This is a genomic window from Streptomyces sp. NPDC005803, assembly GCF_040630435.1.
Lineage (GTDB): Bacteria > Actinomycetota > Actinomycetes > Streptomycetales > Streptomycetaceae > Streptomyces.
The window spans coordinates 57,672-112,919 of sequence record NZ_JBEXXO010000013.1; the positions used below are offsets into that span (position 1 = coordinate 57,672).

53 protein-coding genes, 4 pseudogenes and 1 riboswitch (2 of these 58 running past the window's edge) are annotated in these 55,248 nt (G+C 71.2%); of the genes and pseudogenes, 33 read left to right on the plus strand and 24 right to left on the minus strand.

Annotated elements, in window-relative coordinates; genetic code table 11:
• The 4 genes and pseudogenes from ABZ454_RS19605 to ABZ454_RS19620 all read left to right on the plus strand — a co-directional run.
• Window positions 1-755 (plus strand): annotated as a pseudogene (locus ABZ454_RS19605) (cellulose binding domain-containing protein) (its annotated part extends 1 nt beyond the left edge of the window); the annotation flags it as partial.
• A gap of 282 nt (window positions 756-1,037) precedes the next feature.
• The gene (locus ABZ454_RS19610; RefSeq protein ID WP_359539698.1) at window positions 1,038-3,371 is read left to right on the plus strand and encodes a glycoside hydrolase family 6 protein; all 2,334 of its coding nucleotides are present in this window, start codon (window positions 1,038-1,040) and stop codon (window positions 3,369-3,371) included.
• A 562-nt stretch (window positions 3,372-3,933) separates the two neighbouring features.
• Window positions 3,934-4,647, plus strand: coding sequence for a lysophospholipid acyltransferase family protein (locus ABZ454_RS19615; RefSeq protein WP_356317730.1), 714 nt, complete (start codon window positions 3,934-3,936; stop codon window positions 4,645-4,647).
• A gap of 64 nt (window positions 4,648-4,711) precedes the next feature.
• Window positions 4,712-5,764: an NAD-dependent epimerase/dehydratase family protein gene (locus tag ABZ454_RS19620; RefSeq protein WP_359539485.1), complete on the plus strand. Its 1,053-nt coding sequence runs from the start codon at window positions 4,712-4,714 to the stop codon at window positions 5,762-5,764.
• Window positions 5,765-5,826: 62 nt separating this feature from the next.
• Here the strand turns inward: ABZ454_RS19620 and ABZ454_RS19625 are convergent, their stop codons facing one another.
• From ABZ454_RS19625 to ABZ454_RS19660, 8 genes are all read right to left on the minus strand, one after another.
• Entirely contained in the window at window positions 5,827-7,404 is a 1,578-nt protein-coding gene (locus tag ABZ454_RS19625; RefSeq protein ID WP_359539488.1) for an alpha/beta hydrolase, read from the minus strand.
• 155 nt (window positions 7,405-7,559) lie between these two features.
• The gene (locus tag ABZ454_RS19630; RefSeq protein WP_359539489.1) at window positions 7,560-8,333 is read right to left on the minus strand and encodes an urease accessory protein UreD; all 774 of its coding nucleotides are present in this window, start codon (window positions 8,331-8,333) and stop codon (window positions 7,560-7,562) included.
• A complete protein-coding gene (gene ureG, locus ABZ454_RS19635) occupies window positions 8,330-9,007 on the minus strand; it encodes an urease accessory protein UreG (RefSeq protein ID WP_356317722.1) in 678 nt (225 codons plus the stop codon). Before ureG ends, ABZ454_RS19630 begins: the two co-directional genes overlap by 4 nt.
• Window positions 9,008-9,217: 210 nt before the next feature.
• Window positions 9,218-9,880 carry an urease accessory UreF family protein gene (locus ABZ454_RS19640; protein WP_359539490.1) on the minus strand — a complete coding sequence of 221 codons (663 nt, stop codon included), beginning with the start codon at window positions 9,878-9,880 and terminating at the stop codon, window positions 9,218-9,220.
• Window positions 9,881-9,901: 21 nt separating this feature from the next.
• Entirely contained in the window at window positions 9,902-11,623 is a 1,722-nt protein-coding gene (locus ABZ454_RS19645) for an urease subunit alpha (RefSeq protein ID WP_359539491.1), read from the minus strand.
• Window positions 11,616-11,927 (minus strand): urease subunit beta, encoded by a 312-nt coding sequence (locus tag ABZ454_RS19650; protein ID WP_356317716.1) that lies wholly within the window; start codon window positions 11,925-11,927, stop codon window positions 11,616-11,618. Before ABZ454_RS19650 ends, ABZ454_RS19645 begins: the two co-directional genes overlap by 8 nt.
• Before the next feature lie 12 nt (window positions 11,928-11,939).
• Complete coding sequence (locus ABZ454_RS19655) at window positions 11,940-12,242, minus strand: urease subunit gamma (RefSeq protein ID WP_356317714.1); 303 nt, start codon at window positions 12,240-12,242, stop codon at window positions 11,940-11,942.
• Between the two features lie 138 nt (window positions 12,243-12,380).
• Window positions 12,381-13,010, minus strand: coding sequence for a TetR/AcrR family transcriptional regulator (locus ABZ454_RS19660; RefSeq protein ID WP_359539496.1), 630 nt, complete (start codon window positions 13,008-13,010; stop codon window positions 12,381-12,383).
• 109 nt (window positions 13,011-13,119) lie between these two features.
• On the opposite strand from ABZ454_RS19660, the gene ABZ454_RS19665 reads away from it, so the two are divergent.
• Window positions 13,120-14,112 (plus strand): ABC transporter permease, encoded by a 993-nt coding sequence (locus ABZ454_RS19665; protein ID WP_359539497.1) that lies wholly within the window; start codon window positions 13,120-13,122, stop codon window positions 14,110-14,112.
• Between the two features lie 61 nt (window positions 14,113-14,173).
• Here ABZ454_RS19665 and ABZ454_RS19670 read toward each other — a convergent pair whose 3' ends face one another.
• Window positions 14,174-14,458 (minus strand): type II toxin-antitoxin system Phd/YefM family antitoxin, encoded by a 285-nt coding sequence (locus ABZ454_RS19670; RefSeq protein ID WP_359539499.1) that lies wholly within the window; start codon window positions 14,456-14,458, stop codon window positions 14,174-14,176.
• Window positions 14,459-14,555: 97 nt separating this feature from the next.
• On the opposite strand from ABZ454_RS19670, the gene ABZ454_RS19675 reads away from it, so the two are divergent.
• The 3 genes from ABZ454_RS19675 (at window position 14,556) to ABZ454_RS19685 (ending at window position 16,483) form a co-directional block, all read left to right on the plus strand.
• Window positions 14,556-15,191 carry an ATP-dependent Clp protease proteolytic subunit gene (locus tag ABZ454_RS19675; protein WP_359539501.1) on the plus strand — a complete coding sequence of 212 codons (636 nt, stop codon included), beginning with the start codon at window positions 14,556-14,558 and terminating at the stop codon, window positions 15,189-15,191.
• Between the two features lie 7 nt (window positions 15,192-15,198).
• A complete protein-coding gene (locus ABZ454_RS19680; protein WP_356317704.1) occupies window positions 15,199-15,507 on the plus strand; it encodes a hypothetical protein in 309 nt (102 codons plus the stop codon).
• A 303-nt stretch (window positions 15,508-15,810) separates the two neighbouring features.
• A riboswitch (cyclic di-AMP (ydaO/yuaA leader) is annotated at window positions 15,811-16,006 on the plus strand.
• A gap of 3 nt (window positions 16,007-16,009) precedes the next feature.
• On the plus strand, window positions 16,010-16,483 hold the full coding sequence (locus tag ABZ454_RS19685; protein WP_356317702.1) for a C40 family peptidase: 474 nt from the start codon (window positions 16,010-16,012) through the stop codon (window positions 16,481-16,483).
• Between the two features lie 33 nt (window positions 16,484-16,516).
• Here the strand turns inward: ABZ454_RS19685 and ABZ454_RS19690 are convergent, their stop codons facing one another.
• On the minus strand, window positions 16,517-17,164 hold the full coding sequence (locus ABZ454_RS19690; protein ID WP_359539502.1) for a LysE family translocator: 648 nt from the start codon (window positions 17,162-17,164) through the stop codon (window positions 16,517-16,519).
• Between the two features lie 72 nt (window positions 17,165-17,236).
• Between ABZ454_RS19690 and ABZ454_RS19695 the strand changes: the two genes are divergently transcribed.
• On the plus strand, window positions 17,237-18,154 hold the full coding sequence (locus tag ABZ454_RS19695) for a LysR family transcriptional regulator (protein ID WP_359539503.1): 918 nt from the start codon (window positions 17,237-17,239) through the stop codon (window positions 18,152-18,154).
• A gap of 21 nt (window positions 18,155-18,175) precedes the next feature.
• Here the strand turns inward: ABZ454_RS19695 and ABZ454_RS19700 are convergent, their stop codons facing one another.
• Window positions 18,176-18,607, minus strand: a complete 432-nt coding sequence (locus tag ABZ454_RS19700) for an ATP-binding protein (protein ID WP_356317696.1) — start codon at window positions 18,605-18,607, stop codon at window positions 18,176-18,178.
• A 209-nt stretch (window positions 18,608-18,816) separates the two neighbouring features.
• Between ABZ454_RS19700 and ABZ454_RS19705 the strand changes: the two genes are divergently transcribed.
• Both ABZ454_RS19705 and ABZ454_RS19710 read left to right on the plus strand, forming a co-directional pair.
• Entirely contained in the window at window positions 18,817-19,677 is an 861-nt protein-coding gene (locus ABZ454_RS19705) for a helix-turn-helix transcriptional regulator (protein WP_359539504.1), read from the plus strand.
• 25 nt (window positions 19,678-19,702) lie between these two features.
• On the plus strand, window positions 19,703-19,909 hold the full coding sequence (locus ABZ454_RS19710) for a DUF397 domain-containing protein (protein WP_359539505.1): 207 nt from the start codon (window positions 19,703-19,705) through the stop codon (window positions 19,907-19,909).
• Between the two features lie 26 nt (window positions 19,910-19,935).
• Here the strand turns inward: ABZ454_RS19710 and ABZ454_RS19715 are convergent, their stop codons facing one another.
• The gene (locus tag ABZ454_RS19715) at window positions 19,936-21,078 is read right to left on the minus strand and encodes an 8-amino-7-oxononanoate synthase (protein WP_359539507.1); all 1,143 of its coding nucleotides are present in this window, start codon (window positions 21,076-21,078) and stop codon (window positions 19,936-19,938) included.
• Between the two features lie 144 nt (window positions 21,079-21,222).
• Here ABZ454_RS19715 and bioB point away from each other — a divergent pair, with 144 nt between their 5' ends.
• The 4 genes from bioB (at window position 21,223) to ABZ454_RS19735 (ending at window position 25,212) form a co-directional block, all read left to right on the plus strand.
• A complete protein-coding gene (gene bioB, locus ABZ454_RS19720) occupies window positions 21,223-22,398 on the plus strand; it encodes a biotin synthase BioB (RefSeq protein WP_356317688.1) in 1,176 nt (391 codons plus the stop codon).
• The gene (locus ABZ454_RS19725) at window positions 22,391-23,695 is read left to right on the plus strand and encodes an adenosylmethionine--8-amino-7-oxononanoate transaminase (protein ID WP_359539509.1); all 1,305 of its coding nucleotides are present in this window, start codon (window positions 22,391-22,393) and stop codon (window positions 23,693-23,695) included. The genes bioB and ABZ454_RS19725 overlap by 8 nt, the downstream gene beginning before the upstream one ends.
• A gap of 1 nt (window position 23,696) precedes the next feature.
• Window positions 23,697-24,386: a dethiobiotin synthase gene (bioD, locus tag ABZ454_RS19730; protein ID WP_359539510.1), complete on the plus strand. Its 690-nt coding sequence runs from the start codon at window positions 23,697-23,699 to the stop codon at window positions 24,384-24,386.
• A gap of 127 nt (window positions 24,387-24,513) precedes the next feature.
• Window positions 24,514-25,212, plus strand: a complete 699-nt coding sequence (locus ABZ454_RS19735) for a methyltransferase domain-containing protein (protein WP_359539512.1) — start codon at window positions 24,514-24,516, stop codon at window positions 25,210-25,212.
• A gap of 162 nt (window positions 25,213-25,374) precedes the next feature.
• Here ABZ454_RS19735 and ABZ454_RS19740 read toward each other — a convergent pair whose 3' ends face one another.
• Window positions 25,375-25,746, minus strand: a complete 372-nt coding sequence (locus ABZ454_RS19740; RefSeq protein WP_145767569.1) for a fic family toxin-antitoxin system, toxin component — start codon at window positions 25,744-25,746, stop codon at window positions 25,375-25,377.
• Window positions 25,743-25,970, minus strand: coding sequence for a hypothetical protein (locus ABZ454_RS19745; RefSeq protein ID WP_030921856.1), 228 nt, complete (start codon window positions 25,968-25,970; stop codon window positions 25,743-25,745). The genes ABZ454_RS19740 and ABZ454_RS19745 overlap by 4 nt, the downstream gene beginning before the upstream one ends.
• A 360-nt stretch (window positions 25,971-26,330) precedes the next feature.
• Between ABZ454_RS19745 and ABZ454_RS19750 the strand changes: the two genes are divergently transcribed.
• From ABZ454_RS19750 to mug, 7 genes are all read left to right on the plus strand, one after another.
• Entirely contained in the window at window positions 26,331-27,611 is a 1,281-nt protein-coding gene (locus ABZ454_RS19750; protein WP_359539514.1) for a cytochrome P450, read from the plus strand.
• A 69-nt stretch (window positions 27,612-27,680) separates the two neighbouring features.
• Window positions 27,681-28,100 (plus strand): GNAT family N-acetyltransferase, encoded by a 420-nt coding sequence (locus ABZ454_RS19755; RefSeq protein ID WP_356317677.1) that lies wholly within the window; start codon window positions 27,681-27,683, stop codon window positions 28,098-28,100.
• Window positions 28,101-28,317: 217 nt separating this feature from the next.
• Entirely contained in the window at window positions 28,318-29,655 is a 1,338-nt protein-coding gene (locus ABZ454_RS19760) for a hemolysin family protein (protein ID WP_356317675.1), read from the plus strand.
• Window positions 29,652-30,671 carry a hemolysin family protein gene (locus ABZ454_RS19765; RefSeq protein WP_359539517.1) on the plus strand — a complete coding sequence of 340 codons (1,020 nt, stop codon included), beginning with the start codon at window positions 29,652-29,654 and terminating at the stop codon, window positions 30,669-30,671. Before ABZ454_RS19760 ends, ABZ454_RS19765 begins: the two co-directional genes overlap by 4 nt.
• Before the next feature lie 102 nt (window positions 30,672-30,773).
• Window positions 30,774-31,616 (plus strand): SGNH/GDSL hydrolase family protein, encoded by an 843-nt coding sequence (locus ABZ454_RS19770; RefSeq protein ID WP_359539519.1) that lies wholly within the window; start codon window positions 30,774-30,776, stop codon window positions 31,614-31,616.
• A 165-nt stretch (window positions 31,617-31,781) separates the two neighbouring features.
• Entirely contained in the window at window positions 31,782-33,224 is a 1,443-nt protein-coding gene (gene purB / locus ABZ454_RS19775) for an adenylosuccinate lyase (RefSeq protein WP_359539522.1), read from the plus strand.
• 19 nt (window positions 33,225-33,243) lie between these two features.
• A complete protein-coding gene (gene mug, locus ABZ454_RS19780) occupies window positions 33,244-33,807 on the plus strand; it encodes a G/U mismatch-specific DNA glycosylase (RefSeq protein ID WP_359539523.1) in 564 nt (187 codons plus the stop codon).
• Window positions 33,808-34,049: 242 nt separating this feature from the next.
• Here mug and ABZ454_RS19785 read toward each other — a convergent pair whose 3' ends face one another.
• Window positions 34,050-34,487 (minus strand): hypothetical protein, encoded by a 438-nt coding sequence (locus ABZ454_RS19785; protein WP_359539524.1) that lies wholly within the window; start codon window positions 34,485-34,487, stop codon window positions 34,050-34,052.
• A 569-nt stretch (window positions 34,488-35,056) separates the two neighbouring features.
• Here ABZ454_RS19785 and ABZ454_RS19790 point away from each other — a divergent pair.
• Window positions 35,057-35,506 (plus strand): hypothetical protein, encoded by a 450-nt coding sequence (locus ABZ454_RS19790; protein WP_359539527.1) that lies wholly within the window; start codon window positions 35,057-35,059, stop codon window positions 35,504-35,506.
• A 106-nt stretch (window positions 35,507-35,612) separates the two neighbouring features.
• Here ABZ454_RS19790 and ABZ454_RS19795 read toward each other — a convergent pair.
• Window positions 35,613-35,999: pseudogene (locus ABZ454_RS19795) on the minus strand (transposase); the annotation flags it as partial.
• A 243-nt stretch (window positions 36,000-36,242) separates the two neighbouring features.
• Between ABZ454_RS19795 and ABZ454_RS19800 the strand changes: the two are divergent.
• A complete protein-coding gene (locus ABZ454_RS19800) occupies window positions 36,243-37,445 on the plus strand; it encodes an IS110 family transposase (protein ID WP_359539530.1) in 1,203 nt (400 codons plus the stop codon).
• 25 nt (window positions 37,446-37,470) lie between these two features.
• Here ABZ454_RS19800 and ABZ454_RS19805 read toward each other — a convergent pair whose 3' ends face one another.
• From ABZ454_RS19805 to ABZ454_RS19820, 4 genes and pseudogenes are all read right to left on the minus strand, one after another.
• Complete coding sequence (locus tag ABZ454_RS19805) at window positions 37,471-37,995, minus strand: GNAT family N-acetyltransferase (RefSeq protein WP_359539533.1); 525 nt, start codon at window positions 37,993-37,995, stop codon at window positions 37,471-37,473.
• 122 nt (window positions 37,996-38,117) lie between these two features.
• Window positions 38,118-38,618 (minus strand): annotated as a pseudogene (locus ABZ454_RS19810) (IS5 family transposase); the annotation flags it as partial.
• Between the two features lie 53 nt (window positions 38,619-38,671).
• Window positions 38,672-39,418, minus strand: a complete 747-nt coding sequence (locus tag ABZ454_RS19815; RefSeq protein WP_359539699.1) for an ABC transporter permease — start codon at window positions 39,416-39,418, stop codon at window positions 38,672-38,674.
• An 8-nt stretch (window positions 39,419-39,426) separates the two neighbouring features.
• Window positions 39,427-40,359, minus strand: coding sequence for an ATP-binding cassette domain-containing protein (locus ABZ454_RS19820; protein ID WP_359539536.1), 933 nt, complete (start codon window positions 40,357-40,359; stop codon window positions 39,427-39,429).
• Between the two features lie 107 nt (window positions 40,360-40,466).
• On the opposite strand from ABZ454_RS19820, the gene ABZ454_RS19825 reads away from it, so the two are divergent.
• The 3 genes from ABZ454_RS19825 to ABZ454_RS19835 all read left to right on the plus strand — a co-directional run bounded on the left by ABZ454_RS19825 (window position 40,467) and on the right by ABZ454_RS19835 (window position 43,820).
• Window positions 40,467-41,639 (plus strand): histidine kinase, encoded by a 1,173-nt coding sequence (locus ABZ454_RS19825; protein ID WP_359539538.1) that lies wholly within the window; start codon window positions 40,467-40,469, stop codon window positions 41,637-41,639.
• A 274-nt stretch (window positions 41,640-41,913) separates the two neighbouring features.
• A complete protein-coding gene (locus tag ABZ454_RS19830) occupies window positions 41,914-42,564 on the plus strand; it encodes a response regulator transcription factor (protein WP_136326275.1) in 651 nt (216 codons plus the stop codon).
• 98 nt (window positions 42,565-42,662) lie between these two features.
• A complete protein-coding gene (locus ABZ454_RS19835) occupies window positions 42,663-43,820 on the plus strand; it encodes an ROK family transcriptional regulator (RefSeq protein WP_356317658.1) in 1,158 nt (385 codons plus the stop codon).
• A 137-nt stretch (window positions 43,821-43,957) separates the two neighbouring features.
• Here ABZ454_RS19835 and ABZ454_RS19840 read toward each other — a convergent pair whose 3' ends face one another.
• Both ABZ454_RS19840 and ABZ454_RS19845 read right to left on the minus strand, forming a co-directional pair.
• Window positions 43,958-44,725, minus strand: coding sequence for a GntR family transcriptional regulator (locus tag ABZ454_RS19840; RefSeq protein ID WP_356317656.1), 768 nt, complete (start codon window positions 44,723-44,725; stop codon window positions 43,958-43,960).
• Window positions 44,726-45,200: 475 nt separating this feature from the next.
• A complete protein-coding gene (locus ABZ454_RS19845; protein WP_356317654.1) occupies window positions 45,201-46,085 on the minus strand; it encodes an RNA polymerase sigma-70 factor in 885 nt (294 codons plus the stop codon).
• A gap of 151 nt (window positions 46,086-46,236) precedes the next feature.
• Here ABZ454_RS19845 and ABZ454_RS19850 point away from each other — a divergent pair, with 151 nt between their 5' ends.
• On the plus strand, window positions 46,237-47,070 hold the full coding sequence (locus tag ABZ454_RS19850) for an alpha/beta fold hydrolase (RefSeq protein ID WP_356317652.1): 834 nt from the start codon (window positions 46,237-46,239) through the stop codon (window positions 47,068-47,070).
• A gap of 57 nt (window positions 47,071-47,127) precedes the next feature.
• Here ABZ454_RS19850 and ABZ454_RS19855 read toward each other — a convergent pair.
• A pseudogene (locus tag ABZ454_RS19855) lies at window positions 47,128-48,021 on the minus strand (DMT family transporter); the annotation flags it as partial.
• 2 nt (window positions 48,022-48,023) lie between these two features.
• On the opposite strand from ABZ454_RS19855, the gene ABZ454_RS19860 reads away from it, so the two are divergent.
• The 3 genes from ABZ454_RS19860 (at window position 48,024) to ABZ454_RS19870 (ending at window position 52,809) form a co-directional block, all read left to right on the plus strand.
• Window positions 48,024-49,481: a PLP-dependent aminotransferase family protein gene (locus ABZ454_RS19860; RefSeq protein ID WP_359539543.1), complete on the plus strand. Its 1,458-nt coding sequence runs from the start codon at window positions 48,024-48,026 to the stop codon at window positions 49,479-49,481.
• Between the two features lie 128 nt (window positions 49,482-49,609).
• Entirely contained in the window at window positions 49,610-51,190 is a 1,581-nt protein-coding gene (locus ABZ454_RS19865) for an alkaline phosphatase D family protein (RefSeq protein WP_359539546.1), read from the plus strand.
• A 221-nt stretch (window positions 51,191-51,411) separates the two neighbouring features.
• The gene (locus tag ABZ454_RS19870; protein WP_356317646.1) at window positions 51,412-52,809 is read left to right on the plus strand and encodes a GNAT family N-acetyltransferase; all 1,398 of its coding nucleotides are present in this window, start codon (window positions 51,412-51,414) and stop codon (window positions 52,807-52,809) included.
• Here ABZ454_RS19870 and ABZ454_RS19875 read toward each other — a convergent pair.
• Window positions 52,745-53,986, minus strand: a complete 1,242-nt coding sequence (locus ABZ454_RS19875; protein ID WP_359539548.1) for a PLP-dependent transferase — start codon at window positions 53,984-53,986, stop codon at window positions 52,745-52,747. The two genes, ABZ454_RS19870 and ABZ454_RS19875, sit on opposite strands and share 65 nt — an antisense overlap.
• A gap of 59 nt (window positions 53,987-54,045) precedes the next feature.
• On the opposite strand from ABZ454_RS19875, the gene ABZ454_RS19880 reads away from it, so the two are divergent.
• Together ABZ454_RS19880 and ABZ454_RS19885 are read left to right on the plus strand one after the other, a co-directional pair.
• Window positions 54,046-54,564 carry an Lrp/AsnC family transcriptional regulator gene (locus tag ABZ454_RS19880; protein WP_359539550.1) on the plus strand — a complete coding sequence of 173 codons (519 nt, stop codon included), beginning with the start codon at window positions 54,046-54,048 and terminating at the stop codon, window positions 54,562-54,564.
• Window positions 54,565-54,602: 38 nt separating this feature from the next.
• Window positions 54,603-55,248, plus strand: the 5' portion of a protein-coding gene (locus tag ABZ454_RS19885) for a DUF885 domain-containing protein (RefSeq protein WP_356317639.1). It continues 1,040 nt past the right edge of the window; the window shows 646 of its 1,686 coding nt (coding positions 1-646); it begins with the start codon at window positions 54,603-54,605; the stop codon falls past the right edge of the window.

Below are 55,248 nucleotides of genomic sequence, written 5' to 3' on the forward strand. Positions count from 1 at the left end.
GTGGCGGCGGGGAGGACACCCAGGCGCCGACGGTCCCGGCCGGCGTGGCCGTGACGGGCACCACGGCGAACTCGGTCTCCCTGTCCTGGACCCCGGCGACGGACGACACCGGCGTCAGCGGGTACGACGTCTACCGCGACGGGGTGAAGGCGGGCTCCACCGCGTCCGCCTCCTTCACCGACACCGGTCTCGCCGCCTCGTCCTCGCACAGCTACACCGTGCGGGCCAGGGACGCTGCGGGGAACACCTCCGCGGCCTCCGCCGCGGTCAGCGCGACCACCGCGGCAGGAGGCGGCGGGAGCACCGGTGCGCTCAAGGCGCAGTACAAGAACAACGACTCGTCGCCCCGGGACAACCAGATCAGGCCCGGCCTCCAGCTGGTCAACACCGGTGCCACGGCGGTGGACCTGAGCAAGGTCACCCTGCGCTACTGGTTCAGCGGTGAGTCCGGCTCCGCCTCGTACGGCACCTCGTGCGACTACGCGGTGATCGGCTGCGGATCGGTCACCCACCGCGTGGCGGCGGCCGGCTCCGCGGGGCCCGGCGCGGACCACTACCTGGAGGTCGGCTTCACCGGCGGCAGCCTGGCCCCCGGCGCCTCGACCGGGGAGATGCAGCTCCGGTTCAACAAGGCCGACTGGTCCTCCTTCGACGAGACCGACGACTACAGCAGGGCCGCCAACACGGCCTTCGCCGACGCCTCGAAGGTCGGGGTGTACGTCAACGGCGCCCTGACCGGGGGCACCGCCCCGTGACCGGCTGAACCGCCGGCCACCCACCCACTCCCGATGGCGGGCTGTCCACTCACCCCGCTGTGCCCGCCATCGGGGAACCACCACCGTCCTCACCGACGCACCACGGGCCGCCGTCCCCGCTGACGGTGGCCTGAGGGGGCCCCGTCCCCCGGCAACACCCCCACGACCCGTCTGCGGGGAGCTTCCGCAGGCGTACGAGAGGAGCACGGAGCCGCAATGAGTAGCAGAGGCACGATCATGCACGGGCTGCACCGGAGGCTGGCAGCAGTCTCCGCGCTGGCCATGGGCGCAGCACTGGCGGTAGCCATACCCAGTCCCGCATCGGCAGCCGCGCGGGTCGACAACCCCTATGTGGGCGCCACGGCATATGTGAACCCCGACTGGTCCGCCAAGGCGGCGGCCGAGCCGGGGGGCGCCGCCATCGCCGACACGCCTGCCTTCGTCTGGATGGACCGCATCGCGGCCATCGGCGGCTCAGCTTCCGCGATGAGCCTGCGCGAGCACCTCGACACCGCTCTCGACCAGGGAGCGAACCTGTTCCAGGTCGTCATCTACGACCTGCCGGGACGCGACTGTGCCGCCCTGGCGTCCAACGGTGAGCTCGGTCCCACCGAGCTCGACCGCTACAAGAACGAGTACATCGACCCGATCTCCGACATCCTGGCCGACCCGGCGTACGCGAGCCTGCGGATCGTCACCATCATCGAGCCGGACTCGCTGCCCAACATCGTCACCAACGCGGGCGGCACCGCGGGTTCCACGGACGCCTGCGCGACGATGAAGGCGAACGGGAACTACGAGAAGGGTGTCGGCTACGCCCTGCACACCCTCGGCGCCATTCCCAACGTCTACAACTACATCGACGCCGCCCACCACGGCTGGCTGGGCTGGGACAGCAACATGGGTCCGGCCGCCACGGAGTTCAAGAAGGCCGCCACGTCGGAAGGCGCCACGGTCAACGACGTGGCCGGCTTCATCGTGAACACGGCCAACTACTCGGCTCTCAAGGAGCCGAACTTCAAGATCACCGACTCGGTGAACGGCACCACGGTGCGCCAGTCCAAGTGGATCGACTGGAACTACTACACCGACGAGCTGACGTTCGCCCAGGCGCTGCGCACGCTGCTGGTGGGCCAGGGCTTCAACTCCAACATCGGCATGCTGATCGACACCGCCCGCAACGGCTGGGGCGGCACGGCCCGGCCCACCTCCGCGGGCCCGCTGACCAGCGTCGACGACTACGTCAACGGTGGCCGGGTCGACCGGCGCATCCACGCCGGGAACTGGTGCAACCAGAGCGGCGCGGGCATCGGTGAGCGTCCGACCGCGGCCCCGGAGGCCGGCATCGACGCGTACGTGTGGGCCAAGCCCCCGGGCGAGTCGGACGGCAACAGCGCCCCCGTCGAGAACGACGAGGGCAAGGGCTTCGACCGGATGTGCGACCCCACGTACACCGGTAACGGCCGCAACGGCAACAGCATGACCGGCGCCCTGCCGAACTCCCCGCTCGCGGGTCACTGGTTCTCCGCGCAGTTCCAGGAGCTCGTGCGCAACGCCTACCCGCCGATCGACGGCGGCGGCAACCCCGGCGGCGACACCCAGGCGCCGACCGCGCCGACCGGTGTGACCGCGACGGCGAAGACCAGCACCAGCGTCTCGCTGTCCTGGACGGCGTCGAGTGACAACACCGGCGTGACCGGCTACAACGTGTACCGCGGCGGGGTCCAGGTGGGCACCTCCACCACCACCTCGTACACGGACTCGGGTCTCACGGCCTCGACCGCCTACAGCTACACCGTCAAGGCCAAGGACGCGGCCGGCAACGTCTCGGCGGCCTCCTCCGCGCTGTCCGTCACCACCTCCGCGGGCGGCGGCGGCGACACCCAGGCGCCGACCGCGCCGACCGGTGTGACCGCGACGGCGAAGACCAGCACCAGCGTCTCGCTGTCCTGGACGGCGTCGAGTGACAACACCGGCGTGACCGGCTACAACGTGTACCGCGGCGGGGTCCAGGTGGGCACCTCCACCACCACCTCGTACACGGACTCGGGTCTCACGGCCTCGACCGCCTACAGCTACACCGTCAAGGCCAAGGACGCGGCCGGCAACGTCTCGGCGGCCTCCTCCGCGCTGTCCGTCACCACCTCCGCGGGCGGCGGCACCGGAACGGGCGCGCTCAAGGTCCAATACAAGAACACCGACTCCTCCGCGACCGACAACCAGATCCGGATGGGTCTCCAGCTGGTCAACACCGGCAGCACCGCGGTGGACCTGTCCACGGTGAAGGTGCGCTACTGGTTCACCCCCGAGGCCGGTGCCTCCACCTTCGGCACCGCGTGCGACTGGGCGGTCATCGGCTGCGGCACCGTGACGCACGGTGTGAAGTCCGCCGGTTCCGCGGCCGGCGCCAGCCACTACCTGGAGGTCGGCTTCGGCAGCGGCACCCTGGCGGCGGGCGCGTCCACGGGTGAGATCCAGCTGCGAGTGAACAAGAGCGACTGGTCCAACTTCAACGAGGCGGACGACTACAGCCGTTCGACGTCGACGAGCTACGCCGACGCGTCGAAGATCGGCGTGTACGTCGCCGGCACGCTCGCCTGGGGCACCGCGCCCTGACCCCGCCGTCCGGCCCCCGTCCCCGTCCTGGCACGGTGACGGGGCCGGACCCCGGGTCTCCTCACGGACCCGCCCCCTGCCGGAGAACCGGCAGGGGGCGGTGTCATGTCCGCGGGCTTTCGCGGCGCGGCGGGGACGGTGACGCGGAATCGTCACGGTGAACGGCACCGACGAGGGGCCGGCCGCGATCAGGAGCGGGCCAACGCCCCCACCGTCACCAACTCCCCTTCGATGAACAGGACATGGTCTCCGAGACACCCTGGCCTGCTCGCCGGTAAGAAGGCCGCCCGGATCGACTCCGCCCCCTGGTCCGCGTGACGAAGAACGACCTGGACCAGCCACCGCAGTACGGGTCCCTGAGCCCCAAGGGGCCCGGAACAGGGCGCATCCGGCCCCACGCCGTCGAAGATCCGGGCGCGCACCGCCGCGTACGTCATCGGGTCGGACCGGTCGCGGACGGCTGCAAGACGCACGGCCCGGCCTTAGGCTGTCCTCACGGAGAAATCCGCTGACCTGGGAGAACGCAGCCCCGGAGCCGATCCGGCAGAGCTTGGAGCCGCCCGTGTTCTATTACGTGCTCAAGTACGTCGTCCTGGGGCCGCTGCTGCGGTTGTTCTTCCGCCCCGTCATCAAGGGGATGGAGCACATTCCGGAGGACGGAGCGGCGATCATCGCCGGCAACCATCTGTCCTTCTCCGACCACTTCCTGATGCCCGCGATCATCAAGCGGCGGATCACCTTCCTCGCGAAGGCGGAGTACTTCACCGGGCCCGGTGTGAAGGGCCGTCTGACCGCCGCGTTCTTCCACAGCATCGGTCAGATCCCGGTGGACCGGTCGGGGAAGGAGGCGGGGCAGGCGGCGATCCGTGAGGGGCTCGGGGTGCTGAGCCGGGGTGAGTTGCTGGGCATCTACCCGGAGGGCACTCGTTCCCACGACGGCCGGCTCTACAAGGGCAAGGTCGGTGTGGCGGTGATGGCCATCCGGGCTCAGGTGCCGGTGGTGCCGTGCGCGATGGTCGGCACGTTCGAGATCCAGCCGCCCGGCAAGGTCGTCCCCCGCATCAAGCAGGTCACCATCCGCTTCGGCGAACCGCTGGACTTCTCCCGCTACGCCGGCCTGGAGAACGAGAAGGCGGCGATCCGGGCGGTCACCGACGAGATCATGTACGCGATCCTCGGTCTCTCCGGTCAGGAGTACGTCGACGAGTACGCGGCCAAGGTGAAGGCGGCCGAACAGGAGGACAGCGCGAAGAAGTTCCCGAAGCGGCGACGCTGAGGGCGGATTCGCGATCGGTGAACCCCGCTGGTCCTGGCGTCCGGTGCCGCCTAGCGTGCGAGGCATGAGCAAGGGACACGCATGGGTACTGGGAGCGACGGGGCAGATCGGGCGGGCCGCGGTGCGCTCGCTCGTCGCGGACGGCTGGGACGTCACCGCCGCCTCGCGCGGCGGTGACCGCGACAAGAGTGGGCACGAGGACGTCCGGACGGTGACGCTGGACCGCGACGAGGACGGTGCGCTCGCGGCGGCGCTCGGCGACGGCTGCGACGTGCTGGTGGACATGGTGGCGTACGGGGAGCAGCACGCCCGGCAGCTGACGGCGCTGGCCGGCCGGATCGGCTCCGCGGTCGTCATCTCCAGCGGCGCGGTGTACGAGGACGAGCACGGCCGCAGTTTCGACACGCAGGGCGAGCCGGATGGGGCGCCCTGCTACCCGGTACCGCTCGGGGAGTCCCAGGCCACCGTCGCGCCGGGCGCGGCCACATACGCCACGCGCAAGATCCGGCTGGAGCAGGACCTGCTGGCGGCCGGTGACACGCTGCCCGTCACGCTGCTGCGGGCGGGCGCGGTCCATGGACCGTACTGCCGCTCACCGCGGGAGCTCTACTTCGTGAAGCGGGCCCTGGACGGCCGCACGCGGCGGGTCCTGGCGTACGGAGGGGCCTCTCGCTTCCATCCGGTCCACGCGGCCAATGTGGCGGAGCTGATCCGCCTCGCCGCTTCGAAGCCCGGTTCGCGGGTGCTCAACGCCGCCGATCCGCAGGCGCCGACGGTCGCGGAGATCGGCGAGGCGGTGGACGCGGTGCTGGGCCACAGCGCGCAGACCGTGCTGATGCCGGGAGACCCCACGCCGGAGGGCGTGGGCGAGACGCCCTGGAGCAGCCCGCATCCGATCGTCTACGACATGAGCGCCGCCGAGCGGGAGCTCGGGTACCGGGCGGTGACGGGCTACACCGAGTCGCTGCCGGAGACGGTCGAGTGGATCGTCGGGCACCTCGCGGGCCGGGACTGGACGGACGCCTACCCGGCGATGCTGCGGGCCTACGGCACCGGGCTCTTCGACTACGCGGCGGAGGACGCCTGGCTGCGGAGGCACGACCGGGCGGGGGTGTGAGCCGGTGGTGGTGAGGACGGGCCGCCGGTGACGTACCGGCGGCCCGTCCCGTCACTCGGGTGTCACGGCTTCGGCGTGGCGTGCGGAGCGCACGTCACGTCGCGCCGGTCGGTCTTCCCGGTGAGCAGGTAGCTGTCCACCCGCTCGTTGACGCAGGGGTTGACCAGGCCGGTGACGCCGTGCGAACCGGCGCCCTCCTCGGTGATGAGGCGCGAGCCCCGGAAGCGCTTGTGCAGCTCGACGGCGCCCTCGTACGGAGTGGCGGCGTCACGCGTGGACTGCACGATCAGCACAGGCGGCAGGCCCTTGCCGGTGCCGACGTTCAGCGGGGTCTGCTGCTTGGCCGACCAGGTCGCACAAGGCAGGTTCATCCAGGCGTTGGCCCAGGTCATGAACGGGTAGTCCTTGTGCAGCCGGGTGTTGTCGCGGTCCCACGTCCGCCAGTCGGTGGGCCACTTGGCGTCGGCGCACTCGACGGCGGTGTACACGGCGTTGCTGTTCTCGGACCGGATGTTGCCCGCCGTGTCCGACAGATCGGGGGCGGCGGCATCGATCAGTGCCTGGGTGTCACCGGCCCGGTAGGCACTCCAGGTCCGGGCGGTGGGCGCCCAGGCGGAGTCGTAGTACGGGGCGCTCTGGAAGAAGCCGATGAGTTCGGCGGGGCCGACGACGCCGCCGATCGGGCTCTTCTTCGCGGCCGCGCGGAGCTTCAGCCATTCCTGCTCGACCTTCTGCGGCGTGTCGCCGATGTGGAAGGTCGCGTCGTTGGCGGCGACCCAGCTCTTCCAGTCGCCCCAGCGTGTCTGGAAGGCGATGTCCTGGTTGAGGTTGGCCTGGTACCAGATGTTGTCCTTGGCCGGGTTGACGACGCTGTCGACGACCATGCGGCGGACATGGGACGGGAAGAGGGTGCCGTAGACCGCGCCCAGGTACGTGCCGTAGGAGACGCCCAGGTAGTTGAGCTTCTTCTCACCGAGCGCGGCGCGGATGACATCCAGGTCGCGTGCGGTGTTCGGCGTCGTCATGTGGGGCAGCATGTCGCCGCTGCGTTCGGCGCAGCCGTCCGCGTACTCGGCGGCGAGCTTGCGCTGGGCGCGCTTGTCGGCCTCGGTGTCGGGCACCGGGTCGGCCTTGGGCGCCTTGACGAACTCCTGCGGGTCGATGCAGGAGATCGGCGTCGAGTGGCCGACGCCCCGGGGGTCGAAGCCGACGAAGTCGTAGGCCTTCGCGGTGTTCACCCAGAGCGGGCTCTTCGTGGCGATCCGCTTGGGGAACGCCATGCCCGAGCCGCCGGGTCCGCCCGGGTTGTAGATCAGGGCGCCCTGGCGCTCCCCGCTGGTTCCGGTGCTGACGTGCCGGTCGACCGCGATCTTGATCTGCTTGCCGTCGGGCCTCGCGTAGTCGAGCGGGACGGTGACCCATCCGCACTGGATCGGCGCGGCGATGGCCCAGTCGGCCGGACAGTCCGCCCAGTCGATGCCCGCCCTGGCCGCGCGTGCCGCGGCCAGCTGGACGCCGCGCGCCTCGGAGCCGTTGTGGTGGCGGCCGTCGGCGGTGGCAGCCGGTGCGGCTATCGCGCCCGCTATGAGCGTGCCCGCGATCAGAGCGCCGGCCGAACCGAACGCTGCTGTGCGTCTCAAGTGGAACCTCCCCCATGGTGTAGCGCCTTCAGGTGCGGCGCTGTTCAGTAGGAACCTTCCGCGGATCCTGTCGCCTGTGAGCCACCTGAGAACAGATCGCACACGTACTTCTTTACCGAATCGATAACCGGACACCGGCGTCCTGCCAGCGGTGTTCAGCCGCTCGGGCGGGCCGCCAGTTCGTCCGCCGCCCGGTCCAGCACGGTGCGCAGCTCCCTGGCGTCGGCGGCGAGCACGGACACCAGGACGGCGGGGCCCGCGAGCCGGGTGAGCACGGCGGTGGCGCCCAGCAGCCGGGTGTCCGGTCCCCCGTCGTCGAACGCCGGATCCACAACGAGCAGTTGTCCGAAGGCGCGGTGCCCGCCGAGCACGGCCGGGCCGTCCCAGCCGCCGGGTGCGCCAGGCCCGTAGGCGGTCTGCTGATCGATGAGCGGGCGTCCGGCGCGGCGGACGGTGAGCCTGCTCCACAGCGTTCCGGTGGTCTCGCCGTGCCGGCCCAGGATCTGTTCCTCGCGCAGCATCAGCCGTGCGGTGGAGGCGAGTTCGGCCCGGGTGGTCATGTGGAGACTGCTTCCGTGGGCCGAGATGAGCTGTTCGGGGCGCCAGTCGATCTCGGCACCCTCCGCCGCTGTCAGCACGATGTCGTAGCGGGCCGGCCGCGCTGCGGGCCCGGGGCCGGGCAGGGCGACCGTGGCGGCCGCCGAGTCGACGGTGAGCCGGGTGTCCTGCCCGGCCCGCGCTTCGACGGTGAGCCGGTCGCCGCCGAGCGGGGCGCTCATGGCACCCACGACGGTGACGCGCGCGGCCCCGGGGAGCGCGGCCCTCGTCCGTCGCAGGGCGAGCGGTCCGTCGCTCTCCAGGACGGGGAGCGTGGTGGCGCCGCGCCCGTCGCGTACGGCGGTGATGCGGGCGGTGGCGCGGACGCTCACGCGGTCCAGGAGGCGAGCCGCCCCCGCACCCACTCCGCGACCGGGCCGACGCCTTCGCCCGAGGTGAGCGAGGTGAAGGCGACGGGCAGGGAGCCCCGCTGCTGTGCGGCGTCGCGGGCCATCCGGCCGAGGTCGGAGCCCACGTACGGCGCCAGGTCGGTCTTGTTGATCACCAGCAGGTCGGACGTGGTGACGCCGGGGCCGCCCTTGCGGGGGATGTCGTCGCCGCCCGCGACGTCGATGATGAAGATCTGGGCGTCCACGAGGCCCTTGGAGAAGGTGGCCGTGAGGTTGTCACCACCGGATTCCACGAGGATGAGGTCGAGCGGTCCCACGCTGTCCTCCAGGTCCTCGACGGCTTCGAGGTTGGCGGAGATGTCGTCGCGGATGGCGGTGTGCGGGCAGGCGCCGGTCTCGACGGCCTGGATCCGCTCCGGCGGCAGCACCGCGTTGCGCAACAGGAACGCGGCGTCCTCGCGGGTGTAGATGTCATTGGTGACGACGGCCAGGGACAGCTGGTCGCGCAGGGTGCGGCAGAGGGCGGCCACGGTCGCGGTCTTCCCGGACCCGACCGGCCCCCCGAGGCCGATGCGCAGGGCCCGCCGGGTTCCGTCGGGGCGAGCGGCGTCAGCGCTGAGGGCGGCCGGGCCTGGGTGGGAGTGGTCGAGGTGCATGGTGCGGCTCCTGATGCTGTTCGGGCGGCGAGCGGTTCGGTGCGCTGGGAGGGTGGTCCGGTGCCAGGGGTCAGGTCGGGGCGCTGGTGGTTCGATGCGGCGAGTCGATGCGGTGCGCCGGCCGTCTCAGGTGCGCCGAGTCGATGCGGTGCGCCGGTCGTCTCGACGCGCCGAGTCGATGCGGTGCGCTGAGTCGTTTCGGTGCCGGACTCATGAGGCGAAGAGCCGCACCGGCCGGCCGGCGTGGGTCTCGGCGGCGATGTCGAGCAACGGTGCCGAGGCGGCGGGCAGTTCGTCGATGGGGCCGTACGCGGCAGCGGCGGCCCGTTCGGCGACCTGGTCGAGCTCGGGGGCGAGCCGGGCCAGGACGGCGGTGGCCTCGAAGGGGTCGAGGGAGAGCAGCCGGACCACGGCGGTGGCCGGTCCGCCGACGGTCTCGTACGCGGCGCAGTGCGCGGCGTCCTCGGGCCCGAGCTCCGCCGCGCGCGCGGTCAGGCCCAGCACGACCGGCTGGTGGCCGCCGCGAGGCCGGGCCAGTGCGAACGCGTCGAGCTCCTCGCCCGGCCACGTGGCGCGGGCGGCTCTCATCAGCTGCCGGCCGAGCTTGCGGGCGACCGCCCGCAGGGCGGGTGAGGGCGTACGGGCGTCGGCGGCCTCGTCCAGGGCCAGTGGGTCGTGCCCGTGGGCGGCCGCGGCGGCGAGGGCCGCCGCGGTGAGCCCGGCCGTGTGCAGCCGGCCCCGGCAGAAGTCGGCAAGGTCGTCCGCGTCACGGATGCGTCCCGCCACGACGGCCGCCTCGGCCCCGCCGGAGTGGGCGTGGCCACCGGCGGGGAACCGGCCGTCGGCCAGGACGAGCAAAGCGGCACGGCTCATCCGGAATCCGTTCATTCGTTCTCAGAATAGGAAGTAGCGCTGGGCCATGGGGAGTTCGGCCGCGGGGGCCGGTTCGACCGGTTCGCCGTCGATCGTCACGGCGAAGCTGTCGGGGTCGACCTCGACCCGGGGCAGCGCGTCGTTCTCCCTCATGTCGGCCTTGGTCACTCCCCGGGTGCTGGTGATCGGCACGAACCGTTTCCCCAGTCCGAGCCGATCGGGCAGCCCGTCCTCGATCGCCGCAGCCGACACGAAGTTGAAGGAGTTGGCGGCCGGGGCCCTGCCGACCGCACCGAACATCGGGCGCGGCAGCACGGGTTGCGGGGTGGGAATGGAGGCGTTGGCGTCGCCCATCTGCGCGTACGCGATCTGGCCGCCCTTGATGACCAGCTGCGGCTTGACTCCGAAGAACGCGGGTTCCCACAGGACCAGGTCGGCGAGTTTGCCGGTCTCCACGGAGCCGATCTCCCGGTCGAGGCCCTGGGCCACGGCCGGGTTGATGGTGTATTTGGCGACATAGCGACGGACTCGGTGGTTGTCGGCCCGTCCGTCACCCGGCAGCGCGCCGCGCCGCTTCTTCATCACGTGGGCGGTCTGCCAGGTGCGCAGGACGACCTCTCCGATGCGTCCCATGGCCTGCGAGTCGGAGGAGATGATCGAGATGGCGCCGAGGTCGTGCAGGATGTCCTCGGCCGCGATGGTCGAAGGCCGGATCCGTGACTCGGCGAACGCCAGGTCCTCCGGCACGGCGGGATTCAGATGGTGGCAGACCATCAGCATGTCGAGGTGTTCCTCGATGGTGTTGACGGTGTGCGGCCGGGTCGGGTTGGTCGAACTGGGCAGGACGTACGGCTCCGAGACGACACCGATGATGTCGGGGGCGTGCCCGCCGCCCGCGCCCTCGGTGTGGTACGCGTGGAGGGTGCGCCCGGCGATCGCCGCCAGGGTGTCGGCGACGAATCCGGCCTCGTTGAGCGTGTCGGTGTGGATGGCCAGCTGCGCCCCGGTCTCCTCGCAGACGCTCAGGCAGGCGTCGATGACGGCGGGAGTGGCGCCCCAGTCCTCGTGGATCTTGAACCCGAGTGCTCCCGCCCGCAGTTGGGAGTGCATGGCGGCAGTGGACATGGTGTTGCCCTTGCCGAGCAGGCCGATGTTGACGGGGTACGCCTCCAGCGCCTCGAACATCCGGGCCAGGTGCCACGGGCCCGGAGTGATCGTGGTGGCCTTGGTGCCCTCGGCCGGTCCGGTGCCGCCGCCGACCAGGGTGGTGATGCCGCTCGCGAGGGCCTGGTCGACGAGGGTCGGCGCGATGAAGTGCACATGGGCGTCGATGGCGCCGGCCGTCAGGAACTTCCCGTTGCCCGCGATGATTTCGGTCTCGGGGCCGATCACCAGGTCCGGATGGACGCCGTCCATCGTGTCCGGGTTGCCGGCCTTGCCCATCCCGGTGATCCGGCCGTCGCGGATGCCGATGTCCGCCTTGACGATGCCCCAGTGGTCGATGACGACGGCACCGGTGATCACCGTGTCCGGCGCCCCTTCGGCGCGGGTGGTGCGCGCCTGCCCCATGGACTCCCGGATCACCTTGCCGCCGCCGAACACCGCCTCGTCGCCCGCGAGGCCGGGCCCGCCGCAACGGTCCTCCTCGATCTCGACGAACAGATCGGTGTCGGCGAGGCGGATCCGGTCGCCGGTGGTGGGGCCGAACAGGTCGGCGTACACGGCACGGTGGAGCTCAGCCATCGAGGGGACCTCCGGTCTCCCCGCGCAGCCCCGGCACGACGCGCCGTCCGGCCAGCGGGACGAGTTCGACATCGACGGGGACGCCGGGCTCGAAGCGGACGGCTGTTCCGGCGGCGACGTTGAGCCGCAGCCCGCGGGCGGCCGCGCGGTCGAAGACGAGGCCGGGATTGGCCTCGGCGAAGTGGTAGTGCGAGCCGACCTGGACCGGCCGGTCGGCCGCGTTGAGGACGGTGAGGCGGGTGACGGGCCGGCCGGCGTTGAGCGGCACGGGCCCGTCCGCGTACACGATCTCTCCCGGGATCATCGGCGCTCCCCGTCAGACGATCGGGTCGTGGACGGTGACGAGCTTGGTGCCGTCGGGGAAGGTCGCCTCGACCTGTACGTCGTGGATCATCTCGGCCACCCCGTCCATGACGTCGTCGCGGGTGAGCACCGTGCGTCCGGACGCCATGAGTTCACCGACGGTACGGCCGTCGCGCGCCCCTTCCAGCAGGTGGGAGGTGATGAGGGCGACCGCCTCGGGGTGATTGAGCCGCAGTCCTCGCGCGCGGCGTTTGCCGGCCACGTCCGCGGCCACATGGATGAGCAGGCGTTCCTGCTCGTGCGGGGTCAGTTGCACGCGTACACCTCACAGTAGTCCGCCCAGTACCGGCCCTGGGCGCAGCGAGACACTAGCCGCCTTCAACATCCTGTTGAAGATCGAAGCGGTGTCGCGCAGCGAGGTATTGCACGTTAGAGCCGAAGTTTTTCCGGCGCGTTAACTGGCCTTTTGCAGATCCATGGACATCAGTCCACGCAGACCCCTCTCGAGGAACTCGGGGCCCGCGTCACCGAACAGGGCGAACTGGGTGATGAATCCCTGGGCGGTGGCGATCAGCGTGCGGGCGATGTGCTCGTCCGGCACGTCGGCGACGAGCACACCGTTCACGCGGTACAAGCCGACGAGCTCCGCCCATGACACCCGCAGACCCTCGTACGCCTGGCCCAGCGTGGCCGCCAGCCGCTCACTGCGCAGGGTCTCGGACCACACCTGCACGATCAGCCCCGCATACGCCCGCCGGTCCAGCCCCTGCTGCTTCTCCGCCTCGTCGCCGAACAGAGTGCGCACCACGCGGCCGATCAGCACATCGGGGGTGGGGGGCGGGCTGTCCTGGGCGGCTCGTTCGAAGGCCTGCCGGACCCGGCCGACCGCCTCGCCCGCGATGGCGGCGATCAGGTCCTCCTTGCCGCTGAAGTAGCGGTAGACCGCACCGGCCGACAGCCCGACCTCCTTCAGCACGTCCTGCATCGAGGTGGCGTGGAATCCGTCGCGGGCGAAGCACCGTGCCGCGCCGTCGAGGATCTGCCGGCGGCGGGCGTCGAGGTGTTCCTGGGATACACGGGCCATGGGTCCAATCTAAAACGAACGTTCCTTCTTGACAAGCGAGGCACTCGGTGGAAACAGTGACGGCGCAAGCAAAACGAACGATCATTCTTTTTGGATTGAGGTTACCGCCATGCCCGCTGCCCCCGACCGCCGTTTGGTGGCGGTCGTTCTGCTGGTCCCCGCCGTGGTGGCGCTCGCCCTCTGGGCCTTCGCCTGGCCCGCCGCCCGGACGGCTCCCCGGGACCTCCCCGTCGGTGTCGCGGGCGCGGCGCCGGGCGCCGACCGGCTGCAGCAGCAGCTCGAACAGCGCGACGGCGCCTTCGAGGTCCACCGTTACGGCTCCGCGGCCGCGGCCCGCACCGCGATCGAGGACCGGTCCGTCTACGGCGCCGTCGTCGTCACCCCGCAGGGCCCCGAGCTGCTGACCGCGTCCGCCGGCGGCCCCGCGGTCGCCCAGCTGCTGCACGACGCGGTGACCGCATCAGCCCCTGCGGGCACCGCGATCCCGGTCACGGACGTCGTCGCGGCACCGGCCACGGACCCCCGCGGCAGCGTGCTCGGCGCGAGCATCCTGCCCCTGGCGATCGCGGGCGTGGCCACCGGCTCGGCCGTGACGCTACTGCGGCTTCGCGGCGGCCGCGCGGCCACGGCGCTGCTCGGCGTGGCCACCCTGGTGGGAGTCATCGCCGCCGCGCTCACCGACAGCTGGCTCGGGGTGATCACCGGTGACTGGTGGAGCGAGGCGGGGGCACTCGGCCTCACGGTGCTCGCCATCGGGGGCGCGGTGGCGGGGCTCGCCGCGCTGATCGGACCGGCGGGCGTCGGCATCGGAGCGCTGCTCATGGTGCTCGTGGGCAACCCGTTCTCCGGCGTGACCAGCGCGCCCGAACTGCTCCCCCGCCCCGTCGGGACGATCGGCCAGTGGCTGCCGCCGGGCGCGGGCGGTTCACTCCTGCGCTCGGTCGCGTTCTTCGACGGGCGCGCGGCAGGCGGCGCGGTCTGGACCCTCGCCCTGTGGGCCGCCGCCGGTCTGACGGCGGTACTCATCGGCGGCCGCCGCCGGCCCGCGGCACCGGTCACGCCCGAGCCCGCACCGTCGCACCGGCCCGCACCCGCGGCCTGACGGCACATACAGAGGCCGTGCACCCCCGCTGCGGCGCGGGGTGCACGGCCTCGGTGCGCTGTCAGTTGCCCGGACCCTGCTGCTCCCGGTGTTCCGCGGCGATCCCGAAGCGGTGGCGTTCGCCCGTGGCGGACGCCGAGGAGCCGATCGAGGAGACCGAACTGATCACCTGCTCCTGCTCCGCCGCCTCCTCGCTCTCAAGTCGCTCCAGGTCAGCGGCGGATACGAGTGCCACGAGCGGCTTGCCGTGGCGCGTCACGACCACGCGCTCGCCGCCGTAGACGACTCGGTTGATCAGTTCGGCGAGTTCAGCCCGGGCTTGCGTCACCGGAATCTCGTAGGCCATGCTCCCATCATAACCTTCTGTACGTCCTGTACATTTTTTACAGACGCGTGCGCGGGGCCCTTCGCGGCCCCGCGTATCCCGGAGGAGAGGCCACGTCATGCATCGCCCCGCCGCCCGCCACGTTCTGCCCGAGTTCACGGAGCGCACGTCCCAGGGGACCCGCACGCTCGACCCGTACTCCAAGCTGCTGGCCGAACGCGTCGTGTTCCTCGGCACACCCGTCGACGACACCGCGGCCAACGACCTGGTCGCGCAGTTCATGTACCTGGAGCACGACGCTCCCGACCGGCCCATCTCGCTGTACATCAACTCCCCCGGCGGCTCGTTCGGCGCCATGACCGCCATCTACGACACGATGGCCTTCCTCACCTGTGAGGTGGAGACCTTCTGCCTCGGCCAGGCGGGCGCCGGGGCGGCCGTGTTGCTGGCGGCCGGCGCGCCGGGCAGACGACACGCCCTGCCGGGGGCCCGCGTGGTCGTGCGGCAGCCCGAACTGGCCGAGCCGGTGCAGGGGCAGCCGTCCGACCTGGAGATCGAGGCGCGGGAACTGGCCCGGATGCGCGAGACGCTGACCGGCATGCTGGCCCGTCACACCGGCCGTCCCGCCGAGCAGATCAGCGCCGACACCGAGCGCCACCTCATCCTCGACGCCGAGGGCGCCAAGGACTACGGACTGATCGACCACATCGTGCGAAGCCGCGGGCTGCCCCTGCCCGTGCGCCCCGAGCGGTGAATGCAGGGTGCAGCATCCGGAGTTCGCACCCCTTCCCGCCCTGACCCGCGCCGAGGGCGAGTTCATCGACCGCTACCTGCAAGTCCTCGACCAGGTGGGCCGGATCAATCCGGCCCACGGCGGCGACACCTACGGCGCCCTGCGCGCCGCACAGGCGCTGGCCTCGCACGCGGCCGCGCTGCGGGACGCGCTCGCGTTGATGCACGAGCGGGGCGAAGCCCGGATCCACGCAGTCACGTTGACCCGGGCGTTGCGCGTTCTCGACGGCGAACGGCGCGCCGGGCGGGTCACCGTGCCGCCCGCCCCGCCCAGTTGACCGAGACACGCCTCGACACGCCCGACGTGTGGACCGAATTTTCTCGCTCGTTCGGCGTAGCCGCTCCTTCGCACGAGCGACATCTCGATTTGCGCCTCCGGGGCCGTCGCTGGGCGAGATCTCCCGTTCCGCCGCTGGTACGGGACCGGCGGGCGAGGGCCGACCGCCTCCCGGAAGACCATCCGGCCACCCAAACGGTTCATTCGTGACGAGTGTCACATATGGCCATTTCACCTCGGAAATCCGGCACTCGGTGAGTCAAGATCCCTGGGACGACAAGCCCCCGCCACCGCGGCGGGGCGGTCCGGGCGGACGCCGAGTCCTGCCGCCGTCCGGATGCCTGGTCGACAGGAGTGGATCGGCAGGAGTGGAGGACCCGAGCACAACGGGCCGACCGGATTTCCGGTCGTCCCTCGGGGTGAAGCCGCAACTGCGGCCGGGCGACTTCGCCGGCCCGAACCCGACAGGTCATCCTTCACAGGCGGCTGACGAAGGGTTGCGCATGTCTGCGCAGGTTCATGTCCCGTCACTGCTTGCCCGGGCCACCACGGCCTCGGTCCTGACTCTCGCCGCCGTCGGCGGCAGCGTGTTCGTCCCCGGCGCCGTCACCGACGCCCAGGCCGCGAGTCATTCGATGAAGGCCCTCGACATCGCCGCGTCGAAGAAGGGCTCGCCCTACCGGTGGGGCGCCACCGGGCCCAACCGCTTCGACTGTTCCGGGCTGACGCTGTACTCGTTCAAGAAGGCGGGCAAGAAGCTCCCGCGCACGGCCCAGCAGCAGTACAACAAGACCCGCCACATCTCGTCCTCCAAGCGACAGCGCGGCGATCTGGTCTTCTTCCATTCCGGCCGCAGCATCTACCACGTGGGCATCTACGCGGGCAGCGGCAAGATCTGGCACTCGCCCAAGACCGGGGCCGTGGTCCGCCTGGAGAAGATCTGGACGAAGAGCGTCTACTACGGCCGGGTCCGGTGAAGCCGCTTGCCCGCCCCGGCCCACGCCCGTGCGTCAGGGCAGCAGCGGGCCCGTCACCAGGACCAGTCCCAGCGCGGTGAGTGCCGCGCCGCTGCCGCCCTCGATCGCCCGGGCCGTACGCGGCCGGCGCAGCCAACGCCCGAGCCGGTCCACCAGGAGCGCCACGGCCGGGAACCACATCAGCGCCATCAGCACGACGATCGCGGCGAGCAGCGCGGTCCTGGGCAGCGGCGCGGCCCCGGCGGGCACGAACTGCGGCAAGAGGCTGAGGAAGAGCACGGGCGCCTTGGGGTTCAGCGCATTGGTCAGGAAGCCCTGGCGCAGCGCGCGGCCGGTTCCCTTCGTGGCCCGCCCGCCGTCGTCCTCGGCCGCCCCGGCGTCCGGTGCCCGCCAGGTGTCGCGCCGGGCCGCGCGGAGGGCGCAGATGCCCAGGTAGAGCACGTACGCACCACCGAGGAGCTGGACCGTCCGGAACAGCACCGGAAAGGCCACCAGCACGGCGGCGAGGCCGGCGACGGCGAGCGCGGTGTGGACGAGGAGTCCCCCGGCCACCCCGAGAGCGGTCGCCACCCCCGCCGCACGTGAGGTGAGCGCGTTGCGTACGACGACGGTGAAGTCCGCGCCGGGGAGGGCCACCATAGCGGCGGCGACCCCGACGAAAGCGGTCAGTTGTGCGTCCATGACCCCACCCTGGCCTTCCGGAGCCTTTAGCGTGTACTTGCAATCTCCTGGGCCTGCCAAAAGGAATGCTTTATGTACGATCCGACACGGCTCGCGGCGCTGGTGGCGGTCGCCGAGGCCGGTTCGATCACCCGGGCCGCCACCCGCCTGGGGTACACCGCCCCGGCGCTCTCCCAGCAACTCGCCAAGCTGGAGCGGGAGGCGGGGGCGGCGCTGCTGGTGCGCCACCACCGGGGCGCCCGGCTGACGGCCGCGGGTGAACTGCTCGCCGGGCGCGCCCGGCGGGTCCTCGACGAGATGGATCAGGCCCGCCACGAGCTGGCGGGCCTGGCCGGGCTCTCCGGCGGGCGGCTGCGGGTCGGTACCTTCACCACGGCGGGCATCCACCTGCTGCCCCCGGTGCTGAGCGCCTTCCGCCGGGCACACCCGGACGTGGAACTGGCCGTCACCGAGTACGAGCCGCCGGGCGGGGTGGCAGCGGTGGCGGCCGGCGAGGTGGACCTGGCGCTGAGCCACGCCTATGAGCCGGCCGCCGCGACGACGCTGCCCCCGGGGGTCCTGGCCGAGCCGCTCCTGGTCGAGGAGCTGGTGCTGATCACCGCCGTCGGACAGGTCCTGGCCGACGGCAGCGGGCGGCTCCCGGTGACGGAGCTCGCGGGCCGGCCCCTGATCAGCAGCGCGCCCACGCATCCGCCGCGCCGCGGGGTGGAGAGCGCGCTCGCCGACGCGGGGGCGCTGCCGGCGGTGGTCTGCGAGTCGCCCGGCTATGCGCTGGTGTGCGCCCTCGTCAGCGCGGGCATCGGGATGGCGGTGGTGCCGGAGATGGTGGCGGCGATGTCCCCGACGCCGTTGTCCGTCCGGCGGCTGGAGCCGGCCGCGTTCCGCCGGACGATCTCGGTGGTGCACCGCGGCGACCGCACGAGCGCGGCGGCGGCGACGCTGCGGGCTCTGCTGCGCAGCGGGTTCGGGCGGGCCGCGGCGCCGCAGTGACCGGCGGGCGCGGTGGGCCTGTCAGTTCTGGACGGGTGCGTGCCACGGCAGCGCGACCCAGACGGTCTTGCCGCCGTCCGGGGTGGGGGTGACGGTCAGCCGGCCGCCGTACTCCTTGGCCAGCGAGCGGATGATCACCATCCCGCGCCCGTTGTCCTGCCGCACCGCCGCCGGGAGCCGCTGGGGCCAGCGGGGATGGCTGTCGGTCACCCCGAGGCTCAGTTGCTCGTCCCGCTCCAGCCGGAGGTCCACGGTGAAGGTGGGGGACTGTCCGAAGGTGTGCTGGACGGCGTTGGTGGCGAGTTCCGAGACGATGAGCCGCACGGTGTCCCCGGTGTCCGTGCCCTCGGGCAGTCCCCAGTCGGCCAGTACCCGGGCCACATATCTCCTGGCCGAGGAGACCGAGACCGGTTCGCTCGGCAGAGTGACGCGTGCTTCTTGCCGGTCTGCCATGGCGAGCCGTCCCTTTCCCACCCGGAAGCGACCCCGCGATCGATGGTCCGGGTTGTGCTTCGCGCCAGAGTGCCACTGATGCTGCCCTCTGTAACGGCGATCCGCCAAGATATGCATATATCTGTCGCTCGAAGCGGTGAACTCTTCCCCGGATGCCTCCTGAAGACGCCACACTGTCCGCTCGGCGGCGAGTGGGAGGGAGGCATCACATGCGGCACGGCCCTGCGGTGCGACGCCGCAAGCTCGGGGAGGAGCTGCGGAGTCTGCGCCATACGTCGGGACTGACGAGCCGGGAGGCGGCTCGCCTGCTCGGCTGGCACCAGTCGAAGGTCAGCCGCATCGAAACCGGTGTGAGCGCGGTACGGCCCGGTGACGTGACCCGCCTGCTCGACGCGTACGGCACGGACGATCCGAAGTTGCGCGAGGTCCTGGAGGCGCTCGCGGGTTCGGCGGGCGGCGGGGGCGCGGGGTGGTGGCACGCGTACCGCGGCCTGATCCCGCCGCAGTACCGCGACTTCATCAGTCTGGAGTCACAGGCGCGCACCGCCCGCACGCTGGAGACGTCGGTCGTGCCGGGCCTGTTGCAGACCCCCGACTACGCCCGCGCGGTGACCCGTGCCTCGCTCGACGGGCTGCCGGCCGGTCAGCTGGACTCGCTGGTGGAGGTGCGGTTGGCGCGTCAGGGGGTCCTGCGGAGCGATCCACCGCTGAGGCTGAGCGCGGTGCTGGACGAGGCGGTCCTGCGGCGGGAGGTCGGCGGCCGCCGGGTGATGCGGGAGCAGCTGCGCCACCTCAGCCGGGTGGCGCAACTCCCCCATGTGCACCTGCAGGTGCTGCCGTTTTCGGTCGGCGGCTATGTGGGCCTGACCGGACCTTTCGTTATGTTCTCTTTTCCGAGCACTTCTGATCTGGATGTGGTCGTTCTCGACCATTTGACGAGTAGCCTCTACCTGGAGCGGAAAGAAGACCTCGAGGCGTACAGCTCGGCCTTCCGCACCCTGCAGGCACACGCGCTGTCGCCGGAGCACTCGTTGGACCTGATCGCCGCAATCGACCGCGACGGTCAGTGACCCCGGACTGCCCGAGGGGGGCGTCATGTCGGATTGCCTCGCACAGCACGCGTTACGGTGGCGGCGCAGCAGCCGCAGCACGGGAATGAACAACTGCGTGGAGACCGCGCTGTTCGGCCGTGGACGACTGGCCGTGCGCGACTCCAAGGACGTGTCCAGGCCACCGCTGCGGTTCTCCGCCCCGGCGTGGACGTCCTTCGTCACCGCCCTGAACGGCGGTTCGGTCGGCTGAGCCGGCCGCCGGCCGGCCCCGGCGGGTCAGCCGGCCGGAGCGGTCCGCCCTATGATCGCCACCGCCCGGGCGATCTGCTCGTCCGTCAGGTCGGCCCGTGCGGTCAGCCGGAGGCGGGAGACGCCGTCCGGTACGGACGGCGGGCGGAAGCACCCGACCGCCATGCCGGCGTCACGGCAGTCGGCCGCCCAGCGGACGGCGGCCTCGGCCGAGGGCGCGCGGACCGAGACCACGGCCGCGTCGGGTCTGACCGCGGTCAGACCGGCCGCGGTCAGCTGCCCGTACAGGGCACCGGCGACCGCACGGGCCCTGGCCGCGCGGGCCGGTTCGCGTCGCAGCAGCCGCAGGCTCCCCAGGGCGGCGCCGACGGCGGCCGGTGCGAGCCCGGTGTCGAAGATGAAGGTACGGGCGGTGTTGACCAGGTGGTCGATCACCCGCGCCGGTCCGAGGACCGCCCCGCCCTGGCTGCCCAGGGACTTGGAGAGGGTGAGCGTGGCGACGACGCCGTCGGCGCCCGCCAGGCCCGCCGCGTCGAGCGCACCGCGCCCGCCGCCCCCGAGCACTCCCAGGCCGTGCGCGTCGTCGACCAGCAGGGCCGCGCCCTCCGCGCGGCAGGCGTCGGCCAGTTCCGCCAGGGGCGCGGCGTCGCCGTCGACCGAGAAGACCGAGTCGGTGACCGCCAGCGACCTGCCGTGGTGCGCGTGCAGGGTCTTGCGCACGGCCGCGGGATCGGCGTGCGGCACGACGGCGGTCTCGGCCCGCGAGAGCCGGCAGCCGTCGACGATCGAGGCGTGGTTGCCCGCGTCCGACACGATCAGCGAGCCCCGCCCGGTCAGGGCGGTGAGCGCCGCGAGGTTGGCCGCGTACCCCGAGGACAGCACCAGAGCCGCCTCGAACCCGCAGAAGTCCGCCAGTTCACGTTCGAGTTCGGCGTGCAGGGTGGTGGAACCCGTGACCAGCCGGGAGCCGGTGGCGCCGCCGCCCCAGCGCCGCGCCGCAGCGGCGGCCGCGGCGGTCACCTCCGGGTGCCGGGTCAGGCCGAGGTAGTCGTTGCTCGCGAGGTCCAGCAGTTCCGGTTCGGCGGGCCGCGGCCGCAGCGTCCGGACGAGTCCGTCGTCCGCGCGGCGGCGCGCCTCCTCGTCGATCCAGTCGAACGGGGCGAAGGACATGGTCGGGGTCCCTTTTGTAGGCAGCTCACAGACCCTAACCGGGGGCGCGGCCCTGAATGGTGTGGCAATGCACACACCCCTCGCGGGCGGTCTTGTCCGGTTCCTCCTTGGCTCGGGGCGGTGCCGTACGCCAGGATCGTCGCCATGGACCTCCTGAACACGCTGGTGGACAAGGGGCTGCGGCGCGAGCTGCCGACCCGTGAAGAAGCGCTCGCCGTACTGGCGACCCCGGACGACGCACTGCTCGACGTGGTGGCCGCGGCCGGAAAGGTGCGCCGTCAGTGGTTCGGACGGCGGGTGAAGCTGAACTATCTGGTCAATCTGAAGTCCGGTCTCTGCCCCGAGGACTGCTCGTACTGCTCCCAGCGCCTGGGATCCAAGGCCGAGATCCTCAAGTACACCTGGCTGAAGCCCGACGAGGCGTCGAAGGCGGCTGCCGCGGGGGTGGCGGGAGGGGCCAAGCGCGTCTGTCTCGTGGCCAGCGGCCGGGGGCCGACCGACCGGGACGTCGACCGGGTGTCGCAGACCATCGAGGCGATCAAGGAGCAGAACGAGGGCGTCGAGGTGTGCGCCTGCCTCGGTCTGCTCTCCGACGGCCAGGCCGACCGGCTGCGGTCGGCGGGCGCCGACGCCTACAACCACAACCTCAACACGTCCGAGGGGACGTACGGAGACATCACCACCACCCACACCTACGCCGACCGGGTGGAGACGGTCCACCAGGCGCAGGCCGCCGGGCTCTCCGCCTGCTCCGGGCTGATCGCGGGCATGGGAGAGAGCGACGCGGACCTGGTCGACGTGGTCTTCGCCCTGCGCGAGCTCGACCCGGACTCGGTGCCCGTCAACTTCCTGATCCCCTTCGAGGGGACTCCGCTCGCCAAGGAGTGGAACCTGACGCCGCAGCGCTGTCTCCGCATCCTGGCGATGGTGCGCTTCGTCTGTCCGGACGTGGAGGTACGCCTCGCGGGCGGGCGGGAGGTGCATCTGAGGACGATGCAGCCGCTGGCCCTGCACCTGGTCAACTCGATCTTCCTGGGTGACTACCTGACCAGTGAGGGCCAGGCGGGACAGGCGGACCTCGACATGATCGCGGACGCCGGTTTCGAGGTGGAGGGCGCGGGCACGACGACGCTTCCCGGCCACCGGGCGGACGCGGGCGGCGGTGGCTGCGGTTCGCACACCGGCGGGTGCGCGCCCTGCGGCGACGGCCCGGAGGCGGAGACCGTTCCCGGGGAGGCAGCCGAAGCCCGGACGGCACGCACGGATCTGGTGGCGGTCCGCCGTCGCGGCGCGGGGACGGATCTCGCGCCCAATGCCTGAGCCGCTCTCCCCCGCCGGTCTGCGGGCCCTGGACCGGGCCCACGTCTGGCATCCGTACGGTCCCATGCCGGGCCGGCAGGAGCCGCTGGTCGTGGCGTCCGCGTCCGGTGTGCGGCTGCGTCTCGCCGAACCCGCGCACGGCCGGCACGAGTTGGTCGACGGGATGTCGTCGTGGTGGTCGGCCGTGCACGGGTATAACCACCCGGTGCTGAACGAGGCGGCACGCGGTCAGCTGGACCGGATGAGTCATGTGATGTTCGGCGGGCTCACGCACGAGCCCGCCGTGCGGCTGGCCGCCCGGCTGGTCGAGATCACCCCGGAGCCGCTGCGGCACGTCTTCCTCGCCGACTCGGGATCGGTGTCGGTCGAGGTCGCCGTGAAGATGTGCCTCCAGTACTGGCGTTCGGCCGGACGGCCGGCCAAGCAGCGCCTGCTGACCTGGCGCGGCGGGTACCACGGGGACACCTGGCAGCCGATGTCGGTGTGCGATCCCGAGGGCGGCATGCACGAGCTCTGGTCGGGGGCGCTGCCCCGCCAGGTCTTCGCCGACGCGCCCCCGGACGGCTTCGACGCGGAGCCGGACCCCGCCTACGCGACGCATCTGCGGGACCTGATAGCGCGCCATGCCGACGAACTGGCCGCGGTGATCGTGGAGCCCGTGGTGCAGGGGGCCGGCGGGATGCGCTTCCACTCCCCCGCGTACCTGGGCGTGCTGCGCGAGGCGTGCGACGCGCACGGCGTGCTGCTGGTGTTCGACGAGATCGCCACCGGCTTCGGACGGACGGGCAAGCTGTTCGCGGCCGAGCACGCCGGGGTCTCGCCCGATGTGATGTGCGTGGGCAAGGCCCTGACCGGCGGCTATCTGACGATGGCGGCGACGCTGTGCACGACCGCCGTGGCCGAGGGCATCTCGCGCGGCGAGGTGCCGGTGCTCGCCCACGGCCCGACGTTCATGGGTAATCCGCTCGCCTCCGCGGTGGCCTGCGCCTCGATCGACCTGCTGCTCGGCCAGGACTGGGAGCGGGAGGTCAAGCGGATCGGCGCCGGTCTGCGGGACGGCCTCGCCCCGGCCGGCGAGCTGCCCGGGGTCCGGGACGTGCGGGTCCTGGGTGCGATCGGCGTCGTCCAGCTCGATCACGAGGTGGACATGGAGTCCGCGACGCGGGCGGCCGTGCGCGAGGGCGTGTGGCTGCGGCCCTTCCGCGACCTCGTCTACACGATGCCCCCGTACGTCACCGGTGACGACGATGTGGCGCGGATCTGCCGCGCCGTGTGCGCTGCGGCGCGGGAGGGCTGAGATGAGTGTTCTGGTAGTGACGGGGACGGGCACCGAGATCGGCAAGACGATCGTGACCGCGGCCGTCGCGGCGGCCTCCGCGGGCCGCCGGGTGGCGGTGCTCAAGCCGGCCCAGACGGGCCTGGAGCCGGGCGAGCCGGGTGACGCCGCCGAGGTGGCGCGACTGGCCGGCCGCCATGTGACCGCGGTCGAACTGGCCCGCTACCCCGAGCCGTTGGCGCCCGCCACCGCCGCGCGGCGGGCCGGGATGGCACCGGTCCGTCCGTACGAGGTCGCCGAGGCCGCGGAGAAGCTGGCGGCCGAGCACGACCTGGTGCTCGTCGAGGGCGCGGGCGGGCTGCTCGTACGGTTCGACGACGAGGGCGCGACCCTGGCGGACGCCGCACGGCTGCTGGCAGCGCCGGTCCTGGTGGTGGCTCCTGCCGGACTCGGCACACTCAACTCCACGGCACTGACCGCGGAGGCGCTCCGCGCCCGCGGCCTCGGCTGCCTCGGAGTGGTGGTCGGCAGCATGCCCGCCGAGCCGGACCTCGCGGAGCGCTGCAATCTGGTGGACCTTCCGGTGGCGGCGGGCGCCCCGCTGCTGGGCGTGATCCCGGCGGGCGCGGGAGCTCTCGACCCCGCGGACTTCCGTGCCCGAGCGGGCAGTTGGCTGGCCGCGCGGCTGGGCGGGAGCCGGACACCGGTCTGAAGGGTGCGCGGCGCAGGACGGGCCGGGCCGGAGGGGGCAGAATCGAGGTAGCCGAACCTTTCCGGCCGCGCGGGCCTGCCGGACCCCCTCCCCGGCCCTCGCGGACCGGCCCGCGAGGAGGTCCGTCATGCGGTTGCGGAGCACGAAGATCCAGAAGGACGCGGTGCACCATCCGGTCTTCGCCCGCTGCTATGCCCGGATCAGCGTGGCCGCGGAGTCCGCCGCCGGTATGGCCGGGGTGCGGGCCGAGCTGCTGTCGGGGCTCTCGGGGCGGGTCATCGACATCGGGGCCGGGAACGGTCTGAACTTCGCCCACTACCCGCCGGCGGTGTCCGAGGTGGTCGCGATCGAGCCCGAGCGCACCCTGCGGCAGTTGGCGGTGCGGTCCGCGCTGCGCGCCGGAATCCCGGTGGACGTGGTGCCGGGCACGGCTGAGGCCCTGCCGGTGAAGAGCGAGGCCTTCGACGGAGCCGTCGCCTCGCTCGTGCTGTGCACCGTACGCAATGTGCCGCAGTCCCTCGCGGAGATCCGGCGGGTCCTGCGTCCCGGCGGTGAGCTGCGCTTCTTCGAGCATGTGCGAGCCGAGGGGCGGGCCATGGCCGCCACCCAGCGCGCGCTGGACCGCACCGTCTGGCCCCTGGTGGCCGGCGGCTGTCACACGTCGCGTGACGCACTCGCCGCCATCGAAGCGGCCGGGTTCGTGGTGGAGACCTACCGGAAGGTGAAGATGCCGGAGCGGGGTATCAGGCTCCCCACGTCCTCGTGCGTGCTGGGCGTGGCACGACGGTCGGCCGTGGTGGACCAGGGGTGGAAGAGGCTCCGCTGACGGCATGCGGGGGCGCGGCGGGTCCGTGCCCGTCGAGCACCGTTGGCAGGGACCGATGGCACCGGCTTGGCCCCGCCGTCCGGGTCACAATCTCCACCGGCGGTCACAAGGCGCCACCGGCGGTCACAAGGCCCCACCGGCGGTCACAGACTCCACCGGCGGTCACAGACTCCACTGGCGCAGTTCGTCGGCGATGGCCCGGACGTCCGCCTTGCCCTCCTTGACCAGGAGGGCGAGATCGCGCACCTGCTCCGGCGAGGTGATGACCTTGAGCCCCGACGCCACGAGGTAGCCGTAGGCGACGGCCGAGGCGAACATCGCGTTGGAACGCTCCAGCGCGGGCACGTGCAGCAGCAATTGCAGGAGCGCGGCCGCCCTGGAGTGCGGGTCGCTGTAGACCGGGCTGCCGAAGATCTCCGCCTCGTGCCGTGCGACGGCGGCGACCAGCGCACCCCAGTCGGTGACCTGGGGATCGCCGGGTGTCTTGTGCTCGGCGACCATGAGCAGCCAGGAAAGGTGGATCCGGAGGTTCAACGGGTACCTTTGCGCTCCGGGCCGAACTCCTCGGCGAACACCGATTCGTACTGCTTCATGAAGTCGGCTGCGGCCTCGACGAAGGTGTGTCCGACCTCGCCCGCATCCTGTTTGACGAGTTCCTCTATGTAGCGGTTCACACTCATCCCCCTCTGGAGCGCGCGCTGCCGCGCGGCCTCGGCGGTGGCCTCGTCCACTCGAACGTTCAGCTGCGTCTTGGGCACTGACTCACGCTAGCGCGGGATCGCTAGCACCGGCAAGAGGACGGGATCGCCGACACCGGCAAGAGGTATGGACATCGGCCAAACCCCGGGCGGCCTCCGGAGCCGCCCGCCGCAGGGCCCGCGGGTCCGACACACCGTCGCCACCTGGCATATCACCGCAACAGGCCGCCCCGGCCGTGCCGGTGCAACCGCCCGAACCGCCCCGGCATGAGCGACCGATACCGCACCCGGCCACTCCTTGCCCCGAACAAGTGGTCATAATTCCTGGTCAGGCAGCAGAAGTCAGCGCAGTCGGCCACGTCCTGGCGGCGAATGCCTGCCACAACCGACCAGATCTCGCGACGACTCATGGAGTCCACATTGAGTACGACGTTCCGTTCCCGTATCACCGCCCGGCTCGGGCGCACCTACCTGGCCAGGATCCAACGGCACGGAATCGGCTCCTCCACCATCAGGCTGCTGCCCGAGGACCTGCTCATGCTCCTGCGCCGCGACGGTCTCGATCCCGTGCGCCGGCTGGGCACGACCCGGACCAGCGCGCCGGTGACCAAGGTGTCGCTGCCGTTCGGCATGGACGCCTGGGTGGTCACCGGATACGAGGAGTCGAAAGCCGTACTCGGCTCCGCCGGAGGGTTCAGCACGGATTTCGCCCACCTCGCCGGCAACGCCGGTATCGCCGCCGACCAGAGCCCGGGCGGACTCGGGTTCAGCGATCCGCCGGTGCACACGCGACTGCGCCGCATCCTGACCCCGGAGTTCACCATGCGGCGCCTGCGGCGCCTGGCACCCAGGATCGAAGCCATCGTCGAGGAACGCCTGGACGCGATGGGGTCCGCCCGCGGCCCGGTCGACCTCGTGCACGAGTTCGCGCTGCCCGTTCCCTCCCTCACCATCTGCGAACTGCTGGGTGTGCCGTACGGCGACCGGCACGACTTCCAGCAACTGGCCATGGACCGCTTCGACCTCTTCGGCGGGACGACCGCGCCGTTCGGCGCCATGTCCGCGTCGCTGGACTACTTCAGGGAGGTCGTGAAGGCGCAGCGCCGGAATCCCGGTGACGGGCTGCTCGGCATGATCGTGCGGGAGCACGGGGACAGCGTCGACGACGAGGAACTCGCGGGCCTCGCCGACGGAGTGCTCACCGGCGGCTTCGAGACGACGGCCAGCACGATCGCGCTCGGCTCGCTCGTCCTGCTGCAGAACGAGGACGTTTTTGAGCGGCTGCGCAAGGACGACACGATGACCGCGCCGTTCGTCGAGGAGGTGCTGCGCTACCTCTCCGCCGTCCAGATCGCCTTCCCCAGGTTCGCCCGTGAGGACATCGAGATAGCCGGGGTGTTCATTCCGCGCGGCGACATGGTGCTCTGCTCCCTGAGCGGAGCCAACCGCGATCCGTCGTACGTCAAGGACGACGGGGGCTTCGACCCGCACCGCGCCACCCCGGCGGGTCATCTGGCGTTCGGCCACGGCATCCACCGCTGCATCGGCGCCGAACTGGCCCGCATGGAACTGCGCGTGGCGTATCCGGCACTGGCCAGGCGTTTCCCCGGGATGCGGCTCGCCGTCCCGCCGCAGGATCTCAGCTTCCGGAAGCTCTCCATCGTCTACGGCATCGAGACACTTCCGGTACACCTGAGCTGAGGCCGCCCGGCCCCACAGCGGCCACGGAATTCGATCGCCTGCGGGGACGGGCTCTGCTTGGCTCGCCCCATGAGCGATATAGACATCCGCTGCGCCGCCCTCGCCGACATCGACGCCGTACTGCGGTTCTGGCGCGAGGCCGCCGAGGGAACGAGCATCAGTGACGACCGGGACGGAGTGTCCCGGCTCGTCCGCCGGGACCCGGAGGCCCTGCTCCTGGCCGAGCGGGACGGCCTGCTCGTGGGCACCGTCATCGCCGGTTTCGACGGATGGCGGTGCCACGCCTACCGGCTGGCCGTGCATCCCGGGTTCCGCCGGCAGGGCATCGCCACCGCGTTGCTGGAAGCGGCGGAGGCGCGTTTCGCCGAGCTCGGCGGCCGCCGGGCCGACGCCATGGTCCTGGAGGCCAACGCACGCGCGCAGCACGCGTGGGCGGCGGCCGGCTACCACCGGGAGGACCACTGGCGGCGTTGGGTGAAGCCCCTCTAGCGGGGGGCGGGGCCTGGCCCGCCGGATCCGGGGCATCCGTCCGGTAGCCCAACCGACCACCGGGTCCCACTTTGCCGATCCTTTACTATGGGTGCTTCCCCGCCGTTTTCTATGAAAGGTGTGAGCGTCCGCCCATGGGCGAGCCTCCCAGTAGCCGATATCGCCGAGAGCGCGCGATCCTTCCGTCCCTGCCCGATCATGGGACGGAGGTGACCCGATGACCGAAGTGTTTCTGCTGCTCGTGGCGGTGCTGCTCTCCCTTGCCTGTGGTGCGTTCGTCGCGGCGGAGTTCTCCCTGACCACGGTCGAACGCGGACAGCTCGAACGGGCTGTGGAGCGCGGCGAGCGTGGCGCGGCGAGCGCCATGAAGGCGGTACGCAGCCTGACCTTCCAGCTCTCCGGGGCCCAGCTGGGCATCACCGTCACCAACCTGGTCGTCGGCATGCTCTCCGAATCGTCCATCGCGAAACTGATCCGCGGGCCGGTCGAGGCCGTCGGGCTGTCGCCCAGCGTGTCGTCGTCCGTCGCACTGGTCATCGGCACCGCCCTGTCCACGGTGTTCCTCATGGTGGTCGGCGAGCTCGTCCCGAAGAACTGGGCCATCTCCTCGCCGCTCGCCCTGGCGAAGAGGGTGGCCACGCCGCAACGGGCGTTCACCGCGCTCTTCCGGCCCTTCATCAGCCACCTCAACAACACGGCCAACCACATCGTGCGCCGCTTCGGGCTCGAACCGGCCGAGGAGCTGGCGTCCGCCCGCAGCCCGCAGGAGCTGGTGGCACTGGCCCGGCACTCCGCGAAGGCGGGCGCCCTGGAGGCCGACACGGCGGAGCTCTTCGTGCGCACCCTCAATCTGGCGGAGCTGACCGCGGAGAACGTGATGACACCCCGGGTGCAGGTCACCGCCCTGGAAGTGCAGGCGACCGCCGAGGACGTCGCCAACGCGACACGGGCGACCGGGCTGTCCCGGTTCCCCGTGTACCGGGGCAGCCTCGACACCGTCGTCGGCGTCGCGCACATCAAGGACGTGCTGGCCATACCCGCCGAGCGGCGGCCCCGCACGCGGGTCTCGGAAATGCTGCGCGAGCCACTGCTCGTGCCGGAGACCCTGACCGTGGACCGGCTGCTGGACCGCCTCTCCGGCAAACTCGCGATGGCGGTCGTCATCGACGAGTACGGCGGCACGGCGGGCGTCGTGACACTGGAGGACATCGTCGAGGAGGTCGTCGGCGAGGTCCGGGACGAGCACGACCCACACGAGACGCCTGACCTCGCACCGGCCGGCGAGGACGCCGACGGACGCACACTGTGGTCGGCCGATGGCGCGGCCCGCACCGACCAGCTGGAGACGATCGGACTGAGAGTGCCGGACGGACCGTACGAGACCCTCGCCGGGCTGATCGCCACGGAGGTGGGCCGCATCCCCGCCGTGGGTGACTCGATCGAGCTGGCCGGCTGGCGCCTCGACGTGGTGGACGCCGCCGGGCGGCGCGCCGCACGAGCGCTGCTGCACGCGCCGCTGCCTGGTTCCGACGAGCCGTCGGAGGACGCGCGATGACCGCCGTACAGCTCTTCATCGGTCTGCTGACCCTGGTCGTGAACGCCTTCTTCGTCGGTGCGGAGTTCGCCCTCATCTCCGTACGCCGCAGTCAGATCGAACCGCAGGCCGAGGACGGGAACCGGCGGGCGCGCAGCGTCATCTGGGGGCTCGAACACGTCTCGGCGCTGCTCGCCGCTGCGCAGCTGGGCATCACGTTGTGCACCCTGGTCCTCGGTATCGTCGCCGAGCCCGCCATCGCGCACCTGCTGGAGCCCGTCTTCGACGCCGTGGGGGTGCCGCACGGACTGGTTCATCCGATCTCGTTCGTGATCGCGCTGACGGTGGCGACCTACCTCCACATGCTGCTGGGCGAAATGGTCCCGAAGAACATCGCGCTGGCCGAGCCCGTGAGGACCGCGCTGCTGCTCGGGCCGCCGCTGGTGACGCTGGCCCGGGCGCTGCGTCCGGTGATCTTCGCAATCAACGCCTTCGCCAACACGCTCCTGAAGCTGTTGAGGGTGGAGACGAAGGACGAGGTGTCCGCCACCTTCTCGGACGACGAACTCGCCCGGCTCGTCAAGGACGCCGGCGACGCCGGGCTGGTCGACGACCGGGCGGCCGAGCGGCTGCACCATGCGCTGGAGCTGGGACGCAGGCCGGTACGCGATGTGGTGCTGCCGGTGGACCGGGTGATGTACACGAGGGTCGGGACGACACCCGAGGAGCTGGAGCGGCTCTCGTCCGAGACCGGGTTCTCGCGGTTCCCGGTGATGGACAGCGAGCAGCGCATCCTGGGTTACCTCCACGTGAAGGACGCCCTTGACGTCGCACCCCGCGACATGCCTTTCCCGGTGACCGCCATGCGGCCGATCGCCCGGGTCCGGGCGGCGACTCCGCTCGACGACGTCCTGACCGCGCTCCGGCGCAGCCGTACGCACCTGGCGGCCGTCCTGGACGAGGACGACCGGCTGGCCGGCATGGTGACGATGGAGGACGTACTCCGCGAGCTGGTGGGCCGGCCGCAGGCGCGTTGATCGAGCCCCCTCCCGGCCCCCGCTGACCGCAGGCCGGGAGGGGGCGGTCTGTGGCCGCCGTCCGGAAAGGGCCCCGCCGCTCCGCGATACGATCGCGGGGCCATGGAAATCAATGCCGAATACACCAGTTTCGTCGCGGTAGGCGACTCGTTCACCGAGGGCATGTCCGACCTGCTGCCCGACGGCTCGTACCGGGGCTGGGCGGACGTTCTCGCCACCCGCCTGGCTGCCCGTACCCCCGGCTTCCGGTACGCCAATCTCGCCGTGCGCGGAAAGCTCATCGGCCAGATCGTGGACGAGCAGGTGGATGTGGCGGCGGCCATGCAGGCGGACGTGGTGACGCTGGTGGGCGGCCTCAACGACACCCTGCGTCCCAAGTGCGACATGGGCATGGTCCGCGGTCGGCTGGAAGAGGCCGTGGAGCGTCTCGCGCCCTCGTGCAAGAAGCTGGTCCTGATGCGCAGCCCCGGCCGCAACGGGCCGGTCATGGAACGCTTCCGGCCGCGGATGGAAGAGCTGTTCACCCTGGTCGACGACCTGGCCGCCCGGCACGGTGCGGAGGTCGCCGACCTGTACGGGGCGCCGGTCCTGGGCGACCCCAGGATGTGGGACGTCGACCGGCTGCACCTGACCGCCGAGGGTCACCGCAGGGTGGCCGAGGCCGTGTGGCAGACGCTGGGCCTGCCGCCTGAGGACCCCTGGCAGACGCTGTTGCCTGCCGCGACCCCGCCGCGTTGGTCGACCCGTCGCGTCGACGACGTGCGCTTCGCCCGCCAGCACCTGTTCCCCTGGATAGGGCGGCGCCTGACCGGGCGCTCCTCGGGTGACGGCCGTACCGGAGCGCAGTTCAGCGCCGAACTGGGGCGGGCCTTCTGGGTGACCCCCGTGGACGCCGAGGCCCCGGGGCCGATCGCCACGTGGCGACGGGTGGACGCGAGCGAGTAGCCGACCGACCGAAAGCGCGCGCAGGACCGGCCCGGCCCCTTCCGCCCGCATCTGTACACGCGCACTCGCGCGCCCGGCCGGACTCAGGCGCCCGCTCCCGCTCGTAGCAACGTACAAACCAGGGGCGGCGTCGACCTGCATAAACCGCCAGTAGAATCTGGACACGTGACTGCTGTGTCTGCGAAGCCTCGCATCCCCAATGTCCTGGCCGGCCGCTACGCCTCTACGGAGCTGGCTGTCCTCTGGTCCCCCGAGCAGAAGGTGAAGCTGGAACGTCAGCTGTGGCTGGCGGTGCTGCGCGCCCAGAAGGACCTCGGGATCGAGGTACCGGACGCGGCCCTCGCCGACTACGAGCGCGTCCTCGACCAGGTCGACCTGGCCTCGATCGCCGAGCGCGAGAAGGTGACCCGGCACGACGTCAAGGCCCGCATCGAGGAGTTCAACGCCCTCGCCGGCCACGAGCAGGTCCACAAGGGAATGACCTCCCGCGACCTGACCGAGAACGTCGAGCAGCTCCAGATCCGGCTGTCGCTGGAACTGATGCGCGACCGCACGGTGGCGGTCCTGGCCCGGCTCGGCAGGCTCGCCGGTGAATACCGCGAACTGGTCATCGCCGGCCGGTCCCACAACGTCGCCGCGCAGGCCACGACGCTCGGCAAGCGCTTCGCCACCGCGGCGGACGAGCTGCTGGTGGCCTACGGACGGCTCGAGGACCTGCTGGGCCGCTACCCGCTCCGCGGAATCAAGGGACCCGTCGGTACGGCCCAGGACATGCTCGACCTGCTGGGCGGAGACGCCGGGAAGCTCGCCGAGCTGGAGCAGCGCATCGCCGGCCACCTCGGTTTCGCGCAGGCCTTCACGTCGGTCGGCCAGGTCTACCCGCGCTCGCTCGACTACGACGTGGTCACCGCCCTGGTGCAGCTGGCCGCGGCGCCCTCCTCGGTCGCGAAGACCATTCGGCTGATGGCCGGGCACGAGCTGGTGACCGAGGGCTTCAAGCCGGGTCAGGTCGGTTCGTCCGCCATGCCGCACAAGATGAACACCCGCTCCTGCGAGCGTGTCAACGGCCTGATGGTCATCCTTCGGGGATACGCGTCGATGACGGGTGAGCTGGCGGGCGACCAGTGGAACGAGGGCGATGTGTCCTGCTCCGTGGTCCGCCGGGTGGCGCTGCCGGACGCGTTCTTCGCGTTCGACGGTCTGCTGGAGACCTTCCTGACCGTGCTCGACGAATTCGGCGCGTTCCCCGCCGTCGTCGCCCGCGAGCTGGACCGCTACCTGCCGTTCCTCGCCACGACCAAGGTACTGATGGGCGCGGTCCGCGCCGGCGTCGGCCGTGAGGTCGCCCACGAGGCCATCAAGGAGAACGCGGTCGCCTCCGCGCTCGCCATGCGTGAGCAGGGCACGGAGCGCAACGAGCTGCTGGACAAGCTCGCGGCGGACGAGCGCATTCCGCTCGACCGCGCGCAGCTGGACGACCTCATGGCCGACAAGCTCTCGTTCACCGGTGCGGCGGGCGACCAGGTCACCACACTGGTCAACCGGATCGAGGAGATCACCAAGCAGCACCCGGAGGCCGCCGGTTACACACCGGGCTCGATCCTCTGATGCGCAGGGCCACCGGCCGATGACGCCCGAAGAGCTCCTGGCCGCCCGTGACCGCATTGTTCCCGATGTGGTCGCGGGCGGCCTGCGCGTACTGTTCTGCGGGATCAACCCGAGCTTGACGACGGCTGCCACAGGTCATCACTTCGCCTTCCCTGGTAATCGTTTCTGGCCGGTGCTCCATCTGTCGGGTTTCACTCCGCGGCAGCTGAAGCCCAGCGAGCAGTCAGAACTGCTCCACTACGGACTGGGCATCACCAATGTGGTCGCCAGAGCCACGGCCCGGGCCGACGAACTGTCCGCCGAGGAGTTCCGCGCCGGTGGCCGGCTCCTCACCTCGAAGGTCGAGGATCTGCGGCCGCGATGGCTGGCCGTCGTCGGGATCACGGCTTACCGGACGGCATTCGGCGAGCGACAGGCCCGCGTCGGCCCCCAGGACCGGATGATCGGCGGGGCCCGCGTCTGGGCGCTGCCCAACCCCAGTGGCCTGAACGCCCACTGGAGCGTGCGCTCCATGGCCGAGGAGTACGGGCGTCTCCGGTCAGCCGTCGACTCGGCCACCGCGATGCCCGCCATCGAGGCCTGACGGGGCGCAGCGCTGTCGGACGGGCGGTGCTGTCGGACAACCTGTTCCGCGACTGTGGCTGGGCTTGTGTGTGCGTGTGCGTGTGCGTGTCCCGGTTCGAAGTCCGTGCCCGGGGCCCCGGTCTGGCGAGGGGGACTTCAGCCCGTGGCCGTGCCGTGCCGTGCCGTGCCCCCACGATGGTCCGACGCGCCGCACGCCATCCGCCCCCAGTCGCATTCCCGGTCCTCGCCCCACAACGGAGTTCAGGGTGGATCGATCTCGGTCACCACCACGCTGAGCTCGCATCCGGGGCCCTCCTCCTCCAGGTACAGCGCCAGGGCGACCCACCGGGTCTCTATGTGCCAGAGCCGGAGGTACTCGCACCCCGCTACGGTTTCCGCCCATGGGTCGGGTATCACCTCACCTGACATCAATCGTTCCTGGGCACTCCACAGGCTGACCAGCTGAGGCTCACCCCAGCGGGCGCCGAGGACGGTGACCAGAGCCTCGTGCTCTGCGAGACACTGCGCCCGGTGCTCCAGTCGCCCCGCCTCGTCGTCGTCCCCGTAGTCGTCCTCGGCGTGCAAGGACGCCGTGTGGTAGCCGGGCCCGCTGACTCCCGAGCCCGATCGGAGGCGCTCCGTAGGGAACTCTCGGGTGCGCATCCCGTCGATGAGGCGGAGGTGATGTGCCGTGGTCATGCCGTCAGTAAACCGTCCAGCACTGACAACGGCCGCCTCTCCCTGGCTTCGAGGCGGTCCTAGCCGCCCCCGCGCTCTCCACCGGCTTTTGGTAATCGCCTGATCGCCGTTCACGTTTGGAAGTATTCGGGCATCAGGCGGTCAACCCACTCCGGCTGTTCGATGCTCGCCACACGGAACTCCGCCATAGTCGGGGTCCGATCGCTGACTCGGTGCCGGAGAACGGCGTCGAGGCCCACCACCGTCGGGCGCGGCTGTTGACGGACGCGATGGCGCAGCAGCAGCTACCCCGAGGCGGCTCGGTCTGCGGGTGGACCGCGGCCGGCGAAGCGCCCACGGGTGGAAGGTCGGGGCGGCCACGGTAAGGGCGGATTCTCGGTAGTCGTCGCTTTCCGGGCACTGGTCGAAGATGAAAGGACCTCCACGTGGGAGAAGCTCGCCGTAACCGTCGATCGGTTGCCCGCCCGCCTAGGCGCTGTCCGATGGGTCGTATCCGCCTGCCCTAGCCTGCGGCGGCCGGTTGACAAATTTGGTTGCGGCGGACCAGGCGGATGCGGTGATACTCCGGCATGAGTAGAGACGCCGAGGTCATCGTGCTCGCTCGCTGGTCGGGCGAGGTGATGGAACCGCTGACCCGGGACGACCCGGAACGCACGTGGCGAGGTCGCTTCGTCCCGATCACGGGGCACTGGGGCTACGAGTTCGGGTGGGCCCTTGAGTTCGAGAAGATGCGTGCCCGCAAGGGCCTGCTCAGGCACCTGGAGTCGCTGCCGTGGCCGCATCCGCATACGGTCCAAGTTCTGCTTCGCGACCAGGACGACGACTGCTTCGGGCTATGGATGTTCCAGGAGGGCCGACTGGTGGAAGTCACCATTCCGCGCACGGAGCGTTTCCATCAGCCGGCACCGCCCAATGAGGACTTCGAACCCGACCCGGGCATGCTGCTGCGCATCGACCAGAACACGGCTCTGCCCGAGCAGACCCCAAAAGCACGCCGCGACACCCGCTCACCCTGGTAGACCGAGTTCGACAGCTCACCGTGGGCCGTCAGGGCTGTCGACGCGTGACTACTCAGCGCACTGTGCCACCACTACCCGAGTGCCGACAGGCTTTGAAAGGGGTGGTTCACTGCGGACGGAGCCATAGGCGGATCGCGGCCACGGCGACCGTCCCGTAGAAGACGTACGCCCGTTTATCGAAGCGTGTGGCGACGGCTCGGAAGTTTTTGAGCCGGTTGATGGTCCGTTCGACTTCGTTGCGGCGGCGGTAGATCGTCTTGTCGAAGCCCGCGGGTCGGCCTCCTTGACTGCCGCGGCGCTGGCGGTTTGCCCGCTGGTCTCTCGGCTCGGGGATCGCGTGTTTGATCTGGCGTCTGCGCAGGTGACGCCGATTACGGCGTGATGAGTACGCCTTGTCTCCCCCGACATGGTCGGGGCGAGTGCGGGGTCGTCCACCAGCCTGCCAGGGCACACGGATCTCCTCCAGGACGGGAATCATCTGCGGTGCGTCCCCCCGTTACCTTTTTCGTGGCCCCGAAATGGGGCTCCCGGCCTCCGGGCCCGGCATGACTGTTTCCCCCTGTCGCACGCAAGATCCGGGGGGTGGTGTCACCGGGCACCGGAGGCACCGGTAGACCGCTGATTAGGGGCACGACCGCCGGCCCGGCGACGGGTACGGCAGGCCTTCGTAACGTGGATGCCGGCATCTGGTGCCGCAGGTAGGCCGGGGACACAAGCGCGTCAGCGGAGGCTGTTGGTGATCGAGATCAGCGAGGTGGCCGTCTTCCTCGGCCTGGACGTCGGCAAGGGCGAACACCACGGGCGGGGCCTGACCCCGACCGGCAAGACCGTCTTCGACAAGCGGCTGCCAAACAGCGAACCCAAACTACGGGCCCTGTTCGACAAACTGAGCGCGAAGTACGGCACTGTACTGGTGATCGTCGACCAGCCCGCCAACATCGGCGCCCTGCCGCTGGCCGTCGCCCGCGACGCCGGCTGCCTGGTCGCCTACCTTCCCGGCCTCACCATGCGCCGCATCGCCGACCTCTACCCCGGCGAGGCCAAGACCGACGCCCGCGACGCGTTCATCATCGCCGACGCCGCCCGCACCATGCCTCACACCCTGCGGGCCCTGGCCACCACCGACGAAACCATCGCCGAACTGGACATGCTCGCCGGGTTCGACGACGACCTCGCCGGTGAAGTCACCCGCACCGCCAACCGGCTGCGCGGCCTGCTCACCCAGATCCACCCCTCGCTGGAACGCATCCTTGGCCCACGCATCCAGCGCCCCGCCGTACTCACCATCCTGGAGCGCTACGGCTCCCCGGCACTGATCCGCAAAGCCGGACGCCGCCGCCTAGTCACCCTGATCCGGCCCGAGGCACCCCGCATGGCAGAGCGACTGGTCGAGGACATCTTCACCGCCCTCGACGAGCAGACCGTGATCGTCGCGGGCACCGGCGCGGCCACCACCATCGTGCCCAGCCTCGCCACCCAACTACGCGCGCACCTATCTCAACGCGCCGCCCTGGAACGGCAGATCGCCGCCCTGCTGGAGGCCCACCCTCTTTCCAAGCTCCTGACGTCGATGCCGGGGATAGGCGTCAGGACCGGCACGCGCATCCTCATCGACGTCGGCGACGCCAGCACCTTCGCCACCTCCGGCCACCTCGCCGCCTACGCCGGCCTTGCCCCGGCCTCCCGCATCTCCGGCTCCTCCATCCGCGGCGAGCAACCCTCCCGGCGCGGAAACAAGCAACTCAAACGCGCCTTCTTCCTCGCCGCGTTCACCTCACTGGCCGACCCGGCGTCCCGCACCTACTACGACCGCAAACGCGCCCAGGGCAAAACCCACACCCAAGCTCTTCTCTGCCTCGCCCGCCGACGCGTCGACGTGCTGTTCGCCATGCTCCGCGACGGCACCTTCTACGAATCACGACCCGCAGCAGCTGCCTGACCTGGGACGGGAGACCAACCGACCTCTACAAGGAGGAACCTTCTACACCCGGTTGCTCTGCGCCGCTCGGTGGATCCACCTTGCCCAACTCCAGCTCCCCGACCGTCTGATCCCCGCTCATCTCCCCGGTCAGCCGGAACCCGAGCCCCAGGTAGAAACCCTCGGGGCCGTCCTCGCCCGGGTGCCAGGTGGTGGTCAGTCGAGTGCCGCCACGGCGGCGGATTTCGGCGGCCACGGACTCGACCGCGAAGCGGCCGTATCCGCGTCCTTGTTCGCCAGCAGAGATGTTGAGCCGCCACAGTCCCGAGCGGATGTCGGCACCTTTGCCGTCGCCCGCGAAGTCGATGTCGAGGAAGGCCATGAGGAAGCCGACGGGCCGGTCACCGTCGAAGATGAGGCGAGGCCAAGCTACGCCTGGGTACACGTATGCCTCGGCGAGGGACTTCACCACTGGTGCCACCAGGTGCTCTTGGTCAGGGCGAACCTTCAGGCCGATCGCGACATCGAAGTTGGCGGCAGTAACCGTTTCGAGGCGGAGTGCAGTCGTCATGCAGAAACCGTAAGCCAGCGGATCAACTGGTTTTCCTGGCGTCACACACTCCCATGCTGTGGTCCACGGAACACGTTTTTGGGCCGCCCACGGCGACCGACGCTTGACGAAAGAGATAGGCCCCCCCACTGGCCGGGCGTGCTGACAAACCCGAGCGGGCGACACCCACCTTCCCCAGCAAGGTGAATCTTGCTCGTGAGCCCGCCTCGCGAGCGTCCCAGGGCCTCATCGGGACGGTGACGCGCCGGGCTCCTGCGCCGACCCGGGACTTTCGGGGCACGGGTGGAGGCGCCAGCCGCATGCTGATGAGCGCGGCAGGTCGTGGAATCGATGCTGACCATGCTCCAGTCGATCCGGCCCTCGGCATCGGCATCGGTCTGGACGGCACGCAGGATTCTCTCCCACGTGCCGTCCGCCGACCACCGGCGATGACGGTCGTGGACCGTCTTCCAACTACCGAAGCAGGGAGGCAGGTCCCGCCAGGGGAGACCGGTCCGCTGCCGGAACAGAATCCCGTTGATCACCCGACGGTGGCACTGCCAGCGTCCGCCCCGGCCACGATTCGTTGGCAAGTGCGGCTCCAGCCGAGCCCACTCCTCATCCGACAAATTTCCCCGCCCCATGTCCCACGCAACGAGTCCCCAGCAGGAGCGTCACGCGACCCATCGGACACGACCTAGGCGTCCCGGCGTCGCAGCGCCCACCATCCGGCCAGCAGCGCTGCCCCGGCCCATGCCGCGGTGACGGCCAGCCCTGCCCAGGGCCCGAGGCTGCCCTCCGGATGCTGATGCAGCACCAACTGGCCGGCCCGGTCGGGCAGATAGTCGGCCGCACTCCCCGCAACGTCACCGACGACGAACGAGACGATCAGGATGAAGGGGATGAGCAGGCTGAGCACAGCTACCGCGCTGCGGAACAACACGGTCAGCCCGGCAGCGAGGAGAGTCATCAGAGCGAGATATATGCCGCTGCCGACGGCGGCCCTCAGCGCGCCGGGCTCCCCCAGCCCGATGGCATACTCCCCCATGAACAACTGCCCGACCAGAAACGAACTGAAGCTGGTGACCAGACCCACGGCAAGGGCTGTTCCCCCGATGAGGGACATCTTGACCGCGTAGAAGAGGGTGCGGCGCGGAACCGCAGCGAGCGACATGCGCAGCGCACCGTTGACGTACTCCGACGAAATCGCTGTGGCGCCGAAACTGATGGCCGCGATCTGCCCGAAGTTCAGCGCGTAGAAGGCGCCGAAGACGAGATCCGCGTCCGCGTTGTCCGCCTCAGCCTGGCCGACGGTGGCGAAGCTGAGCACCGTGACCGCCATGGTGGCGAGGAATACGGCCGTCAGGGATCCGATGACGGAGCGCACCGATCTGATCTTGATCCACTCGGAGCGCAGGACTGCGGTGGTGGTCGACATGGTCAGGCCTCCTGTCAGGGGGTGGGGGCGGAAGCGGCGGAGGCGAACTCCGCTGCCCGGGCGGTGAGATCCAGGTAGGCCTGTTCCAACGTGGCCTGTTCATCCACGAGCTGGAGAACCGGAAAACCTTCCGTGGCGACAAGCGTCCCGACCTCGTCCGCTCTCGCCCCTTCGACGGTCCAGCAGCCGTCCTCATCCTGCTGCGCCGGGTATCCCTTGCGTGTCAGAACCTCACCGAGCCGGCCTGCTTCCGTCGTGTGCACCCGCACACGCACCCGGGGCCGACTGCGGGAGTCGATGAACTCCTGCATCGGGAGATCGACGAGCAGGCGTCCTCGGCCGAGGACGATCAGGTGGTCCGCGAACGACGACGTCTCGTTCATCAGATGACTGGAGACCAGTACGGTGCGCCCCTCCCGTGCCAGCCGTTTCATCAACTCCCGGATCCAGATGATGCCTTCCGGGTCCAGTCCGTTCGACGGCTCGTCGAGCATCACCACCTCCGGGTCGCCGAGCAGTGCCGCCGCTATGCCGAGGCGCTGGCGCATGCCGAGGGAGAACGTCTTGATCCTCCTGCCCCCGACGTGGCCGAGGCCGGCCTCCTCCAGTACTTCCTCGACTCTGGCCCCGCTCATACCGTTGCTCGTGGCCAGCGCGAGCAGGTGATTGCGCGCCGTCCTCGAGCCGTGGGCGGCCTGCGCGTCGAGCAGCACCCCGACCCGGCGGAGCGGATCACGCAGAGCCGCGTAGTCCTGCCCGCCGATCGTGGCGGTGCCGCCGGTGGGACGGTCCAGGCCGAGGACCAGTCGCATGGTGGTGGACTTGCCCGCCCCGTTCGGTCCGAGAAAGCCGGTGACCCGGCCGGGCCGCACGCTGAACGTGAGATGGTCCACGGCCCGGGTCGCACCGTAATCCTTGGTGAGTTCGTTGACGTCGATAGTGGTCATGTCCTCAGACTGGCCGCCGCGCCGGGCAACGGTCCTCCCCCGCCGGAGTGGATCGTCTCCCTCGCTCGGGGGAGCCGTCGCGCCTCGCCCGCTGGCACGATGGCCACATGTTCAGCTTCCTCCGCCCGTTGACCGCGCCGGTCACCTATACACGGTGGCTGCATCTGCTCCTGCCGGGCGCCGTCGTCAGTGTCTGGCTGTTCATCTCGATGGACACGCCCTGGGTTCCCGTCGTCCTCGCGGCCTTGGTGGGGCTGATCCCTGGCATGCGTCTAGCGGAAGGAATACAGGCGCAGTTGCTGCTCACGCCCGAGGAGCGGGGCACCCCCGAGGCAACCATCTCGGTCGCCCCCTCCACGTCCTGGTCCGAGCGGTGGCGGACCTCGCTGTGGCTGGAAGTGCGGCTGGTGTGTGCCGGGCTGGCCGGGATGGCGACGGTGTGGCTGTCGGCCACGACGGTCGACCTCATCCGCTCCGCCGCCGGTTCGGAACCGAGCACCGAATGGTTCGCTGCCGGACTGGGGACGCATGGGTGGGCCGCGCTTCTCGCCCCGGTTCCCCTGGTGATGCTGCTCGCGATAATCGTGGGCTGCGGGGAGCTGATCACCGCAGCTGCCCGGTGGCTGCTCGGCCCGACACCGAAACAGCGGATGACCGCCTTGGAGGAGCGCACTGAGCAACTGCTCGAACGCAACCGGATCGCGCGCGAACTCCACGATTCGATCGGGCACGCCCTGACGGTCGCCGTCGTGCAGGCGGGTGCCGCCCGGGCGGCGCACGATCCTGACTTCACCGAGCGGGCACTGGCAGCGATCGAGGAGACGGGGCGTGTCGCGTTGGACGATCTGGAACGGGTGCTGCGCGTGCTGCGCGAAGCGGGCACGCCGTCGGGACAACGGCCGTCGCTGAGCGAGGCGGACCGCCTGCTGGACTCCGCACGCGGTTCGGGGGCCGAGGTGGATGCCGATGTGTGCGGTCCGCTGGAACAGGTACCGCCGTCGGTGTCCCGCGAGGGCTACCGCATCCTCCAGGAGGCCCTCACGAACGTCCTACGCCATTCCGGATCGGTCGCGGTCCGGGTCCGCATCACCGTCGCAGACGGCCGGCTCGACTTGCAGGTGACAAACCCGCTCACGGGTTCGAGCGATACCGCTGGGGGTGGAAGTGGGCTGAGGGGCATCAAGGAAAGAGCCGCGCTGCTGGGCGGCAGCGCCAAGGCGGGGCCGCACCAGGGGGAATGGCTGGTGCACGCGAGCCTTCCGCTGCACCACATACGCTGAGTGCCCACCAGTACCTTGACGGCGAGGCGCCCACGCTCACCGACGCACCACATACTCCGTCCGGTGCTGCGCATACGCCGCTCCGTGCAGTGCAGAGGCCGACCGGTACTGCACATACGCCGCCCCGTGCAGTGCAGAGGCCGACCGGTACCGCGCATACGGCGCCCGGTGCAGTGCGGAGGCCGACCGGTACTGCGCATGGGCGGGCCGTGGCAGCGCACGGGCTGACCGGTGGACTCCATGCCCTGCTCGGTGCACCGCTTACGCTGACCGGATGCCGGTTACCGTTCTTCTGGTCGACGATGAACCCCTGGTCCGCGCGGGACTCCGCGCGGTCCTGGAAGCCCAGCCCGACATCGAGGTGGTGGGCGAGGCGGGTGATGGCGCCGCGGTGATCCCGTTGGTGCGTCAGCTGCGCCCCGATGTGGTGGCGATGGACGTCCGTATGCCGCTGATGGACGGCATCGAGGCGACCCGGGTGGTGCTGCGCACGGTGCCGGATCCGCCGAAGATCCTGGTGGTGACGACGTTCGAGAACGACGAGTACGTCTACGAGGCGCTGCGCGCCGGGGCGGACGGCTTTCTCCTCAAGCGGGCCCGGCCGGCCGAGATCGTGCACGCGGTGCGGCTGGTGGCTGAGGGGGAGTCCCTGCTGTTCCCTGCCGCGGTCCGACAGCTCGCCGCCGAGTACGGCACGAGCAAGGCGCGGGAGGCCATGGAGCGGGCTTCCCTCACCGAGCGCGAGGCGGCCGTGCTCCGTCTGATGGCCAGGGGTCTGTCCAACGCCGAGATCGCGGCCCGGCTGGTGGTGGGGGTCGAGACGGTGAAGTCCCATGTCAGCGCTGTGCTGGCGAAGTTGGGTGCCCGGGACCGGACCCAGGCCGTCATCGCCGCCTACGAGTCCGGGTTCGTCGCTCCGAGCTGATACCAGGTGGTCCGGGTGGCCTTGACGCCCATGGTCGCCCCGTCCCTGAGCAGCGAGTACGATCCGCCTGACATGCGCACGAGCTGGGAGGACACACCGTGGGCCGGCTGACCGGTGGGGACCCGTCGTTGCTGCGTCGGATCAATTCCGCGGTGGTGCTGCACGCCCTCCGGGGTGCGGAATCCCCGACCCTTACCGACCTGACCCGGATCACGGGCCTGTCCCGCCCCACGGTCGAGGGCGTCGTGGAAGGACTGTTCGAGGCCGGGTTGGTCGTCGAGTCGGCTCCGGACGGCGCCGAGGCGCGGCGTCAGGGACGTCCGGCCCGCCGGTTCCGTTTCCGGGCGGAGGCGGGACATCTCCTCGGCATCGAGATCGGCCCGCACCGGGTCTCCGCGTTGTTGTCGGGCCTGGACGGCCGGATCATCGGCGCCGGCTCACGTGAGGTGTCGGAGACCGCCTGCGCGGACGACCGCCTCGACAAGGTCCGGACCGTCGTTGCCGACGTCCTCCGCCGGACCGGCGTGGCCCGCAGCAGCCTGCGAGCGGTCGGCGTGGGCAGTCCCGGCATCGTGGAGGCCGACGGCACCGTCCGTCTGGGAACCGCTCTTCCGGACTGGACGGGGCTGGCGCTCGGTGAACGCCTGAGGCGCTCGTTCCGCTGCCCCGTGCTCGTGGAGAACGATGCGAACGCGGCGGCCGTCGCGGAGCACTGGAAGGGTGCGGCCACGGAGTCCGACGACATCGTGTTCGTGCTGGCGGGGCTGAGCCCAGGGGCAGGTTCTCTGATCGGCGGCCGGCTGCACCGCGGTTTCGGTGGGGCGGCCGGCGAGATCGGTGCGCTGCATCTGCTCGGTCGCGACGTCACGCCCGAAAGACTGCTGTCGACGACGGACACGCCCCTGGACCCGCTGGACGAGCATGCGGTCGCCGCGGTGTTCGCCAAGGCACGGCACGGCGACGAGCAGGCGAAGGCCGCCGTCGAGCGTTTCATCCAGCGCCTGGTTCACGACGTGGCGGCGCTGGTCCTGGCGCTCGATCCGGAACTGGTGGTCATCGGCGGTTGGGCCGCCGGCCTGGACGGGGTGCTGGATCCGCTCCGCGGTGAGCTGGCCCGCTACTGTCTGCGGCCCCCTCGGGTGACCCTGTCGTTGCTCGGCGAGGCCGCCGTGGCCACGGGGGCCCTGCGGCTGGCCCTCGACCATGTCGAGGAGCAGCTCTTCGCCGTGGAGGGAACGGTGACGGCCCGCCGCTGAAGGCGACGGGCCGTACGGTGCGCGCCAGGCATGCGGGCCGGGCTTGCGGTCAGGACGCCTGGCGACTCAGCGGTCTAACGGCTTAGCGGTCAAAATGCCTGACAGCCCCGCGGTCAGAATGCCTGGCAGCCCAGCGGTCAGGATGCCTGGCGGGTCTCGTCGTGGTGGCTGATCTCCAGGTCTCCCGAGTCACCGAAGGTGAGGCGGCAGGTGTCGGCCCGGTACGTGGCCACGGAGACGGCCGCTGTGCCGCCGGCCGCCAGGTAGCGGGTCGTGACGACGAGGACGGGGGCGCCGGGGAGCCGGTCGAGCTCCTTGGCGTCGTCCGCGCGCGCCGAACCGAGTTCCACGGAGCGGTCCTGTCCGTCGAGCCCGAGCCGGTGGAGTTCGCGCACGACACTACGGGCCCTGGCGGGACCGGACGGGGTGTCTATGGCCGAGAGGTCAGGTACGGAGGCCGCCGGGACGTACAGCAGCTCCGCCGCGACCGTCTGCCCGTGGGTGAGGCGGATCCTTCGCACGATGTGGACGGGCTCGTCGCCCGGCACGTCGAGCATGCCGGCCACGCCGGCCGGTGCGGCTGCCGTCCGGCAGTCGACCGCCTGCCACGCCTCGCCCGCACTGCCCCCGGCCCAGTCGTGCTGCGCGGTGGAGACGGCGACGCCCACGCGCGGCGGGGCGACCGTGGTACCCACACCGCGGCGGCGTTGCAGCCTGCCCTCGAGCTCGAGCTGCTCCAGGGCCTGCCGGAGCGTGGCCCGCGCCACGCCGAACCGGGCGGCGAGCTCCCGCTCGTTGGGGAGGATCTCCCCCACCGCGAAGTCCGAGTCGAGTGCCTCACTGAGCACGGTCTTGAGGTGCCAGTACTTCGGCTCCTGTACCGATTCCAGCTGCGTGGTCCCCACCCTGTCCTCCGCAATCGCCCAGCGGCTTTTCCGCGACGTTATTTATTAAAGGTTCCTGTCTTAACGTTGAGACCATAGGACGGCACACCCCCTTGGTCAAGACCAATTCTCGGGCCGCGGGCTCGCTCACCCGCGATTTGCCGCACAGCGTTCACAGGACGTTCGCGCAACGGGGGCCCGGGGCAGCACCACGTCGCAGCACAAAGCCCCACGTCCGGGCGGGTCGCGGGGCTTCGGTGCGGGGGGACAGCGGCCCGGGCACGGACGCGCCGACGGCAAGGTTTACCGAGGAGCGACCGATCGCCTCGGGTCGACACTCCCCGACGGAAGTCGGCCACACCCCGGCCGGAGTCGGCCACACTCCGGCCCAAGCCGGCCACTCCTCGGCCGGAGCACTCCCCGGCCGGAGTCGGCCACTCCTCGGCCGGAGTCAGCCACACCCCGGCCGGAGTCGACCGCTCCCGGCCGAAGTCAGCTACTCCCCGGCCAAAGAGGTGAGCTTGTCAGGGTTGCGGACGATGTACACGCACTGAATGACTCCGTCCCGCACGTCCACCTGGATAACGGAGTCCGGCTTGCCGCCGGACAGGATCAGCGCCGCCGGCCCGCCGTTCAGCTCCAGGAAGCGGACGTCCAGGTCGGGGATCTGACCGTGTGCGACGGCGAAGAGGAATCGGCCGACCTTGTCCGCGCTCTCCAGGATCCGCAGCGGCGCCTTGGACTTGCCACCGCTGTCGCCGACGAGCCGCACGTCCGGGGCGAGCAGCGTGAGCAGCGCGTCGATGTCACCGCCGGCGGCCGCGGCGAGAAAGCGTTCCGTGAGGTCGCGACGCTGGGCGGGATCGACGTCGTAACGCGGTTTGCGTTCCTCCACATGCCGCCGCGCGCGCCCGGCGAGCTGGCGGACGGCGGTTTCGCTCCTGTCCAGCGTCGCGGCGATCTCCGCGTAGGCGAACCCGAAGGCCTCGCGCAGGACGAAGACGGCGCGCTCCAGCGGGGACAGTGACTCGAGGACGACGAGTACGGCGACGGAAACGGAGTCGGCGAGCACGGCCCGCTCCGCCGTGTCGGGCACGGTCGGGCCGAAGTCGGTGACCAGGGGCTCCGGCAGCCACGGTCCGACGTACGCCTCGCGCCGTGCCCCGAGCTGACGCAGCCGGTCGATGGCGAGGCGGGTGATGATCCTGACGAGGAAGGCGCGCGGTTCACGTACGTCCTCGCGCGGAGCGGCCGACCAGCGGAGCCAGCCCTCCTGGACCACGTCCTCGGCGTCGGCGATCCGGCCGAGCATGCGGTAGGCGACCCCGATGAGTACGGGCCGGTGCTCCTCGAAGACGTCGGTCACGGTATCGCTTGTCACGTGCCCATCCCAGCGGACGGGTAGCGGGGTGTCCAGTTCACGCCCTCGTCCTCTTGAACTGGAAGCTACCAGGCGGTAATTGTTGTTGACGGAATGTCTACGCCGCTTGCGGGCACGATTTTCGCGTGTCGCATCATCCGGGAGCACCTCCATGGCCACCACGGTCTCGTTCACCGTCACGTCACCCCTAGGACGGCCGCGGACCGTGTCCGTCGCCTACGAACGGACCGGTTCCGGAGAGCCGCTGCTGCTGCTCCACGGCATCGGCCACCACCGCCAGGCCTGGGACCCGGTGATCCCGGTGCTGGCGCTCGAGCGGGACGTGATCGCGGTGGACCTGCCCGGGTTCGGCGCCTCCCCCGGACTGCCCGGCGACCTCGCGTACGACCTGACGACCATGGCCCCGCTGCTCGGGACCTTCTGCGAGACGATCGGGGTGGGCAGCCCCCACGTGGCGGGGAACTCGCTCGGCGGGCTGCTGGCGCTGGAGATGGGCCGCGAGAAGCGCGCCCGCTCGGTGACCGCGCTCTCGCCCGCCGGCTTCTGGACGGACCGTGAGCGCCGGTACGCGTTCGGCACCCTGCGCGCCATGCGGCTCGCCGCGAAGTCGATGCCGCTGCCCCTCATCGAGCGGCTGTCCCGCACCCCCGCCGGTCGCACGGTCCTGACCAGCTCCATCTACGCCCGGCCCGCGCGGCGCGCGCCGGAGGCCGCTGTGTCCGAGACCCTGGCCCTGCGCCGGGCGACCGGCTTCCACCCGACGCTGGCCACCGGTCGGGACGTCCGGTTCACCGACGACGTGCCGGGGCTACCGGTGACCATCGCCTGGGGCGGCCACGACCGCCTGCTTCTGCGGCGCCAGGGCATCCGGGCGAAGCACACCGTCCCCGGCGCCCGGCTGGTCCGGCTTCCCGGCTGTGGCCACGTCCCGATGAACGACGACCCGGCTCTGGTGGCGCGGGTGATTCTCGACACCAGCCGCTGAATCCGCCGCCTGCTCACGACTCCGCCGGCTCAGCACACCCGAGCCGATCGCCACACCGAGCCCGACCAGGCAACTGCCCACGGCCTGAGCGGGGCCGTACGAGCCCGCGCCGACCAGCGGGGCCGTGAGCGCGGCGGCGACGGGAATCAGCCCGAGGAAGAGGGTGGCGCGCTCCGCTCCGATGCGCTGCATCCCCCGGTACCAGCACACGAACCCGATCACGGTGACCACGGCGGCCTGCCAGAGCAGCGCGGCGGCCTCTCCGGGCGTGGGCAGACGCACGAATCCCGCGCCGTCGACCAGCAGACCGATAACCGTCGACTCCGCCGCGGCGATCGCGCACACCGTGGCCGACAACAGCTTGGGCCCCAGGGGACGCAGCACCGGGACGGCGATCACCGCGAAGCCCACCTCACCGGCCAGCGCGCCGACGGAGAAGACGATGCCCGCCGTGTCGGTCTGCCCCCAGCCCTGAACGGTGAACGCACCGATCGCGACCAGCGCCGCGGCACAGAGAACGGCACGCGTCGGCCTGCGCCGGGACGCCAGTGGCACGAGGACGGCCACAAGGATCGGGGCGCACCCGACGAACACGCCCGGAACGGCCGGCTCCGCGGACCGTTCGGCCGCCAGGACGGCCAGGTTGAAGCCGACCATGCCCACGGCGGCGAGCAGCGCGAGCCTGCCCCACTGCCGGACGCCGAGCCCGCGGAGCACGACGGCCGGCCGGGGCTCGCCGGCCCGGTGCAGCAGGGGCAGGAGCAGCAGGGCGGCGAGGCCGTAGCGCAGCGCCTGACCACCGGCGTACGGATAGTCGCCGAGGACGCTGTTGGCGGTGAAGGAGGCACCTACGAGGACGGAGGCGAAGGCGGCGAAAGACGCGCCACGCAGATAGGTCACATTCATGGCACCGACGCTAGGCGGCCGGGCGGCCCGGTTTAAGGTCCACATTCATGACGTCTTCGGGGACCAATTCCAGGGCTGACACGGGTGGCGGTGCGCAGGAGTCCGTATCGGCGGCCTGGGAACTGCTGCTCCCGGCCGCTTCCGCCCCGGCCCGTGGGCGCGGGCGCGCGCTGCAGTCCGCGCTGCGCGAAGCGGTCCGTTCCGGCCGTCTCGTGCCCGGGACGCGGCTGCCGTCGAGCCGCGCTCTCGCCGCTGATCTCGGCGTCTCACGCGGTCTGGTCACCGAAGCCTACGAACAGCTGACCGCCGAGAGCTATCTGCGCAGCGGGCACGGCGCGGGGACATGGGTGAGCGGATCGGTGCGCGCGGCCGAGGGCGGGGCCCGCGATCTCGCTCCCCGCGCCCCCGGCACCCGCGTCGACTTCAGGCCGGGCACGCCGGACCTCTCGCTCTTCCCTCGCAGCGCCTGGGCCGCCACGCACCGTTCGGTGGTCGGCCGGCTGCCGCACAGCGCACTGGGCTATCCGGATCCGCGCGGGCTGCCGGAACTGCGTAACGCCCTGGCCGCTCTGCTGACGAGGCGCCGCGGTGTGGTGGCCGACCCGGAGCGGCTGGTGGTCTGTTCGGGCGTCGCCCAGGCGGCCACCCTGCTCGGCTTCGTCCTGCACGGACGCGGACTGGGCACCGTGGGTGTCGAGGATCCCGGGAGCCCCGAGCACGCCTCTCTCTTCTCGTCGGCGGGGCTTGTCACGGCATGGCTCCCGCTCGACGACGAGGGACTGGCGGTCGGCCCCCTCGTGCGCTCCGGCGTACGCGCCGTCGTGACGACTCCGGCCCATCAGTTCCCCACCGGGATCGCGTACTCCGCCGCCCGCCGCAGCCGGCTTCTGGACTGGGCCAGGGAGGTGGACGGCGTCATCGTGGAGGACGATTACGACGGTGACTTCCGCTACGACCGCGCGCCCGTCGGCGCCCTGCAGGGACTCGACCCCGAACATGTGGCGTACACCGGCTCGGTGAGCAAGTCCCTGGCGCCCGGCCTGCGCCTGGGCTGGCTGCTGGCACCCGCGTCGATGACGGACGAGATCGTCGACCGCAAGCGGACCATGGACATGGGCAACCCGGCCATAGACCAGGCGGTGCTGGCCGACTTCATCGTCCGGGGCGGCTACGACCGGCAGCTACGCCGCTGCCAGCGCGCCTACCGGGAGCGCCGCGACGCCCTGACGACGGCGCTCGCCGAGCACTTCCCGGGCACCGAGGTCAGCGGTATCGCGGCGGGTCTGCACGTCATCGCCCGGCTGCCCCGGCGGTACGGTCCCGAGGCGGAGTTCCTGAGCAGCGCGGCTGGGGCCGGGATCGACCTGCGGCTCCTGAGCGACTGCGGAGACGCACGGGCCAACGACGGACATGTGGGCCTGGTGATCGGGTACGCGCATCTGCCTCCGGCGGACATCGCACGCGGGGTCCAGCTGCTCGCCGAGTGCCGGCGGGGCACCGGCTGAACGGACGGCGGAACTGACCGGGGCCGGGTATTCACCTCGCGTTGGTGTGCCTGCCTTCGTCGGAGGCGAGGGTGGGCCGGTCGCTCAGCAGTCCGTTCACCCCGACCCGCTGCCCCGGAGGCCCTCCGATGCCCTACCGTCCGCGAATCCCGTTCCCCGACCGCCGGACCGTGCTGCGCGGTTCGCTGGCGGCCTCGGCCGCCGCCTCGCTCCCCCTGATGGGCGCGGCGGCCCCGGCCTTCGCACGCTCCGGCCGGCCGGCCGCCGGCTGGGGCGTGCAGGTGGGGGATGTCACGTCGTCCTCCGCGCTGGTGTGGGTGCGCTCGGACCGGCCGGCGCGGATGGTGGTGGAGACGTCGGCGACCGAGTCGTTCCGGCGCGCCCGCACCTGGCACGGTCCCTTGCTGAACCCCGGCACGGACTTCACCGGAACGACACCGCTCCACGGGCTGCCGCCCGGGCAGCAGGTGCACTACCGGGTGACGCTCGCCGCCCCCGACGACCCGCGCCGCACCGGTGAACCGGTGTACGGCACCTTCAGGACCGCGCCCGCTCGCCGCCGGGACGGTGTGCGGTTCCTGTGGTCCGGCGACATCGCGGGCCAGGGGTGGGGCATCAACCCGGACATCGGGGGCTACCGGGTGTACGACGAGATGCGGCGCCTGGACCCCGACTTCTTCCTCTGCAGCGGGGACAACATCTACGCGGACGGAGTCATCGAGCCCCGTGTGACGCTGCCCGACGGGCGGGTCTGGCGCAACGTCACCACGGAGGAGAAGGCGAAGGTCGCCGAGACGCTCGCCGAGTACCGGGGGAACTTCCGCTACAACCTGCTGGACGACAATCTGCGCAGGTTCAACGCGCAGGTGCCGTCGGTGATCCAGTGGGACGACCACGAGGTGCGGAACAACTGGTACCCCGGCCAGATCCTCGACGACGTCCGGTACACCGAGAAGAACGTGGACGTGCTGGCGGCGCGCTCGATGCGGGCCTTTGGTGAGTACTTCCCCGTATCCACCCTGCAGGGCTCCACGGGCGACGGGAGAATCCACCGGGTGATGCGGCACGGCCCGCTGCTCGACCTGTTCGTCCTGGACATGCGTACCTTCCGCAACGCCAACTCCCCCGGCCGGCAGCCCGACGAGAGCACCGGAATCCTCGGTTCCGCGCAACTGGCCTGGCTCAAGCGCGAACTGTCGAAGTCCCGGGCGGTCTGGAAGGTGATCGCCGCGGACATGCCCCTCGGGCTCGTCGTCGCCGACGGGGCCACGAACTTCGAGGCAGTGGCACAGGGCGATCCCGGTGCTCCGCTCGGCCGCGAACTGCAGATCGCCGAGCTGTTGCGGTTCATCAAGCACCGCCGGATCACCGGCACGGTGTGGCTGACGGCGGACGTGCACTACACCTCGGCCCAGCATTACGCCCCCGAGCGGGCGGCGTTCCAGGACTTCGCGCCCTTCTGGGAGTTCGTCACGGGACCGCTGGCCGCCGGTCAGTTCCCGTCCAACGCGCTCGACGGCACCTTCGGCCCCGAGCAGGTTTTCGTTCAGGCCCCCGACCGGGCCAACGTGTCGCCCATGGAGACACCCGCGCTCTTCGGTGAGGTGGACATCGACGGTGACAGCGGGGAGCTGACCGTACGCCTTCGGGAGCAGGGCGGATCCGTCCTGTTCAGCAAGGTGCTCCAGCCCGGCCGAGTGGGGCAGTGAGCCGGACGGACTGCCGGTGCGGCGCCGGTCCGGCGCCGCCGCCGGACCGGCCTCGGGGCTGACCGCGCCTCGCCGCCGGGCTGGAGTCCGGGGCGCCCTGACCTCGCTCAGGAGCGCCTCGGCGACCGCCCAAAACAGCCGATAGACGACTGGACCCTTGCTTAACCCATCGGTCACAAGGCGTTCGTGATCAGGCAACACCCCTCGGTCACAGTGGGGTCATGACCGATGTGACCTCCGCGAAGAGTGCCCGCCACCCCCACCACTGGCGGCGGGACCTCATCGAACTCGCCGCCCTGTTCACCGCCGTCGCCGTCGCCGACGCGATCGCCAACCTGATCGGACACCAGCCGGACGGCCCGTACCTGCTCATCGCCTCGGCCGTGGCGCTGACCGCCACCGCCGCGTTCCACACCTGGTGGGCACGCCGGCACAGTCACGCACCGCCGCCGGACGCCGAGGCTCCGGCAGTCGCGGACGGCCGGGCCGCGGCATCCGACGCCCCGTCGCCGGATGCCGCAGCGGCTGAGACGGTGCTGTGGCGGATGCGTACGACGGTCCGGGACGCTCCCGGGAGCCTGGCCGCGCTCTGCACCGTGCTGGCCCGCCACCGGATCGACATCCTGACCCTTCAGACGCACCCGCTGGCGGAGGGCACCGTCGACGAACTCCTGCTGCGCGCCCCCGCCGCGCTACCGCCCGCCCAGCTGACCCGGGCCGTCTCCGAAGCCGGCGGCAGCTCCACGTGGATCGAGCGCGCCGACGCCCACGACCTGGTGGACGCCCCGACCCGGGTGCTCGGCCTCGCCACCCGCACCGCCCTGGACGCCGCCGAACTTCCCCTCGCCCTGCGCCAGCTGCTCGGCCGGTGCACCATCCACTCACTGCCGGCCGTGTCGATCACCGGACGCGCCACCGGTGAGACCGCGCCCGTGGAGGGAGTGCTGGAGGAGACGGTGATGCGGCTGCGCGATCCTTCGGGCGGCGTCATCACCGTCGAGCGCCCCTATCTTCCCTTCACCCCGACCGAGTTCGCCAGGGCGCGCGCCCTCGTCGAGCTCGACGCCCGGCTCGGCCCCCGCGTCCCGCGCAGCGAGCACGTGCTCACCCTGCCCGAGGGCAACGCGATCACCGTGCGCCGGGCGGACAGCGGCGACCTCGAAGCGGCCCGCGCCATGCACGACCGCTGCTCGGAGCAGACGCTGCGGCTGCGCTACCACGGCCCGGTCCGTGACGCCGACCGCTACCTCGAGCACCTGCTGAGCCCGCGCTTCGGGCGCACCCTCGCCGTCCAGACGGCCTCCGGGCGGACGGTGGCCCTCGGGCACCTCCTCTGGGACGGCGACGAGACCGAGGTCGCCCTGCTCGTCGAGGACGACTGGCAGCGCCGCGGCATCGGCTCCGAGCTCCTCGGCCGGCTGGTGGCGCTCGCCGTCGAGGCGGGCTGCGAGAGCGTCTACGCCGTCACCCAGGCGTCGAACACCGGGATGGTCGCGGCCATGCGCGCGCTCTCGCTCCCGCTCGACTACCAGATCGAGGAGGGCACGCTGGTGATCACCGCCCGGCTGGGCGCGGCTCAGGTGCGGCCCCTGCACCCGTACGAGCAGGCGGAACGCTGACCACCTGACGTACCGGCACCTCGCCGCTCAGTGCCTGGCACAGGTCGGCCCACAGGTCCTCCACGTCCTCCAGCCCGACCGACATGCGCAGCAGCCGGTCGCCGACCCCCGAGGACTGCCGGTCTCCCTCATCCACGATGCGGTGGCTGATGGAGGCCGGGTGCTGGATCAGGGTGTCCACACTGCCGAGACTCACCGCCGGCGTGATCAGACGCACCGCGGCGATCACTGTGTGCGGGTCCCCGTACACCTCGAAGGAGACCATCGCGCCGCCCAGCTCCGGGTAGTGCACGCGGGCGATCCGCGGGTCGGCGGAGAGCCGGCGGGCGAGTTCCGCGGCGTTCGCGGACGCGGCCCGGACGCGGACCGGCAGCGTGGCCAGACCGCGCAGCAGCAGGTACCCAGCCATCGGGTGGAGCACCCCGCCGGTGGCGAACCGCACCTGGCGCAGCCGGGCCGCGAACTCCTCGTCGCAGGCGACGACTCCGCCCATCACGTCCCCGTGGCCGCCCAGGTACTTCGTGGCACTGTGCAGCACGATCCGCGCGCCGTGCTCGACGGGGCGCTGGAGCACCGGGGTGGCGAAGGTGTTGTCGACCAGCAGCGGAACCGAGCCGCAGGAGTGGGCGACCGCCCGGATGTCCACCTCGGCCAGGGTCGGATTGGCGGGTGTCTCGACGATCACCAGGCCCGTGTCGGGGCGGATCGCCTCGGCGATGCCCGCGGGATCCGTCCAGGTGACCTCCGTGCCCAGGAGCCCGGCGCCCAGGAGGTGGTCACTGCAGCCGTAGAGCGGGCGGACGGCCACCACGTGGCGCAGCCCCATGCTGGCGCGGGCCAGCAGGACGGCGGTGAGCGCGGCCATCCCGCTGGCGAAGGCCACGGCGCTCGCGGTGCCTTCGAGCCTGGCCAGGGCCGTTTCGAAACGGGCCGTGGTCGGGTTGTCGAGGCGGGCGTAGACGGGCGGCCCGTCGAGCCGGGTGCCGGTGGCGGCGAAGGAGTCGATCCGTTCCGCCTCTCCCCTGGAGTCGTACGAGGGGTAGGTGGTGGACAGGTCGATCGGCGGGGCGTGCAGGCCGAGGGCGGCGAGGTCTTCGCGTCCCGCGTGCACGGCTTCGGTGGCCGGCGCCCGGTACGGGGGTGTCGTCGAGGGGGCCGGCGCGGATTCGGTGTCCATGGCCCCACTCTGAACAGTCACCGGGAGAGTCGGTCATCTGCCCGTGCTACGTTCGGCGAATGAACGGTTCCGTCGCTCTCGACACGGTGGATCTGCACATTCTGCGGCTGCTTCAGAACGATGCCCGGACCACGTACCGCGAGCTCGCGGCCGAGGTCGGGGTCGCCCCGTCGACCTGTCTGGACCGGGTCACCAGGCTGCGCCGCACGGGCGTCATCCTCGGCCACCAGCTGCGGCTGGACCCGGCCAGGCTGGGCCGGGGTCTGGAGGCGCTCCTGTCCGTGCAGGTGCGGCCCCACCGGCGGGAGCTCATCGGCCCGTTCGTCGACCGGATCAGGACGCTGCCCGAGTCCCGTGCGCTGTTCCATCTGACCGGCCCCGACGACTACCTGGTGCATGTGGCGGTGACCGACACCGCCGATCTCCAGCGTCTGGTCCTGGACGAGTTCACCTCACGGCGCGAAGTGGCCCGCGTGGAGACGCGGCTGATATTCCAGCAGTGGGAGTGCGGTCCGCTGCTGCCGCCTGCGGCCCGGACGGCCGAGGGCGGTGCGGGTCAGGTCCACGGTGCCGATTGATAGTGACGCGGAGGCCCTCCCCGTACGAGGATGGACCCATGTCAGACTCCCCGAGCAGCGCGCTGCCCCGCCAGGTCGCCGACACCTATGTCGACGCGTTCATCGATCTCGACCCGATCTCCGGTACGTATCTGGGGGTCGCGGAGAGCTCGCGCCGCCTTCCCGACTTCTCCCCCGCCGGCCAGGAAGCACTGGCCGAGCTGGCCCGCACCACGCTCGCGCGGCTCGACCGCGCGGAGCAGCTCCCCGGCGCGGCAGACGATGCCGAGCGCCGCTGCGGCCGTCTCCTGCGCGAGCGTCTGACGGCCGAACTGGCCGTGCACGAAGCCGACGAGGCGCTGCGGGCCGTTTCCAATCTGCATTCCCCTGCCCACTCGATCCGTGAGGTGTTCACGGTGACGCCCACGGAGACGGACGAGGACTGGGCGGCCGTCGTCGAGCGGCTCAGGGCGGTCCCGGGCGCCCTGTCCGGCTACCGCGAGTCCCTCGCCCTCGGCCTGGAGCGGAAGCTGTACGGCGGCCCGCGCGCCACCGCCACCTTCATCGGCCAGCTCGACGAGTGGGTCGGGGACGGTGCGACGGGGTTCTTCCAGGACTTCGCCGCCGCCGGCCCGGAGGCGCTGCGCGCCGATCTGGACGCCGCCGCGGCCGAGGCAACCCGGTCGCTGGAGGAACTGCGGCAGT

Coding starts and splice junctions, on each gene's coding strand:
- ABZ454_RS19610 (WP_359539698.1), top strand. CDS start 1,038: ATGGGCGCAGCACTGGCGGTAGCCATACCCAGTCCCGCATCGGCAGCC.
- ABZ454_RS19620 (WP_359539485.1), top strand. CDS start 4,712: ATGAGCAAGGGACACGCATGGGTACTGGGAGCGACGGGGCAGATCGGG.
- ureG (WP_356317722.1), bottom strand. CDS start 9,007: ATGCACCTCGACCACTCCCACCCAGGCCCGGCCGCCCTCAGCGCTGAC.
- ABZ454_RS19640 (WP_359539490.1), bottom strand. CDS start 9,880: ATGAGCCGTGCCGCTTTGCTCGTCCTGGCCGACGGCCGGTTCCCCGCC.
- ABZ454_RS19645 (WP_359539491.1), bottom strand. CDS start 11,623: ATGGCTGAGCTCCACCGTGCCGTGTACGCCGACCTGTTCGGCCCCACC.
- ABZ454_RS19650 (WP_356317716.1), bottom strand. CDS start 11,927: ATGATCCCGGGAGAGATCGTGTACGCGGACGGGCCCGTGCCGCTCAAC.
- ABZ454_RS19660 (WP_359539496.1), bottom strand. CDS start 13,010: ATGGCCCGTGTATCCCAGGAACACCTCGACGCCCGCCGCCGGCAGATC.
- ABZ454_RS19665 (WP_359539497.1), top strand. CDS start 13,120: ATGCCCGCTGCCCCCGACCGCCGTTTGGTGGCGGTCGTTCTGCTGGTC.
- ABZ454_RS19670 (WP_359539499.1), bottom strand. CDS start 14,458: ATGGCCTACGAGATTCCGGTGACGCAAGCCCGGGCTGAACTCGCCGAA.
- ABZ454_RS19675 (WP_359539501.1), top strand. CDS start 14,556: ATGCATCGCCCCGCCGCCCGCCACGTTCTGCCCGAGTTCACGGAGCGC.
- ABZ454_RS19685 (WP_356317702.1), top strand. CDS start 16,010: ATGTCTGCGCAGGTTCATGTCCCGTCACTGCTTGCCCGGGCCACCACG.
- ABZ454_RS19690 (WP_359539502.1), bottom strand. CDS start 17,164: ATGGACGCACAACTGACCGCTTTCGTCGGGGTCGCCGCCGCTATGGTG.
- ABZ454_RS19695 (WP_359539503.1), top strand. CDS start 17,237: ATGTACGATCCGACACGGCTCGCGGCGCTGGTGGCGGTCGCCGAGGCC.
- ABZ454_RS19700 (WP_356317696.1), bottom strand. CDS start 18,607: ATGGCAGACCGGCAAGAAGCACGCGTCACTCTGCCGAGCGAACCGGTC.
- ABZ454_RS19705 (WP_359539504.1), top strand. CDS start 18,817: ATGCGGCACGGCCCTGCGGTGCGACGCCGCAAGCTCGGGGAGGAGCTG.
- ABZ454_RS19710 (WP_359539505.1), top strand. CDS start 19,703: ATGTCGGATTGCCTCGCACAGCACGCGTTACGGTGGCGGCGCAGCAGC.
- ABZ454_RS19715 (WP_359539507.1), bottom strand. CDS start 21,078: ATGTCCTTCGCCCCGTTCGACTGGATCGACGAGGAGGCGCGCCGCCGC.
- bioB (WP_356317688.1), top strand. CDS start 21,223: ATGGACCTCCTGAACACGCTGGTGGACAAGGGGCTGCGGCGCGAGCTG.
- ABZ454_RS19725 (WP_359539509.1), top strand. CDS start 22,391: ATGCCTGAGCCGCTCTCCCCCGCCGGTCTGCGGGCCCTGGACCGGGCC.
- bioD (WP_359539510.1), top strand. CDS start 23,697: ATGAGTGTTCTGGTAGTGACGGGGACGGGCACCGAGATCGGCAAGACG.
- ABZ454_RS19735 (WP_359539512.1), top strand. CDS start 24,514: ATGCGGTTGCGGAGCACGAAGATCCAGAAGGACGCGGTGCACCATCCG.
- ABZ454_RS19755 (WP_356317677.1), top strand. CDS start 27,681: ATGAGCGATATAGACATCCGCTGCGCCGCCCTCGCCGACATCGACGCC.
- ABZ454_RS19760 (WP_356317675.1), top strand. CDS start 28,318: ATGACCGAAGTGTTTCTGCTGCTCGTGGCGGTGCTGCTCTCCCTTGCC.
- ABZ454_RS19765 (WP_359539517.1), top strand. CDS start 29,652: ATGACCGCCGTACAGCTCTTCATCGGTCTGCTGACCCTGGTCGTGAAC.
- ABZ454_RS19770 (WP_359539519.1), top strand. CDS start 30,774: ATGGAAATCAATGCCGAATACACCAGTTTCGTCGCGGTAGGCGACTCG.
- mug (WP_359539523.1), top strand. CDS start 33,244: ATGACGCCCGAAGAGCTCCTGGCCGCCCGTGACCGCATTGTTCCCGAT.
- ABZ454_RS19785 (WP_359539524.1), bottom strand. CDS start 34,487: ATGACCACGGCACATCACCTCCGCCTCATCGACGGGATGCGCACCCGA.
- ABZ454_RS19790 (WP_359539527.1), top strand. CDS start 35,057: ATGAGTAGAGACGCCGAGGTCATCGTGCTCGCTCGCTGGTCGGGCGAG.
- ABZ454_RS19805 (WP_359539533.1), bottom strand. CDS start 37,995: ATGACGACTGCACTCCGCCTCGAAACGGTTACTGCCGCCAACTTCGAT.
- ABZ454_RS19820 (WP_359539536.1), bottom strand. CDS start 40,359: ATGACCACTATCGACGTCAACGAACTCACCAAGGATTACGGTGCGACC.
- ABZ454_RS19825 (WP_359539538.1), top strand. CDS start 40,467: ATGTTCAGCTTCCTCCGCCCGTTGACCGCGCCGGTCACCTATACACGG.
- ABZ454_RS19830 (WP_136326275.1), top strand. CDS start 41,914: ATGCCGGTTACCGTTCTTCTGGTCGACGATGAACCCCTGGTCCGCGCG.
- ABZ454_RS19850 (WP_356317652.1), top strand. CDS start 46,237: ATGGCCACCACGGTCTCGTTCACCGTCACGTCACCCCTAGGACGGCCG.
- ABZ454_RS19860 (WP_359539543.1), top strand. CDS start 48,024: ATGACGTCTTCGGGGACCAATTCCAGGGCTGACACGGGTGGCGGTGCG.
- ABZ454_RS19865 (WP_359539546.1), top strand. CDS start 49,610: ATGCCCTACCGTCCGCGAATCCCGTTCCCCGACCGCCGGACCGTGCTG.
- ABZ454_RS19870 (WP_356317646.1), top strand. CDS start 51,412: ATGACCGATGTGACCTCCGCGAAGAGTGCCCGCCACCCCCACCACTGG.
- ABZ454_RS19875 (WP_359539548.1), bottom strand. CDS start 53,986: ATGGACACCGAATCCGCGCCGGCCCCCTCGACGACACCCCCGTACCGG.
- ABZ454_RS19880 (WP_359539550.1), top strand. CDS start 54,046: ATGAACGGTTCCGTCGCTCTCGACACGGTGGATCTGCACATTCTGCGG.